We start from the raw sequence: 57,671 nt of genomic DNA, 5'->3' as shown, positions 1-57,671 counted from the left end.
TTTAAAGTTAAATAGTCGTTATAAGCAACTACATCGTCCATCAAAGATCGAAAAAGAGCCTATCAATACGACTTCTTACTGGACTTTTTTTAAATTGCGTGCCGGTTTTTCTTTCCTTTTTCTCTTTTTTATCATCGCTTCTACAAAAGCGTTCCCTGATTCAAAGACGAAACAGGTAACATCCGTTTTTCAAAAAATCGATCAGAAAGATCCTTATACGAGAAAAGCTTTTTATGAAATACGACAATGGAAAAAAAACTAAAAGAAAGGATTAGACTTTTTCCTGTCTAATCCCTTCTTTTATATAAATTATTATGATCTTTTTGTCAGATAAATAATCTTAGACTGATAATCTCCAAAAAGCTGTGCTGTTGATTCGTTGGCTCCATTAAATTGTGATGGTTTTCGAATTTCTTTTTCCTTCAGCAAACTTCCATTATAAAGCATTCCTGTTTCTTTTTCTTCATAATAACTACTTTTATCTAAAAATGGAAGTTTGATATATTCACAAGTTGTTGCATTTGGTTGTGCCAAAATTCGATAGTAACCAATCATCACTTCTTTTCTATCTCTTGTAACAAGTGCCCAGATTGTTTCATTTCCATCATTTTGTATTCGGTTTTTTCGTACAATAACCGGTGAATTCTTATAAATTGAAAAAAACAAAGTAACCGTCACTTCATTTACAGGATCATTTAATGTCAATTTAAGTGTCTCTACATCTTGACAATTTCTTGTTTGAGGCACTCCTTCTTCTATTTCTTTTCCATAAAGGATCTCATGATCCTTTATGGAAAGTTGCAAATAGCATGGAAGATGATCCCGTTTGAGATCGATTGCTCCTTCGTGAAAATCTGTTGTCCCATACACCGGATATTCTTGCATCTGATCTGCAAGGGTAAAGTCATGGTCTTCTTTATAATATTTTACCGTACCGGCAGATTTATCTTTCCGTATGGCAAGATAACAGCAATCCTCATATGTTAGATTCTGAATCGTATTTCCATAATAAACATGTCCAATTTGGCCATTTTTTAAAACAGATATGATATAGCTGATTTTTGATTACGTCAATCATTCTAGCAGATTCCTTCCCTTTGTAATGTTTGTTGTTCTAAGTATTTGATGCGCTTTTTCAACTGCATACGGAATAAAATCCGATATGGTAAAGACACAAGGGAAAAATTTGCACGATCTCTTTTTTTCTCAAAAGAATTTTCTTCCATATAGCAAATCTTTATCGCCCCTTCTTCTTCAAAAATATGAAATGTTTGAAGGATTTCACCTTTGGAATAACTAGTTTTCATTTGAAACTCTTCATTTTCTTTGATTTTTGTAATCTCAATTACTCCATTAACTTTTTCTTTCGTTGTTTTTGTATAAAAAGGTTTCGAAATTTTAATTCCTTCTGTTAACTGTTTAATCTTAGAATCATAAAATTGGAAATATTTCAACTGTTCTTGCATTAAAGTTTTAAATAAATCTTTTGGATTGCTTGCAATCTTTTTTTCATATTTTAATACATTCCCCATGACATTTCCCCTTCTTATTTTTTTATTCTTCTACCTGAGCTTCTTCCTCATCCTTAAGATAAATTTATCCAGTGCTTTCATGAATGGAAGCCAGATGATAATGGAAATTACTACATTCACTAACTGTAAAATTCCACCTCGAATAGAAGATGTTCCAATCCATCCAGATAAGAAAACTGGAGTTGTCCAGATAACAGTAACACCGATTGGTCTCGGAACAAGACCGAAATAAATTGCACAGTAAGAAGTAATCACTGTTACAACTGGTGCCAGAACCCATGGAATCAAAATTGTTGGATTTAATACAATTGGAAGTCAAAAAGTAACTGGTTCAGAAATATTAAAAAATGCCGGAGCTACGACCATTTTCATTGTGCTCTTTAAACGTACCGATCTTGCAATGATTAATGCAACTAAAATAATACCAAGAGTCATTCCATTTCCACCGATCAGTGGGAAAATTCCCATGAATGTCGAGCACACAATATGAGGAATCAGTGCACCTGCTGAATACGCTGCATAGTTTTCCAATGCCAGTGTATTCCAGATTGGGTCCATTACAGAGTTTACAACAGCCTGTCCATGAACACCAAACCACCATAATAGCTGTGCGAGGATTACAGCAATGATTGTTGCTGGAAGGCTGGATCCAAGATTAGTCAGCGGTCTCTGTAAGATTGTAAAGAGACAGTCAAAGGCATTTCCCCATTTTGTAAATGTGAAAATATAACGAATGATATTAAATACCATTAACGTTACCGCACCTGGTAAGATAGAGGTAAAGGAGTTTGCGATTCCTTGTGGAATCTGCTCCGGCATTTTAATTGTGATATCCTTATTTTCAAGGAATGCAAAAATTTCTGTTGCAATAAAAGCAGTGAGAATTCCAACGAACATTCCTTGTGCCCCAAGTTTTGGTAATGGCATATATGTGACATCTTTTACAACTTGAAATGGAAGAAGCATAAAGAAAGATGCTAATGCAATTGCTCCTGCATATAATGGATTACACTTTAATTTTTTTCCTAACGTGTAAGCAATACCAAAGACAACAAAGACAGAAGAAACATTCATTGTTGCATTTCCTACAGTTCCAAAAAAGTTATTTAAAAAGTCAAGTACTGCTTGCGGTAAAAGGCCATCAAAGCGGAAGGTTTGTGGAAAATTTTGAATAATCATTGCGATCGACGCAAACATAGTTGCAGGAAAAGCAACCATAAATCCATCTCGCAAACTTACAAGAAACTAGTTGTTGGAGATTGCATTTGCCATTGGCAGTACTTTCTCCATAATCTTATCTTTCATTTTTTAAGTCCTTTCTTTCATTTTAACAACATAGTTTTCTGAATCATCGATATTCTTTATGTTTCATATTATATAAAATTTCTATTTTTCATCCCATAGCAATATGTGATATAACTATGGAGAAATGTGACATGGAGGATTTTTTAATGCAATTATTTAGTTATTCCAATAATTTTTATTCTAATATTGAAGTCATGGTATACAGTAATGGGTATGAAGACTGTGAACCAGGGCATTTTTACGGCCCTGCCCTTAGAAAGAGTTATATGATCCATCATATTGTAAAAGGGAAAGGAATTTTTAAATTGCATGAAAAGACTTATCATCTTAGCAAAGGCGATGCTTTTTTGATTCGTCCAGGAGAAACCGTCTATTACGAGGCTGATCATGAAAATCCATGGAGTTATGAATGGATTGGTATGCAAGGAGCTAAAATTGATTCTTATCTTCAAAGAACTTCTTTTGCCTATTATCCAATCATTCATTACTCTAAAAATGATCGATTTTCTTTAATCTATGCAAAAATGGAACATGCTTATTCTTCGAATGCCTCTGCCAGGGATCTTTTAATGAATAGTGTTTTATACGAACTCCTTCATTTCTTAGTGATCCATTTTCCAAATAAACGGATCGAGAAATCTCACCGTACCGAGGAATATGTTGATCAAGTCATTCATTATTGCCTTCAAAATTTAGATAAAAAAATCAAGGTAACCGATATTTCTGATTACCTTGGACTAAATCGTTCTTATCTGACTCGCCTTTTTAAACAACAAGTCGGATCTTCTTTAAAAGATTATATTTTATTTATTAAGATGGAAGAGGCAAAAAAAATGCTAAAGGAAACTTCTTTGTCTATCCAAGTCATTGCTCGCTCTGTTGGCTTTGATGATCCTCTATATTTCTCAAGGATTTTCCATCAAAAAGAAGGACAAACTGCAAGAAAATATCGCATCTGTCACCAAAAGAAAACTATTATACAGGCTGACTAATCAGTCCGGAAGCCTTTTGCATAGGCACTTTTAATAAATAATTGTAAGCTGCAATTACACGCCCAGTAAAAATTACAACAATGATCGTTCCCACTCCAATTCCAATCAGATGATCAGTAAAGAAAAATCCAATCAGACCAGAAGTACAAAAACAACTCAAATCAAAAATATTTTTTCCAAGTCCCATTCCTTTTCCTGTTTTATCTCCAATTGTTGCTGCAAGAGCATCGGCAGGATTGGGGACAAGCTGCATATTTACCATCGTTGCTGCACCGATTCCTGTTACTAAAATGGCAATGATTAAAATTCCAATTTTTTCTGGTAATGTTTGAGGCAGAAAATTTAAATACTGATCAAAAAAATTAATAAAAAGGCTGGTCACAAGACTCATTGGTATTTGGAGCAATTTATATACTTTAAACTGTCTCCCTTGAAGCAAGGCTTCCATCAATACACAAACGCAATAAAAAAGAAAGGTAATTTCTCCAAGATTCAGATGCCAAATCTGACAAATATTATATGGTATCGAAATAATCGGAGAGACACCTAACAATGTTTTTGTATTTAATACAATTCCAAGAGCTAAAACGACAAGTCCTATAAAATAAATCATTCCACGTGTACATGTTTGTTTCACTCCACTCATCTCCTTCTTTTCTTTATTATTCTAAAAAGCAAAAAATCCCCAAATTCTTGGGGACTTTTCGTTTGATATTTATTTTTCTTTTACCTGGCAGAATTTTTTCTTACCTTTCTTTAACAACAGTCGGTCTTTATCATCAAAGTCTGCTTTTCCAAAAGTCTGTTTGATATCGGTAACCTTTTCTCCGTTTACAGAGACACCTCCCTGCTGCACCATTCTTCTCGCATCAGAACGTGTTGTACAAAGTTTGGAATCCACTAAGAGTGTTAAAATATCAAGTCCTTCTTCCAGTTCTCCATTTTCATATTCAAATGTAGGCGCATCTTCGTTTGCTCCACCGCTTACGAACATTGCCTTTGCAGCTGTCTGTGCTTTTTTCGCTTCTTCTTCTCCATGAACAATTTTTGTTACTTCATAAGCCAGCACTTCTTTTGCCTTATTAATTTCTGCTCCTTCTAACGCTCCAAGTCTATGAACTTCTTCCATTGGCAGGAAAGTAAGCAGAGATAAGCATTCTTCTACTTTGACATCCTCAATATTTCTCCAATACTGATAGAAATCATAAGGAGATGTTTTTTCTGGATCAAGCCATACAGCACCAGCCATTGTTTTTCCCATCTTCACTCCATCGCTTCTTGTAAGAAGTGTTAATGTCAGACCAAAAGCTTCCTTTTGTTCTTTTCTTCGGATCAAGTCTGCTCCTGCAAGAATATTAGACCACTGGTCATTTCCACCCATTTCCAGTTTACATCCGTATCTACGATTTAACTCAAGGAAATCATATCCCTGCATCAACATATAGTTGAATTCAAAGAAAGTCAGTCCTCGTTCCATTCTTTGTTTATAACATTCTGCTGTCAACATCTTATTCACAGAGAAGTGAACACCTACTTCACGAAGAAATTCTACATAATTTAAATTTAATAACCAATCTGCATTGTTTGCAAGAATTGCTTTGTCATCATCAAATGTAATAAAACGGGATAACTGTTCTTTAAAACGCTGTGCATTATGCTCGATTGTCTCTCTTGTTAACATATTTCTCATATCTGATTTTCCAGAAGGATCACCGATCATGGTTGTTCCTCCTCCAAGAAGAGCAATCGGACGATGTCCTGCTCTTTGCATATGCATCATAGCCATGATAGTTAAAAAGTGACCTGCTGTCAAACTATCTGCAGTTGCATCAAATCCAATATAAAAAGTTACTTTTTCTTTTCCTAACAGATCTCTTAATTCTTCATGGGTTGTCTGTGCGATAAATCCACGTTCCTGCAAAATATCATATACGTTTCTACTCATTGTTTCTAATCTTAATTCCTTTCAATTTCTTATCTTTGAGCATTTTAATTGGCATGGAAAGCCAAAATCTTCATTTTATGGAAATTCCTCGATAATCTTTAAGAGCAGTTCCCATGTTCTTTTTACCGAAGATACATTCATTCGTTCCTGTACGGTATGAATATCTAAAATATCCGGTCCGAAAGATACAATATCAAGGTCTTGTATCTTTGATGCAAAAATTCCACATTCTAAACCTGCATGAATAGCTTCTACCTTGATTTCTTTTCCATAAAGTTCTCGGTAAGCCCTGCAAAAAGCATCTCGAAGCAAAGAATTTTCTCGATACTCCCATGCCGGATAATCATTTGCCCGATGATAAATTCCATGGTTTTCTTCACATAATCTTTGAATACTTTCTGCAATCTCTTCTTTTTTCGCTGCCACACAGCTTCGAACTCCAAAAGAAAAAACTGCTGTTTTCTGATCCATGGAAAGAATTCCAAGATTTAAGGAACTTTCTACCAATCCTTCAATATCACGACTCATAGTATAAATTCCATTCTTCACCTGTGATAAAAATCGAATAATCTGACCATTTTTTTCTTCTGTAAGAAAATCTGCTTCCTGTATTCCAAGATCCTGAAACTCAACAAGAAGATCAGGTTCTGATAATTGATATTGTTTTTTCCATTCATGTTCTATAATGGAAATTTTATTTCCAAGTTCTTCCGGCCGATCCACCGTAAACTGACAATGACACTCATATGGAATCGCATTATCCTTTTGTTCTTTTGCTCCCCATAAACGACTGATTGAAATTCCTGGCATGGAAGAGACAATCTGTCCCATCATCTTATGAGCATTGCCATGATTTTTGTCGATTTCTGTTCCAGAATGTCCACCTTGAAGCCCCAAAATACTTACTTCATATAATCGCTGCTGCCTATGTTCATATTCCAGAGGAAATTCTGCCTGAATCGTCGTTCCACCGGCACATGCGGACAGTAAAATTCCTTCGTCTTCAGAATCTGCATTAATTAAATATTTTCCCTTTAGCACAGAAGCATCAAATCCAGTAGCTCCTTCCATGCCAACTTCCTCTTCGGTTGTAAATACAACTTCTAATGCTGGATGTTTGATAGAATCATCATCTAAAATTGCAAGCCCATAGGCAACCGCAATTCCATCATCTCCGCCAAGAGTTGTCCCCTTGGCCCAAACCCATTCTCCATCCGTCTCAAGACTTAAGCCTTCGGTTTCAAAATCAATCTCATACCCTGGTTCTTTTTGGCATACCATATCAAGATGTCCTTGAAAAATCAAAGTTGGTCGGTTTTCATAGGAAGGAGAAGCCTCTTTTCGTATCACAACATTATAAAATTCATCTTGGTAAACAGATAAATTTCTATCTTTTGCAAACTGAACACAAAAATCACTTATTGCCTTACAATGATAAGATCCGTGTGGAATTTGGCACAGTGTTTCAAAATATTCAAATACTTTTTTTGGATGTAATTGTTCTAATACCCCAAGAATCGTCACCTCTTCTAAATGTTAGTTTTTAAAGCTATGAATTGGTGCTGGAATTCTTCCACCACGATTTACAAATGCGTCACAAGAAAATTCATTGACCGGCATAATTGGTGCATAACCTAACAATCCACCGAATTCCACCTGATCTCCAACATCTTTTCCAATCGCTGGAATGACACGAACAGCTGTTGTCTTTTGATTAATCATTCCAAGAGCCATCTCATCGGCAATCAGGCCTGCAATGGTTGTTGCCTTTGTTTTTCCTGGAATTGCGATCATATCAAGACCAACAGAACATACGCAAGTCATAGCTTCTAGTTTCTCTAGTGTTAGAGCACCTGCATTTACTGCATCGATCATTCTCTGGTCTTCACTAACTGGAATAAATGCACCGCTTAATCCTCCGACATAAGAAGATGCCATAACACCACCTTTTTTTACCTGATCATTTAACATAGCAAGTGCTGCGGTTGTTCCAGGTGCACCTGCATATTCCAGACCGATTTCTTCTAAAATTTCACCAACACTATCTCCTGCTGCTGGTGTTGGTGCAAGAGATAAGTCAATGATTCCAAATGGAATATTTAATCTTTTAGAAGCTTCTTTTGCAACAAGCTGTCCAACACGTGTAACTTTAAATGCTGTCTTTTTAATTGTTTCACAAAGAACTTCAAAATTTTCTCCACGAACTTTTTCGATTGCACGCTTTACAACACCTGGTCCACTAACTCCGACGTTGATGATCGCATCCGCTTCTGTTACTCCATGGAAAGCTCCTGCCATAAATGGATTATCATCTGGTGCATTACAAAATACAACGAATTTTGCACATCCAAGGCACTGATTATCTTTTGTCAGTTCTGCTGTCTCTTTTACAATTTCACCAATTAATTTTACTGCATCCATATTGATTCCTGTCTTGGTAGATCCAACATTTACAGAAGAACAAACAAAATCTGTCTCCGCTAATGCTTTTGGAATGGAACGAATTAAAAGTTCATCTGCCTTTGTCATTCCCTTACTTACCAGTGCAGAATATCCTCCAAGGAAGTTTACTCCGACTTTCTTTGCCGCAGCATCCAATGTTTTTGCAAGTTCTACAAAATCATCCGGTGTTTTGCAAACATTTCCACCAATTAAAGAAATTGGTGTAATGGAGATTCTCTTATTAACAATCGGAATTCCAAATTCGTTTTCAATATCTTTTCCTGTCTGTACAAGATCTTTTGCGACCGTTGTAATTTTATTATAAACATTTTCCTTTACTTCATCCAGAGTTGCTCCAACACAATCTAAAAGACTGATACCGATCGTAATAGTACGAACGTCAAGATTCATCTCATGGATCATTTTATTTGTTTCAAATACTTCATTTAGATTAATCATGCTGGTACTCCCCTAAATTCTGTGCATAATATCAAAGATTTTCTCGTTCTGGGTCTGAATAGCTACGCCAATCTCCTCCCCAATCTGTTTTAATTCTTCTGCCATGGTTGCTGAGTCTTTTGATGACTTCTGAGGATCCACTACCATCATCATATTAAAAAATCCACCAGTGATGGTCTGGGAAATATCCAGAATGTTTACGTTGTTGCTTGCTAGGTAGTTACATACTTTTGCGATGATTCCGACACCATCTTTACCTACCACTGTTATGACTGTTCTATCCATTGTTCTAAATCCTCCTATAAATGTAATTAAATGCTGGTCACAGATGAAACCGCATCTCTTTTGGCAACTTCCAGCGGAAGTTCTTCATTATGTAAAGAAACTCTTACCGTTTGATAAGCTAGCTTCTCATAATTATTTTCTTTGCTTAAGTGTCCAAGATATACTTTTTTTGTTCCTTTTGTCGCTATATCAGAAATCAATTGTGCACATCGCTCATTGGACAAATGACCTTTTCTGCCAAGAATTCTTTTCTTAAGATAATAAGGATACGGTCCAACCTGCAACATATTCACATCATGATTTGCTTCTACAAACAAAATATCAGAACCATAAAGTTTTTCAACCAAATATTCATCATAATCTCCAAAATCTGTAGCAATGGATGCTTTCACATCCCCTGACCGAAAAGAATAACAAACCGGGTCAGCCGCATCATGCCAGATTTTAGAAGCTTCGATTGTAATATCTCCGATTTGGAATGGATGATCTGCTTCAATTGAATGAAACAATCCATGATCCACCTTTCCAAGATTCTTATATGCAAACACAGCATCGATTGTTTTCCCAGTGGCAAAAACCGGAAGCCCATATCTTCTTGAAAGTACACCAAGGCCTTTCACATGATCCGTATGCTCATGTGTGATTAAAATTCCATCACAATCCGAGACTTTAAGATTCAGTTCTTTAAGCCCTTCTTCCACTCTCTTTGCACTGATTCCACAGTCTACAAGAAACTTTGTTTTTTGTGTACCAACAAAAATACAATTCCCGTCACTGCCGCTTGCAATGCTTGTTAATTTCATATCATCTACTCCTTCACCCAAATCGTACTTTATAGTATAGCATATCAATATGACAGAATCTACTTTAAAATCGATTTTATCTGACACTTTGTCTCTTCAATATCACCTGAATTATCTATCATATGATCTGCCAGACGTCGAAATTCATTTTCAGATTTTTGATTTTTTATCATCTGACTGATCTTTTCATCGGAGTAACCACGCGATGCTTTCAGTCTTTCTCTTCGCACTTCTTCCTTTGTATAAATATACCATAATTGATCAAATAATTTCTCATATTCTGCTCCGACAAGCAAGGCTGCTTCACATACGACCATTGCTTTATTTTCTTGTTCCGCTTTATGAATTCTTCGAATTAATTCCTGATCTACATTATGATGTGTCATCTTATTTAATTTCAAAAGCTTATCTTTATCATGAAAAACAATCTCTCCAAGACGTTCCCGATCAATCGTTTGATCTTCTTTTAAAATATCTCTTCCAAAAAAATCAACAATTTCATCATAACTAATCGCACCAGGCTTCATCAATTCATGAGCAATTTGATCAGCAATTAAAATCTGAGCTCCATAATCTTCCTTTAAAATTTTTAAAATTTCACTTTTCCCAGAGCCTACACCTCCGGTAATTCCTATAATTTTCATTTTTTCTCCTATTTTGCTTCGTACCAGTTTTCTCCCGTATTCATATCAATACTTAACGGAATATCAAGATCGGCTGCATGCATCATTTCTTCTTTTAAAATTTTCTTTACTTCGTCAAGTTCATCAAGACTTGCCTCGATTAAAAGTTCATCATGAATCTGGAGAAGCAGTCTTGACTTCATCCGTTTCTCTTTTAACTTCATATTAACACGCACCATGGCAATTTTAATAATATCTGCTGCTGTTCCTTGGATTGGAGAATTCATGGCTACGCGTTCTCCAAAATTTCTCTGCATGAAATTTTTTGATTTCAGTTCTGGAATCGGACGAATTCTATGAAACATCGTTGTCACAAATCCTTTTGTTTTTCCATTTTCTACTTCTTGATCAAGGAATTCTTTTACTTTTGGATACATGGCAAAATATTTATCAATATATTCCTGCGCTTGCTTTCTTGTAATTTTAAGATCTTGACTTAATCCAAATGCACTCAGCCCATAAATAATCCCAAAATTAACGGCCTTTGCATCTCTTCGCTGCATTGCTGTGACTTGATCCATTGGAATATCAAAAACTTCAGATGCTGTTCTTGTATGAATATCCTGGTTTTCTCTATAAGCATGCAACAGCTTTTCATCCTTAGATAAATGTGCCAAGACCCGAAGTTCAATCTGAGAATAGTCCGCATCGAGGAAAATATATCCTTCCTCCGGCAAAAAAACCTTTCGAATTTGTCTTCCAAGGTCCATTCGCACCGGAATATTTTGAAGATTTGGCTCTGTACTACTAATTCTTCCAGTCGCTGTGATCGTCTGATTAAATTTCCCATGAATCCGTTGATCCTCTCCAATAAAGTTAGCAAGACCATCCGCATAAGTAGATTTTAATTTCGTTAACTGTCTGTATTCAAGAATCATTGGAATAATTGGATATAAATGTTCAATTTTCTCAAGAACATCGACGCTCGTTGAATATCCTGTTTTCGTTTTCTTTCCGCCCTCTAGTTTCATATGTTCAAACAAAACAACACCTAGCTGTTTCGGCGAGTTGATATTAAATTCTTCTCCAGCTTCCTTATAAATAGAACTTTTTAATTCTTCGATTTTTCCAACAAGCTTGTCTCCATACTCTTTTAAAGCACAACGGTTAACATGAATTCCTCTTACTTCCATATCATGAAGAGCAAACATCGTTGGGATTTCAATCTTACGATATAAGTCTTCCATCTGCCACTCTTTTAATTTCTCAGATAGTGGATGAATTGCCTGCATGGAAACATAGGCCTCATAAGAAAGAATCTTCTCTCCTTCTGCTGTCAGCCCATTTTCATCTGCCATTGGTGTTTTTTTATCCAATAATTCTTTTCTGGAAGGAATCATCAAACCAAGATAATCCCTTGCAATGTCATCATATTCATAAGTACTTTTTAATGGATTATTTAAATAAGCAGCTAAAGAAAGATCAAAAACACTTCCACAATCTTCCGTAAGTTGAAACTCATCCAAATATTCTTTTACTTCCATCATTCCAACTTTTTGTACATGCTGATATAACATTCCGGCCTTTTGCATAAGAAAATCTTCCGTTAAAAAACCTTCTGCCGGAAAAATCCACACCTTCTTTTCTTCCATACAAAGAGCCAGCCACGTTCCAATTTCTTCCTTATAAATAGAAAGACCAACAACCTCTTTCCTAATAGCACTTGAAAAGAGCTCTTCTGCTTGCGCAAGATCGCGAATCGTTTCTGTTTTTAAAACAAATTCCTCTGTATCTTCTCCATCAAAACGCTTTAAAATAGACTTAAATTCCAGTTTTTTCAAAAGTTGATAAGCTTCCTGTGTGTAAATATTTTGAATTTGTGCCTCTTCCCACGAAATATTCACAGGCGAATCTAGTTTGATCGTTGCCAATTCTTTACTCATCATTCCCTGATCATAGTACTCTTCCAGATTATTTTTGGCGCGATTTGGCTTTACTTCTTCGATATGATCATGTGCATTCTCAATACTATGAAACTGCTTGATCAATTTTGTCGCTGTCTTTTCTCCAATTCCAGGGATCCCCGGAATATTATCTGCTGTGTCTCCCATCAATGCTTTCAAATCAATAAATTCTTTCGGTGTCACCTCATATTTTTCTAGAACGTCCTTTGCATAATAATCTTCTACAATCGTTCCAGAACGATTCGTTTTTGGAATCCGGATTTGTACTTTATCTGTGGCAAGCTGAAGAAGATCTCTATCTCCAGAAACAATTGTTACATCATATCCTTCCTTTTCTCCAAGAACAGACATTGTTCCAAGAAGATCATCTGCCTCGTATCCTTCCTTCATCATCAATGGAATATCCATTGCAGTCAAAACCTCTCGAATAACCGGCACCTGTTCTCTTAAATCTTCTGGCATTGGCTTTCTTGTTCCCTTATATTCTGCATACATTTTATGACGAAACGTCGGAGCTTTCAGATCAAAAGCGACCACCAGATGTGTCGGCTGTTCTTCTTCCAGAAATTTAAACATAATATTTAAAAATCCAAGAACTGCATTTGTATGAAGTCCCTGGCTGTTTGTCATATCTGGCAATCCGTAAAATGCTCTATTTAATATACTGTTTCCATCAATCAATAATAATTTTTGACTCATTTGGCGTATACTCCCTTTTTATTTACTGCTTTTCATTGTAACACAATCAAATTTCACTGTGAAGCCTCCTACAACAAAAGTCATAAGGATATACCCGTTAAGTTTATTTGTCATATCAATCAAAAAAGAAGCCTGTGCTTCCGGCAGAAAATTTCTGCCAGTACCCACAAGCTCCTATTTTTCAGCATATTTTATAATTTACTTTTACTATTTAATACTAAAGTTTTATATTTTATGAGAACATTGGTGTAGATAAGTATCTATCTCCATTATCAGGTAAGAAGGCTACAATTGTTTTTCCTTTATTTTCTGGACGTTTCGCTACCTGGATGGCTGCCCATAAAGCTGCTCCAGAAGAGATACCAACTAAAATACCTTCATCTACTGCAATTTCTTTTCCAAGATCAAATGCATCTTCATTTTCTACTGGAATGATTTCATCATAAATTTTTGTATTTAATACATCAGGCACAAATCCTGCACCGATTCCCTGAATCTTATGTGGTCCAGATTCTCCTTTTGAAAGGACTGGTGATGTTGCAGGTTCTACTGCGATTACCTGGATGTCACTCTTCTTTGATTTTAAGAATTCTCCTGCACCTGTAATTGTTCCACCTGTTCCAACACCAGCGATAAATACATCAACATCTCCATCTGTATCTTCCCAAATTTCAGGACCTGTTGTTAATTTGTGTACTTTTGGATTGGATGGATTTACAAACTGTCCTGCAAGAAAAGCACCTTCTGTTTCTTTTGCAAGTTCTTCTGCTTTTGCAATTGCCCCTTTCATTCCTTTTGATCCTTCTGTCAGGACAATTTCAGCTCCATATGCTTTTAAAAGATTTCTTCTTTCTACACTCATTGTCTCTGGCATTGTTAAGATCACACGATATCCTTTAGAAGCTCCAATTGCTGCAAGACCAATTCCTGTATTTCCAGATGTTGGTTCAATAATTACAGATCCTTTTTTTAATTTTCCAGCTTCTTCTGCATCTTTGATCATCTGATAAGCGATACGATCTTTTGCGCTTCCTGCTGGATTAAATCCATCTAATTTTACAAGAATTCTAGCTTCTAAGCCGAATTTTTTTTCAATATTTTTTACTTCTACTAACGGTGTTTTTCCGATTAATTCTGTTACATTGTTATAAATTTTAGCCATTTTTCTATCTCCTTTTTTCTATGTTTATGTATTTCCTACATTTCCTACCTGTTTGATATGTTATTAGTATAGCACACTTTTTTTGATTGTCAATAGTTTTTTCAATTTTGTTTCAAAGAATAAAAAATTTTCTGCCATTGCAAACAAAACAATTTATTTTTTATAGCAAAAGAAAGAATTCTGTTTTACAGGATTCTCCGCCTGTGGCAGATCGTTTCAGCGACAAATTTCCTATGAAATAAAAAAAGACCTTGTGATTAAATCACAAAGTCATTTCCGCCACGAATTCGCGCCTTGTTTACAACGTCCGCCAACGTAATATTATTCAAATAATCATAGATCAGTTTTCCAAGCCCTTCCCACATTTCAATCGTTGGACATTCTTGGTAAAGCTCACACTGATTGACTGGATCATCCAAACATGCCACTGGCTGAAGACTTCCTTCCGTAATCTGAAGAATTTCATAAATCGTATAATCTTTTGGATCTCTGGCTAATTGATAGCCTCCTTTAGGACCTCTTAAACTTTTCAAAAATCCACAGATGCTTAACTGTCGGACAATTTGTTCTAAATACTTTACTGAAATATTTTGTCTTCTTGAAATGTCCTTTAATGCAATCCAGTCTCCTGTATAATGCATTGCAAGATCATACATAAGACGTACGGCATATCTTCCTTTTGTCGATATTTTCATAGCTTCACCTCTAATTCACTGTTTTTCTACCTGATTACTATGATTTATTTTACTTGTTTTTCTACGAGTTGTCAATCATCTTATTTTCCTATACAATGAATAACAAAGGAGATTTGTATTATGAGTAAAATAAATAAAATTATACCGCTAACCAATGTCCGTTTTTTAAACCTTTATGAATTGGAAGCCGAAAATAAACTTGGTCAGACACATCCTTATTATGTAGCTAGCCGCAAAGATGAACATACGATGATGGCTGCTACAAAAAAAGTCATTCCAGATGGTGTTGTTATTTACAGTCTTTTTGGTGAGGCAAAAGATCATGTAATTATGGTCCGACAATTTCGTTATCCATTAAATGATTATGTCTATGAATTTCCAGCCGGTCTAATTGATCCAGGAGAATCAATCAAAGAAACAGCTATTCGAGAAATGATGGAAGAAACTGGCCTTACATTTATCCCAGCTTCTTATGAAGATTTTTTATCTCGTCCACATTTTTCTTCTGCAGGAATGACCGATGAAACGAATTGCACTGTTTATGGTTTTGCTGACGGCAAACCAAATCTTGATCATTTAGAACCAAATGAAGATTTATCTGTCTGCCTCGTTGATAAAGCAGAAGCAAGACGTATCCTGAAAGAAGAAAATCTTTCCGTAAAGGCTTATTATCTTCTTTTACATTTTTTACAAAGTGACCCCAAAAATCCTTTTGCTTTCCTAGGCCTTTAATTAAAAAAAGAAAACCTCTTATAAGCTCTATATATTTTTCCAATCTTATAAGAGGTTTTTCTTTTACTTTCGTTCCCATTCATTTCCTGATTTTTTTACAAATGTTCCATCTCCAATTCCGAGCGCCGATTTAGCAAGCTGATCTGCTATATCATTATACTTATCATTGGAATGACCTTTTACTTTAACAAATTTCACCTGCAGCTTGTCTTTTTGTTCATCATAAAACGCTTTATATGCTTTTGTTCCTTTTTTATTTGTCTTCCACTCACCAAGCGGCCATTTTTCGATTCCTGCATAATCATAATAAATAGCAATTTTAGAAAACCCATGCTCAATCGCATATTTCATTGCAGCTTCTGATCCTTTGATTTCTCCTGCCACATTGCGCATTACCGCTAATTCTTCATCCTGAAATTTCTTTGCATAATAACGCTCTTTTTCTTCATATAGCATTACCATACCATAAGAAAATTGGCCCACTGCTGCATCAAAACTACCATCAACATAGGCAATCAATGTGTGTTCATCAATAAGCAGCTTTTCATTTTCACTAGGATTTAAAAAGTCTTTTGCTTCTTCTTTCGTCTTAAAACTTTTATAAACTGCCCCAGGAAATCCAAACGTCTGCCTTTTGCAGTCATCCCAATTGAAATAAATTCCTGGTTTTCTTCCTTTTTTTACCGCATAAAACTTACCTGCCATATTTTTTCTCCCTCGTTTCCATCATATATCGAAGTTTAACATAGGACTCATCATAGCTCAAGTTATTTCATCGATCTTCTTCCCGCAACGGATAACGGCAGTTCCAATCCATATTCTTCCAAAAGTTTCTCATCCGTTAAAATTTCTTCTGTGCTTCCATCTTTAATGATTTGACCACCAGCTAAAAGAATTGTTCTCTGACATGTATCCAAAATCATATCCAAATCATGAGAAGCAATGATTTTCATTCCCGGTAATTTTTTCAGAACATGGATTAAATTTCTTCGATTTCTCGGATCAAGTGCAACCGATGGTTCATCCAATAAAATAATTTCTGGATTTGTGGAAAGAATCGTTGCAATGGAAGCTAATTTTTTTTGTCCTCCAGAAAGACGATAAATTTGTTTATTCTTTATATTTTCGATATGTACCATATCCATAGCATGTTCCACGCGTTTTTTTACTTCTTCTTCCGAATATCCATAATTTCTCGGTGCAAACGCAATATCCTCATATACTGTTGACATAAAAAGCTGACTTTCTGAATCTTGAAAAACATACCCTGTTTTTTCACGAATTTGCGCTAAATTTTTCTTTTCTACACAAAGTCCGCCAATCTCCAATGTTCCTTCATATCCAGAAAGAATCCCAACCATAAGTTTCAATAAAGTAGATTTTCCAACGCCATTTGCTCCAATCAAACCAATGGTTTCTTCCCCTTGTGCTTGAAAAGAAAGATCGTTTAATACTTGATCCTTCCCGTAAGCAAAGGTTAGATGTTCTATTTTTATCTTTGCCATATTTTTTCCTCCATTAAACCCCCATCATCTGTCCTATAAGCCAAAATACAGGAATTCTTCGATAGAAAAAGAATATCAAAATCCAAATCAATGCATACAAAACACTGGTACTTGTTTTTTTCTTTTTCATCCTTAATTGAAAAGTCCCGTCATATCCACGAAGCAGCATACTTTCATAAACAACTTGTGCTCGATCAATACTTCGTAGCAAAAGTTGCCCTGCCAGGGATCCCCATACTTTCCAATGGATTCCTTTTTGTCCGGGTGCACGCATTTCATAAGAAAGACTAATTCTTTCTGCTTCCTTTAATAATACAATCATATAACGGTAAATCAGCAATATCATGGTAAGAAATGGTTTTGGAAGATGCAAACATTGCAAGCCATAACAAATTTGCTCAATTGATGTCGTGACAATTAAAAAATATGAAGCAAGTACCGCATAAATTCCTTTTAACATCAATGTTATCATAGAAACCATACCGCCAGTAATAACAAAACCACCAATTTTTGTTACAACCTGATGGTCAAGAAACGGATTCGCAATTCCCACCATAATTGTAAGAAGAAGAATAATCCTCATCTGACGGGCTGCTCTTTTTAAAGAAATATCTGCAACACAAAACATGATTAGCAGATAAATTCCCATGCCAAGTACACCTCCAAAATCATATTTTGAAAATGAAACAAGCGTAAATATATAAAAAAACGTCACAAAAAGTTTAGCCAGTGGGTGCAGATGACGCACCCACTGGTCTTTTGTTGCCATATCATCCATATGGTGTATTTCATAAATTGCATTTCTAATTTTATTCACAGTTTTTTACTTTTCCTTTTTTAAAAAATCGAATCAGAAAACAGACCGCCAAACATACAACTGCTACAATAATACCTCCGATAATACCGGAAAAAGAGGTACCTGCTACGGCTTCTGATCCCTTAAATGAATAATCTGGCAAAATTGCTGTAAATGCCTGAATCTTGTGAGCAATCTGATAGAAAATACCAGAAGATGCAAGTTCTGTCGAACCACTCACTTTTTTCATTGACCACTCCAGTCCATCGGGATTAGAAGAAGCTGCCAGGGAAAATAACCCTCCAATCACAACAGCCGCACCTGCCAGTACACCAACAGTTCCTTTATAAGAAAGTTTTCCATCTTCTTTTTCCTCATACATCCATAACAGTTCTGGTCTTGCATCATAAATAAAACATAAAACTGCTGTCGTAATCAGCCCCTCTACCAATCCGATCGCCAGATGAATTGGCTGCATCGTTCCAACAAAAACAGCAAATGGAAGTTCTGTAATTTTTGAAGCTAATGTTTCAAGCGTTACGGAAAATGCTCCAAGCTGTAAAGTCAACACACATCCAAGAATAGATGCAATCGCAATCTTTTTCTTTGACATGCTTCTTTTCATCATGAATCTCCAGATTACCATTCCACCAATAAAACACCCATAAAATGCCATATTCCATATATTCGCTCCAAGAGCTAGCAAACCTCCGTCTGCAAAAAGAAGACATTGTACAAGTAAAACTCCAATCATTGTTAAAAATCCGGCAAACGGGCCTAAGATAGCAGAGAGCATCATCCCCCCGCATAAATGTCCTGAAGAACCCGTTCCTGGTATAGAAAAATTAATCATCTGTGCCGCAAATACAAAAGCTCCCATCACACCCATGACTGGTACTTTCTTTGTATCAACTTCCAAATGTACTTTTTTCATCGAATACGTCATTGCCGCAGCAGAACAAACATACATCGTTCCTGCAACTGCTGGTGATACCAGCGCATCTGCCATGTGCATAATTAAATTCCCCTTTCTCTTTCCTTTCTAATTTTATTCACAGTTCTTTACTTTTCCTTTTTTAAAAAATCGAATCAGAAAACAGACCGCCAAACATACAACTGCTACAATAACACCTCCGATAATACCAGAAAAAGAGGTACCTGCGGCGGCTTCTGATCCCTTAAATGAATAATCTGGCAAAATTGCTGTAAATGCCTGAATCTTGTGAGCAATCTGATAGAAAATACCAGAAGATGCAAGTTCTGTCGAACCACTCACTTTTTTCATTGACCACTCCAGTCCATCGGGATTAGAAGAAGCTGCCAGGGAAAATAACCCTCCAATCACAACAGCCGCACCTGCCAGTACACCAACAGTTCCTTTATAAGAAAGTTTGCCATCTTCTTTTTCTTCATACATCCATAACAGTTCTGGTCTTGCATCATAAATAAAACATAAAACTGCTGTCGTAATCAGTCCCTCTACCAATCCGATCGCCAGATGAATTGGCTGCATCGTTCCAACAAAAACAGCAAATGGAAGTTCTGTAATTTTTGAAGCTAATGTTTCAAGCGTTACGGAAAATGCTCCAAGCTGTAAAGTCAACACACATCCAAGAATAGATGCAATCGCAATCTTTTTCTTTGACATGCTTCTTTTCATCATGAATCTCCAGATTACCATTCCACCAATAAAACACCCATAAAATGCCATGTTCCATATATTCGCTCCAAGAGCTAGCAAACCTCCGTCTGCAAAAAGGAGACATTGTACAAGTAAAACTCCAATCATTGTTAGAAATCCGGCAAACGGGCCTAAGATAGCAGAGAGCATCATCCCCCCGCATAAATGTCCTGAAGAACCTGTTCCTGGTATAGAAAAATTAATCATCTGTGCCGCAAATACAAAAGCTCCCATCACACCCATGACTGGGACTTTCTTTGTATCAACTTCCAAATGTACTTTTTTCATCGAATACGTCATTGCCGCAGCAGAACAGACATACATCGTTCCTGCAACTGCTGGTGATACCAGCGCATCTGCCATGTGCATAATTAAATTCCCCCTTCTCTTTCCTTAATATGAATATCCATACTTCCTGAACGAAAGCCTTCCAAATCTAGCGTGATATACGTATATCCAAGATTCTTTAAGTATGAAACAACTGCATCTTTTTGTTCTAGAATCTTCTGCATTGCATCCTGATCTACTTCAATTCTTGCAATATCTCCATGAACGCGAACGCGGACATTATAAAGACCCAAGTTTCTTAAATAAATTTCCGCTTTATCAACGACTTTTAATTTTTCGTAAGAAATTTCTGTTCCATATGGAAATCTTGTTGCTAAACACGGCATTGACGGCTTATTTGAAACCGAAATATGATAATCGGCTGCTAACGCACGAATATCTTTTTTGGCAAATCCACATTCTGCCAACGGACTCTTAATTCCTAGTTCTTTCACAGCCTTGATTCCTGGGCGATATACATGAAGATCATCTTCATTTGTTCCTTCCATAATTAAAGAAACTCCCAGACTCTCTGCTAATTTTTTAATTTCTGCAAATAAATGTTTTTTGCAGCGATAACACCGGTCTTCTGGATTATTTCCAACACCAGCATCTTTAAGCTCATCAATTTCTAAAACCTTGTGAACTGCTCCTGCTTCCTTTGCTACTTTCTGAGCTGTCTCAATTTCCCCTGCTGGATGAAGCATCGTATGTAAAGTAACTGCATAAACTGTTGTTCCATTTTTCTTTGCCTGTTCACAAGCAATTTTAAGAATCAAACTGCTGTCAACGCCTCCAGAAAATGCAATTGCTACATCTTGTTTTGTATACTCATCAATTAACTGAATCAATTTTTGTTTTTTGTCTTCCTCCCATTCTCGTTTGATCATCTCGTATGTCTTACGGTAAGATTGCTGTTTTCTGCTGCTAATTTTCTTTACATCTTCATATTCCGGATAAGCAAATGTTTGTCCTTTATATTCACAAAGTTTCATTTTTACCATACCAAGAGAAGATGAAAAATCACAAAATGAACGCTTCAATACGGTTCGTTCCATAGAAACTCTACGAATCCCAATCGTTGTTGTTTCCCGAAAAATAATTTTTTCCATGACCTCCACTTGTTCCTGATCACAAATAACATTCAGCTGATAAGCTGGACGATTTTTTTTCATAAATACTGGAAAATAGTGAACATCTCTTGCCCCCGCTTCAAATAGACAGTCCATCGTATACCCAAGGACTTCTCCGCTGCAATCATCAATATTTGTCTCGAGTTTATAGATACGATCCTCTGTCTCTTGTGTATCTTTGATCAGCATAGCTCTTAAAAGACTTGGGTGTTCATAATTTCTTTTTCCTGTTCCAATTCCAACTTTTTGAATTGTAAACTGTTCTGGAAGTTTTGTGGATGTCTGTATGGCTGCCACAATGGCTGCCCCAGTTGGGGTTACTAATTCTCCCTCTACCTGTGTTGGACATAAGATTATCTGATGTTTCGAAACAATGTTAACAACTGCTGGTACCGGCACTGGAATGATTCCATGCTGACAACGAATCGTCCCATGTCCCTCATATAATTTTGGAACAATAACCTTATCAATTCCAAGATTATCAATACAAAAAGCTGCCGCACAAATATCTGCAATTGAATCAATGGCTCCGACCTCATGAAAATGTACATTTTCTATCGTTTCTCCATGCGCCTGTGCTTCAGCCTGTGCAATAATTTGAAAAATACGCCCAGCAATTTCCTTTGCGTGCTCCGTCATGTCACAACGTTCTATAATATGGAGACAATCCGAAAGATTTCTATGTTCATGATGGTGTTCATGACCATGATGGCATTCTTCATGATGAGAATGTTTATGATCGTGTTCATGTGTATGCGAATGTCCATGAAGATACTCCATATCATGATCGTGATTTTCATGTTCATGATCCAATAGAACATCAAAATCACAACCATCTAGTCCTGATTTCTTTACTCTGCTAATTTTTACTTCAAAACCATGTGCATCAATGCTGTCTAATGCTTTTAACAATCCTTCTTCATCCGCTCCAAGATCCAGCATTGCCCCAACAAACATGTCTCCACTGATGCCACTTAGACATTCCAAATATAAGGTATTACTCATCTCAAACCCCCAGTCTGTTAATCTGCGCTGCTATATATCCTGCACCATATCCGTTATCAATATTTACAACCGCAATTCCATTGGCACAAGAATTGATCATGGTTAATAATGCAGAAAGCCCCTTCATATTAGCTCCGTATCCAACAGAAGTCGGTACTGCAATCACTGGCTTGTCTACAAGTCCTCCGATGACACTAGCTAAAGCGCCTTCCATTCCTGCAACCGCAACAACACAATTGACGCTCTGAATAACATCAAGCTTTGATAATAGTCGATGAAGACCACTGACTCCAACATCATAAATTCTTTCTACATAATTTCCGAAATATTCTGCTGTCTGTGCTGCTTCTTCTGCCACTGGAATATCTGCTGTTCCTGCGGTACAAACTGCAATTTTACCTTTCTTTTCTTTCCCCTCCTTTTCAATCTTTATAATGTGAGAAATCTCATCATACTGAATCTGTGGATATTTTGCTTTCAAAAGCTCATATTGATGTCTCGAAGCTCTCGTACCGAACACTTCTCCTTCTTCTTCATAAAGCTTTCCTGTAATCTTTAACAGATGTTCATCTGCCTTCCCACTGCAAAAAATAACTTCCGGAAATCCGGATCTTACTTTTCGATGGGTATCAAGTTTTGCATACCCAAGATCTTCAAAAGGTTTTCTTCTAAGATATCCTTCTGCGTCCTGTACGGACATTTCTCCCGCCTGCACTTTTTTTAATATTTCCTGAAGTTCCATCTTGCCTAAAATTCCTCCTGCCTTAAATTGGTTCTACCAATTGTGTTACTTTAATGATAGTTGTTCTATGGTAAAAAGTCAAGTTTTTTGTATTAATTGTTCTTTATTTGTGATATGATTTCTTATTTTTTTGTTAATTTTGCACAATTTCATTTCTCTGACTTGCTTTTTTACTTTATCATAAGTAAACTTATTTTATCACTTAAAGTTCACTCTAAGTCAATGATTATCTCCCCCATACAGTACATCATTCCAAATATCAGGAACTGCCTTTTGCATAATGTTGACAGCTGCATAACCATCTTCATTTAAGATCATTCTGTTGGCACACCAATTATTGAAAAACATTGTATTTTATAATATAATGATACAGAATATATGTTTGGATGTAAAGAAGATACTAATATGCGAAAGAAAATACCGTTTAGTATGTTCACCAACACTGTTGCTTCTTACTGCACACTCTGCTCAGCATTTATAGAAAGGAATTGAAAACATGTATACCATTGGAGAAGTATCAAAAAAAATGGACATTTCGCCATCCACTCTACGCTACTATGATAAAGAAGGTCTTCTTCCTTTTGTAGAACGAAATAAATCAGGGGATCGAAGATTCAAAGATAGTGATCTTGAATGGCTTGTACTGATCGAATGTCTTAAAAGTACTGGTCTTTCTATCAAAGGAATCCGTCAATATATTGACTGGTATATGGAAGGGGATGAAACCTTAAAACTTCGTTATGAAATGTTTCTTGAACGTCGAGAAGAAACCTTAAGACAAATTGAAAATCTACAAAATATGCTAAAAATTATTGATCACAAATGCCATTATTATGAAACAGCCATCCAGGCTGGAACAGAAAAAATTCACCATACAAATGATGACTATTCTTCCAATCAAAATGTCGTTTCTTAACCATAAATTCCATACAAAAAGGAATGTTGTCTATCATCTTCTTTGACAACATTCCTTTGTTTATTACTTATTTTTTATATTATCGGTCTCTGTCATTTCCTCCAAACAAAATGATCAATCGAAGTAAACTTAGTAAGGCTGCTGCTGCACCTGCCACATAAGTTAAGGCTGCTGCTTTTAATACTTTTTTTGTCTGATCTACTTCTTCTCCATACATAATTCCTGTACTTCCAAGAATTCTTAATGCCCTTGCCGATGCATTAAATTCAACTGGCAATGTTACTAGCTGAAAAATAACTGCAAGAGAAAATAAAGCAATTCCAATATGAAGCAATGTTTGGTTCATACTTAAGAAAATTCCAGCAATAATAAACACCCAAGATAAATTAGAGCCAATATTTACAATTGGAACAAGTGCACCACGAATCGTCAATGGTACATATCCTTTTTGGTGCTGAACAGCATGCCCACATTCATGTGCTGCCACTCCGATTGCGGCAATTGAATCAGATCCATATGTGGAATCTGAAAGGCGAAGCGTCTTACTTCTTGGATCATAATGGTCGGTAAGTTCTCCTCGAACTCTCTCCACGGAAACATCATAAATTCCAGCATGTTGTAAAATTCGTTCTGCTGCTTGGGAACCTGTGAGCCCACAATGACACCTTACTCTTGAATATCTACGAAAAGTAGAATTCATTTTTGACGATGCAATCATCGTAATCACAGCTCCGATGATAATCAAGATATAGGTTGGATCAAATAAACCATATGGATAATACATATAGCTACTCCCTTCTTTCATTTTTATATCTGATAAGCATCATATCATCCTGTTATATTTAAATCAAGGGAGTTTATATTTCTTTTAGAATTATTTCATCTTTCTTATTCCATAATCCCGATTTCATTTGGAACAATCACATCTGCGTCGGTACATGCAAGAATATCTTCTACAGTGTAGCCATCCGCGATTTCTCTTAAAACAAGACCATCTTCCGTTACCTCAAAATAACATCTTTCTGTTACAATATCTGTCACACAATGAGCTCCTGTTAATGGAAGCGTACATTTTTTTAATATTTTTGACTTTCCACTCTTTTCACAGTGATCGGTTGCCACAATAATCTTTTTTACACCTGCACAAAGATCCATTGCTCCGCCCATACCAGGAACGAGTTTCCCTGGAATTGTCCAGTTCGCGATATTTCCTTCCTGATCAACCTGAAGCGTTCCAAGCACCGCGGCATCAATATGTCCGCCACGAATAAATGCAAAAGAAGTTTCATGATCATACACACTTCCACCTTTAATCACAGATGCTGGCTGTCCACCTGCATCAATGATATCGACATCTGCTTCATCCCAAGAAGGGGACGCACCACTTCCAACCGTTCCAATTTCTGCTTCCAGCCAAAGATCAACTCCTTCTGGAAGATAATTGACACACATAAGCGGAACTCCAATTCCAAGGTTTACAAAATCGCCATCCTTAAAAAACTTTGCGCATCTTGATGCAATTAATGCGCGTCCTGTCAGTCCTGCCATTATGCTTTCCCTCCTTCCGCTTTTGCCTTTGCCCGTTTCCACATCGGACACATCGGTCTCTTTTCTCCGGTTCTTACATAAACCATGTCAATAATCGGCGCTGGTACATCAATTTCCTGCGGACCAAGCTCTCCAAGTTCCACAAGTTCCTCTACCTCAACGATTACAAGATCTGCTGCATAAGCCATTGTACTATTCGTTGCTCTGGAGTTCATACGAAATGCAATATTCCCGGCCGTATCGGCTTTTGTTGCTTTAATTAACGCAACATCTGCATGCAATGGAAGTTCCAAAAGATATTCTTTTCCGTTAATTGTAAGTTTTTCCTTACCTTTTTCCACGTCTGTACCAATACCAGTTGGAGTCAAACATCCTCCAAGTCCTGCTCCTCCACACCGGATCCGCTCCGCAAATGTCCCCTGAGGACTAAATTCAATTTCAAGCTCTCCTGCAAACATCTGATCCTTTGCAACTGGATTCAAACCAATATGCGTTGTAATCAAACTTTTTACTCTATGGTCATTGATTAATTTTCCGACCCCTTGATCTGGCATTCCGGCAGAAACCGCAATTGCATCAATATCTTTGATTCCTTTTTCAAGCATTCCGTCAATAATCTCATCCGCAGCAAACTCTCCATGCCAATCTCCAAACATAATCAACTGTCCATCATGAAGTTTCGCAAGTGCCTCCTCTTTTGTTACCACCTTTGATTTCAATGGAATCCCTCCTTTTATTCTTCTATGATCATCTCTAATCCCGTGGGAGGGAAAACTTTTGAGATTCCATTCATAGAAGCAAAACAATTATTCACCTTTAAATTCTGCTTTGCGTTTTTCCATAAATGCTTTTACACCTTCGATAAAATCTTTTGATGCTGCACATTCACGTTGTGTAGGAATTTCACACTCATCCAGATATGTTTTATAGTCAGCAAAACTTGCCTGATAAATCTGTTTTTTAATATTTTTGTAAGAGAGTAATGGCCCAGATGCAAACTTTCTGGCTAGTTTCATTACTGTTTCATCAAGTTCTTCTGCAGGCACAACATCATAGACAATACCAGCTTCTTTTGCTTCTGCCGCCTTCATTGGACGCCCAGTGATGCAAAGTTCCATTGCTTTTTGTGCTCCAAGTGTTTTCGCAAGGAGATAAGTCCCTCCAGTATCAGGAACTAGTCCAAGATTTACAAATGCCATAATAAACTTTGCATTGTCTGCACACACAACAAAATCTCCAGAAAAAGCAAGACTAACTCCTGCCCCTGCTGCTGCCCCGCTTACCTGGCAAATTACAAGTTTACTCATACGTTTTAAGCCGTCGGTTACATTACCGACTTTACTAATTAAAGAGTCCATATTCACGTCGCCGCCCTGTTTTATCAGGTCATAGAAGTAACCGATATCTCCTCCAGCAGAAAATGCCTTTGGCATACCTTTGATGACAACTACTTTGACTTTTGGATCATTCTCACATGCATCTACAACATACATTAATTCATCTGCCATTTGATCATCAATAGCGTTGAGATTTTTCATGTAATTCATTGTAATGATACCAATGCCGTCTTCCACTACATACTGTAGTTTTTTTAACTCCATTGTCATTCCCTCCTTAAAAAATACACGAACGATATGTTATTTTTATTTTACTACTTTGTTTCTGATTTTTCAACATAATATCAGTTTTTATTTGTGCATTTTTTATATTTTCTGATTTTTTTGTTATTTTTTTTATTTGTTTTTAACAAAAGATCCTCTCTTAAATCTTCTTTATCAAAAAAATGACAGATAATCCAAAAGACTACCTGCCATAATAATACATATCTTAAATTAGATTTTTATATATCCAAATTATTCATCCCAGTTTGTGTAAACTTCCTGTACATCATCATCTTCATCGAGAAGATCTAATGTTTTTTGAATATTTTTGATATCTTCTTCGCTTGTAAGTTCTACCATTGTTCCAGGAATCATTGTAACATTTGCATCTGCCATCTCAATTCCTTCTTTTTCCAAAGCTTCACGAACCTGACTAAAGTCATCTGGTGCTGTGATTACTTCAAAACTGTCTTCCTCTTCTGCAAAGTCCTCTGCTCCTGCATCAAGAGCGATCATCATTAAATCATCTGCATCCATTTCACAATCTTCTTTTGCAATAATGATCTGTCCTTTTTTCTCAAACATATAAGAGACACATCCAGGAGTTCCAACATTTCCGTTTCCTTTTGTAAATGCATTTCTTACATTGGATGCAGTACGGTTTTTGTTATCTGTTAATGTATCAACAATGATTGCAACTCCGCTTGGCCCATATCCTTCATATGTAATCTGTTCGTAATTGACAGAATCAGCATCTCCTGCTGCTTTTTTAATTCCTCTCTCAATGGTGTCATTTGGCATATTGTTTGCCTTTGCTTTTGCAATGACATCACGAAGTCTGCTATTATTGTCCGGATCCGGTCCGCCTTCTTTTACTGCAACCGCAATTTCTCTTCCAATAACGGTAAAGATTTTTCCCTTCTTTGCATCATTTTTTTCTTTTTTGTGTTTGATGTTCGCAAACTTACTGTGTCCTGACATCTTTATCTTCCTTCCTTTTTATTTTTTCTACTTTTACCTGTCGAATCATTTTTTCATGAATATCCACAGATTTAAAAGAATATCCTTCATAGATAATCTCTATTTCTTCATTGTCTTCTGGTAAATGTCCCAGCTGATCAATTAAAAATCCATTTAATGTTTCAATATCCTCGGTACGGAATTTGATTCCAAGAACATCTTCCACTTCCTCCAAGCGGGTACTTCCCCTCATCAGGTAAAGTCCAGACCATCCAAGTCTCGTAATATCCTTGTCTTCCACATCATATTCATCTAAAATATTTCCAACGATTACTTCCAGCATATCTTCCATGGAAACAATTCCCTCTGTCTGACTGTACTCGTCAATTACAATAGCCATATGAATCTTCTTTGTCTGCATATTTTGAAACAATGCAGATAAATTCATCGTCTGATGAACAAAAAATGGTTCTCTCGCAATTTCAGAAAGTGTAGTATCTTTGTTTTCCAGATATGCATCGATAACATCCTTTAAATAAAGAACACCAACGATATGGTCAATGTCTTCTTCATAAAGAGGATACCTTGAATATGGCTCATCTACCATGTGATTTAATGCTTTTTCAATGGATGTCGAAACCTCAATGGCATCAATCTTTTTTCTTGATGTCATAACATCCGTAACGTCTTTATCACCAAATTCAAAAATATTGGTGATCATCTTGGCTTCCCCTTCCATGATCTCGCCCTGTTCGTGACCTTCATGGACAATGTTCATGATTTCTTCTTCATACTCATTATCATCGTCTTCTTCATGTTCTTGTTCATTTGTTTTTACTTTTTTCTTTTGTTCTTTTCTTTCGTCTCTACTGCCTCTGACAAGAAATCCCACAGCGAATCCAAGAATGATTCCCGCAAGAATAATCAAAAGCAGGGGGACACCGCTTATTTCCATTTTTTCATTCTCCTTTTTTTACGAAATTTTATCGCAAACTGAGATAAATATACCATTTTCCCGCAAAAAGGTCAATGTTTCCACATTATGTATCAAGATTTAAACTGATTCGTAATGCCTGATCTACCTGGTCAAGAAAAGAGCAATTTAAATGACAGACTTTTTCCCTTAATCTACTTTTATCTATCGTACGTATCTGTTCCAGTAAAATCACAGAGTCTCTTTCCAACTGACATTTTGTGCAATCAAGTGGTACATGGGTCGGAAGCTTCGCCTTATTCATTTTACTTGTAATCGCAGCACATATAACGGTCGGGCTGTAACGATTTCCTGCGTCATTTTGCAAAATAATCACTGGCCGAATCCCGCCTTGTTCTGATCCGATCACTGGCCGAAGATCCGCATAAAAAATATCTCCTCGCTTAATTACCATAAGCATTCTCACTCTCCATTCCTTTCTTACCTAGTTTATGAAGAGTATAGACATTTCTTTCAAATTTATTCAGTTAAGAGTTATTTTCCCATATATTCTATGGCTTCTTTGATCTTTCCATTCTGCATGTAAACTCTAGGTACTCGTTTACTAACACCACAGACAAATTCATAATTAAAAGAGCCTGCTCCATTCGCTACTTCTTCTACAGAAATTCTGTTTTCTCCATCCACTCCAACTAAAGTCACTTCATCCATAACAGATACATCCGGAATATCTGTCACATCAACCATAAACTGATCCATACAAATACGTCCAATGATCGGAGCATATTGTCCGCGAATCAAAACCCTTCCCTTTGATGAGAGAGCTCTTGGATATCCATCCGCATAACCAACCGGAATCGTTGCAATCTTTGTATTTCGCTTTGTAACAAACGTATGATTGTAACTGACTCCTTCTCCAGGACCAACTTCCTTAATATAAACAATATGTGTTTTTAATGACATTGCTGGTCTTAAATCTAATACATCTTTGGATACCTCTTCTGAAGGATAAAGACCATAAGTGATAATTCCAGAACGCACCATATCCATTCTCCAATCTTTCATATCAATAATGGAAGCACTGTTTGAGACATGTTTTACTGGAATTTCAATTCCTTCTTCTGAAAGCCATCCAATGAATTTATCATATTCTGCTTTCTGCTTCTTAGCAGATGTCTTATCCGCTTCATCTGCACAAGCAAAATGCGTAAAGATTCCCTCAATTTTAATATTTGGAAGTTTTGAAATTTTCTTTACAATCTCTAAAGATTCTCTTGTTGGTTTAAATCCAATACGATTCATTCCAGTGTCCAATTTGATATGAATTTTTGCATTCTGTCCAAGCGCCGCTGCAATTTTTGACAAAGATTCTGCCATCTCATAACAAAATACGGTTGGCTGGATTTCATATTGAATCAAAGAGCTATATTGATATTCTGAAGTATATCCAAGAATCACAATAGGCTGAGTAATACCATTTTTTCTTAAAGTGATTCCCTCTTCGATAATTGCTACTGCAAAAGCATCTGCTCCAATTTCATTTAGAGCTTTTGCAATCGGGACGGCCCCATGTCCATATCCATCTGCCTTAATAACCGGCATTACTTTCACATCTGGTCCTATAACTCTCTTTACTTCTTTAATATTATGGCAAATTGCATCCAAATCGATAACTGCATGCACTCGATAGTATTCGTTCATAAACTTTAATCTCCTTTTGTGATATTTTTTATCTCATCTATAATATCGGAAGCAATCATGCTATAAGGTCCTTTTTTTTCTTTCGCAAGGTCCCCGGCACTTCCGTGAAGATAAACACCTCTGATTGCTGCTTCATAAGCAGAAAGCCCGCCTCCTAAAAGTCCTGTAATCATTCCAGCAAGAACATCTCCACTTCCTCCGGTTGCCATTCCATGATTGCCGCTCTGATTAATATACAACTTCTGGCCGTCATGTGCAACTATCGTTGCGGCATCTTTTAAAACAGCCGTCGCATGAAATTTTTCACACAAATCCAAAGCAGTCTGACAAAGATTTTCTTTTATTTGGCTAATCGGCTTTGAAAGTAAGCGAGAAGCTTCCATTAAATGAGGAGTTAAAATAAGGCCTGGCGTATAATCTGTTTCTATTTTATAACGACTAATCGTATTTAACCCATCAGCATCAATCACCAACGGCTTTTTCCCACAGGCAAAAATCATTTCTAACATCTCTTTTGTTTCCTGTGAAACACCGACACCAGGTCCAAACAAAATACAGTCACACCAATTCAATGATTGTTCTAACTGACTACGATTTGCAAATAAAATTTCTGGAATTCTTGTCTGCAGAATCTGTCGATTCCCTTCATCCGACAAAACTTTTACAAGACCTGCTCCCATTCGAAGAGCTGCTTCCGATGCAAAAGATGCGGCACCTGACATAGTCTCATTTCCTGCGACAATCAAAATTTTTCCATAACTTCCTTTATTGGAATCAGCACTTCTTTCCGGCATCAGATCCCTTCCATTTCCTTCTAAAGTCATTGCTGAAGCATATTTTTTAATTGTCTTATCATGGAATCCTATAGACTTTAAATGTATAATACCACAGTATTCCCTTCCTGGATATAAAAGCTGCCCTCTTTTATATCCGCCAAATGTAACCGTATGATCCGCCCGTACAGCACAGCCAAGAATTTTTCCAGAATCTCCACTAATTCCGGATGGAATATCAACCGAGATAACCATTGTCTTTGACTGATTGATCTGTTCGATAGCATTTTGATAAATACCGCCAACATCTCTTGACAGTCCAACACCAAAAATTCCTTCCACAATTACATCATAATCAGAAAAATTTACAGATGTTTTCTCTGAATAATCAAGATTTTCAAGAATGGTATGCTGAAGCTTTAAATCATCAGATGCTTTTTCCTTCTTACCAACAATTATATAATCAACATTATATCCATCTTCCAAAAGAATTCTGGCACAAGCCAGAGCATCTCCTCCATTATTTCCAATTCCTGCGACTACAAGGATTCTTGCATCGTTTTTGGCATATTTTTTTACACATTGAGCAACTTCAAAAGAAGCTCTCTCCATCAAAACAAGGCCTGGAATTTTCATCTTGTGGATTGTTTCATTATCCACAGCTTGCATTTCTTCATTTTTTAATACATCATATCTCATAAATCTTCTCCTATCGCAAAAGCCTGTGCATAATATTCCGTATTTGTAAGAGACAGATGAATTTTTTTAATAGACATCTTTCTTGCCATCTCCTTTGCTTTTCCAAACAATTTGATATACGGTGCCCCTTTTTCATTTCGCAAAACTTCAATTTCAAAAGGTTCTATACCGAAAAAGCCGGTTCCAAATACCTTGGAAACGGCTTCCTTTGCCGCAAAATCTCCGGCGAGCACAGATGCTCGCCCTTTTGCATGCAATAATTCATTTTTTGTAAAAACACGGTCAAGAACCCTATGTCGTTTCATCATCTGTGCAACCCGTTCGATCTCTATCAGATCCGTTCCGATTCCGATGATCATTTCTTATTCTTCACTTTCTTCCCTGCTATGAATATTATAAGTCAATGTCATTAAGCTTTCTGCAAGATGTACATTTTCTACGGTAACATCATGTGGCAGATGAAGATCAATTGGAGCAAAATTCCAAATTCCTTTAATTCCCCATTTTACAAGACGTTTCGCCATCTCCGGAGCTTGATCTTTTGGAAGTGTCAATGCAGCAATCTTAATGTTATGATGTTTGATAAAATCTTCCATTTCATCAATATCAAGAACCTTGACACCTCTCACTGAAATTCCAATCAATTTTGGATTAACGTCAAACAATGCCATAACTTTATATCCATAATCTTCATTAAATGACTGATAATTTGCCAACGCCTGACCAAGGTTTCCTGCACCGACAATAATCATATCATTACGCTTGTCAAGTCCTAAAATCTTTCCGATCTCTGTGTACAGATTATCCACATTATAACCGTACCCTTGCTGGCCGAATCCTCCAAAATTGTTAAGATCCTGCCTGATCTGCGAAGCCGTTACCATCATCTGTTCGCTAAGTTCCTTAGAAGAAATTCTGGTAATATTCTTTGATTTTAGCACGCCAAGATAACGAAAGTATCTCGGAAGCCGTTTGATCACAGCAGATGAAATACTCTTTGTTGAGTTTCCCAATTTCATTTCCTCCAAACACATTTTCTATTTTTTATTATATAAGATTGTCTAATATCTGTCAATCTTTCCGATCCACTTTCTTCTATTATATTGGTCCTGCCAATTTTGCTAACTCTTTGTTGTTTTTACAAAAAATATTCCATTTTTTCTTAAAATATGATATTCTGATTCATAGTGCCATTCTTTCTCTATGGCAAAGACAGAACAAAAAACAAAAGGAGATTTTTATGATTTTATCATGTCAGAATATCTGCAAGACCTTTGTAGAAAAACCTGTTTTAAATCATATTTCTTTTCATCTGAATGAAAACGATCGTCTGGCGATCATTGGATATAACGGGGCTGGAAAATCGACCCTACTGAAAATTCTTGTAGGCGAACTGACTCCGGATGAAGGTGAGATTTCCATGAAAAAAGATACTTCCATCGGTTATCTTGCTCAACATCAAAATCATACTTCCGACCATACGATCTTTGATGAACTTCTATCTGTAAAACAAGAAGTTATCTTATTAGATGAACAGATGCGTACTTATGAACAGGAAATGAAACACTTAAGCGGAGACGCTTTGGAACAAAAAATGACACAGTATACTAATGCAACACATCAGTTTGAGCAGCTGAACGGATTTGCATATAAGAGTGAAATCACTGGAATTTTAAAAGGACTTGGATTTACAGAAGACGATTTTTCCAAACAAATTTGTAATCTTTCTGGTGGACAGATGACCCGTGTAGCTCTTGGAAAACTTCTTTTAAAGAATCCAGAAATCCTTCTTCTAGACGAGCCAACCAACCATTTGGATGTTGCATCAATCCAATGGTTAGAAAACTATTTAAGTCACTATAAAGGTGCAGTGATTCTTGTGTCTCACGATCGTTATTTTCTTGACAAAATTGTCAACAAAGTGATGGAAATTGAACTTGGAAAAGCCATGTTATTTGATGGAAACTACACACAGTTCATGGCAAAAAGAGATCAGATCAAAGCAATCCGAAAAAAAGAATATGAAAACCAGCAACAAGAAATCAAGCATCAGCAACAGGTAATTAAAAAATTAAAACAGTTTAACCGTGAAAAATCCATTAAACGCGCAGAAAGTCGTGAAAAAGCTTTAAATAAAATGGAAATCCTAGAAAAGCCAAGAGAATATAATGCTGATATGCGTCTTTCCATTGAACCGGAGGTTATTAGCGGAAATGATGTCCTTATGGTAAAAAATGTGGAAAAATCTTTCGGATCAAGACCGTTATTTCATGATCTTTCCTGCCATATTTACCGTGGAGAACGAGTTGCATTAATTGGTCCAAACGGTACTGGAAAAACAACTTTATTAAAGATTATCTGTAAAAAGATCAGCAAAAATGCTGGTACCATCGAGCTTGGTTCTGCTGTATCCATTGGATACTATGATCAGGCACAAGATAATTTAGATGATGAAAAAACAATCTTTGATGAAATTTCCGATGCTTTCCCAGATTTAAATAATACTAAAATTAGAAATACGCTGGCTGCGTTTCTTTTTTACGGAGAAGACGTTTTTCGTCCAATTTCCTCTTTAAGCGGTGGCGAAAAAGGACGTGTCTCTCTGGCAAAACTAATGCTTTCCCATGCGAATTTCCTTATCCTTGATGAACCAACCAACCATTTGGACATTCAGTCAAAGGAAATTTTAGAATCTGCGATGAATGCTTATACAGGAACTATTTTCTATGTTTCTCATGATCGTTACTTTATCAATAAAACAGCAACGAGAATTCTTGAAATTTCAGACCACGGTTTGACTTCCTATTCTGGCAATTATGAAGATTACCTTCATCAGAAAGAAAAAGAAATTACAGTTTCTTCACAGGAGCATCCGCAGGAAGAAGCAACCGAAGCAAAACTAGATTGGAAACAGCAAAAAGAACTTCAGGCAAAACAAAGAAAAATTGAAAATCGCCGCAAAAAAATAGAAGAAAAAATTATGGAACTGGAAGAACGCCAGTCCGAAATTGAAAAAGAAATGTTAATTCCTGAAGTTGCAACGGATGTAGCGAAACTTACAAAACTTGGAAAAGAACAGGAAGAAATCTCTTCTTCTCTGGAAGCATTATACGAAGAGTGGGAAACTCTTTGCTAATTTATACACAAACTGCCTTAAGGAGGTTTATTTTATGAAGTTATTATCTTTTGTTGTACCATGTTACAATTCCCAGGAATATATGCGTCATTGTATCGATACTTTACTTCCTGGTGGCGATGCTGTGGAAATTCTGATCATCAATGACGGTTCTTCTGATAATACTGCAAATATCGCAAATGAATATGAAAAAAAATATCCAAATATTTGCAAGGCAATCCATCAGGAAAACAAAGGACATGGCGGAGCTGTAAATGCAGGAATTAAAAATGCAAGCGGAATTTATTTAAAAGTTGTTGACAGCGATGACTGGGTAAACCAGGCTGCCTACGAAAAAATCTTGACAACACTATCTGATTTTTATGAAAAAGGAACCGTTCTTGATATGCTTCTTGCCAATTATGTTTATGAAAAACAAGGGGCAAAAAGAAAAGCTGTGATTCACTATCGTCATGCAATTCCAAAAGAGAAAATTTTCCGCTGGGATAACGTCAAACGTTTCCCTCTTGGACAGTATATTTTAATGCATTCTGTCATTTACCGTACTGCTCTGCTCCGAGAATGCCATCTTGAACTACCTGAGCATACCTTCTATGTAGATAACATTTATGTATACAAACCTCTTCCATATGTAAAGACAATGTATTACCTAGATGTCAACTTTTACCGCTACTTTATCGGAAGAGACGATCAATCCGTGAATGAAACAAATATGATCAAACGAATTGACCAGCAGATTCGTGTCAATAAGATTATGATTGATTACCTTGCAGGGTTCCATATTGACAGCAAACCGTTAGCACGCTATATGCGCCATTATCTTTCTATCATTACTTGTATTTCTTCTGTCATCGCACTGAAATCAGGGACAAAAGAAGATCTGCAGAAGAAAAAAGATTTATGGAAATATCTCTATGAGAAAGATAAATCCCTTTATCGTAAGATCCGCCATAACGTTGTAGGATACGCAGTCAATCTTCCAGGATTTGTTGGACGTAAAACAACTCTTGGTATGTATAAAGCTGCAAGAAAATTCATTGGATTTAATTAAAAGTTCATTAAAAAACCAGCTATCAAGCTTTGAGTTTTCTTTCATTGCTTTTGGCTGGTTTTTATTCTATCACGTTTTTTTCTTACAATTTTTAATCGATCAATCCTCGTACTTTTAAATAATGAAAAATAACTTCCAGGCATCCGTCGATTCCTAGAATTCCTTCATCTAGGCATAATTCATATCCATTGGACATTCCCCAAATTTCTTTCGTATAGTACTTATGAAAATCATACCGTTTGGAGTCCTCCTGCTCAATTTCTTTTTTTGCCTGCCGTTTTGACAAATTCATATATTTCATCAGATTTTCTATACGAGTTTCTTTTTTTGCATGCAAAAAAATACGAACAGTATTTGGTCGATCACGAAATAAATAATTTCCGCAACTGTCCATCACAATGCCGCCGCCATCTTCTATAATCTTTTTGATAATCCCAAAAGGCACTACATTAGAATGTTCAATATTTTCGCTCATTGCAATGGCATATAGAAGACTATTAGATTTACGATCATTGTAAAATGCATTCAGTTCATCATAGTCATCCGTTCCACGAACTGCATCTAACAAGCTATTTTTATCATATAGTGGCAAATGCAACTTTTCAATCAATCCTGCTGAAATCTTGCTTCCCATGGTGCCATGTTCTCTTCCAATTGTAATAATCAAATTTTTGGATGCCATATCGAAAGTCCTCCTCTTTTCTTTTTTTCTTCATTATAGCCTGTTTACATCAACTGCGCAAATCCTGATACAAGAATAACCGTTAGTAATCCTGATACTGCAACCGCAAGACTGCTCATTGCTCCTTCTACTGGTCCCATTTCCATAGCTCTTGCCGTTCCAATCGCATGGGATGCGGTTCCAAGCGCCAGTCCCTTCGCTAATGGATTTTTGATTTTAAAAACATGAAATACTGCATCTGCGATAACATTTCCAAGAATTCCAGTAATGATAATCACTGCAACAGTAATGGTTACAATTCCTCCAAGTTCTTCTGAAACGCCAATTCCAATGGCTGTTGTGATGGATTTTGGAAGTAATGTCACATATTGTTGATGTGTCATACCAAATATTTTACAAAGTACAAAAATTCCAAAAAGACTGGAAACTGTTCCAGATACAATTCCGCAAACAACAGCTGCTAAATTTTTTCTTAAAAGTTTCAGCTGTTCGTACAACGGAACGGCTAAACAAACTGTTGCTGGTGTTAATAAATAAGAAATATATTTTGCGCTGCTGTCATAAGTCTTATAATCTACATGAAGCACTTTTAATAAAACAATGACAATGACAATCCCAATCAATAATGGATTTAAAATTGCCAATGCAAACTTTCTTCTTAAAAGAAGTCCAATCTCATATGCGATTAAACTAATTGCTGCCCCAATAAATAATGATTGTTGAAAAATATTATTCATTTTCAATACCTCTTTTCTTTGCGATTTTCTGTGAAACTAATCCAGTTACAGCCATAACAAGAATTGTAATCAAAACAATAATAACTAAAACTGGGAAAAGAATAGGCCTTAATGCCGACCATGAATCAATCAGTCCAACTGCTGCCGGAATGAACATGACTGGCATAATCTCAATTAAGAAAAAGGCTGCATCTTTTACCTGATTGAGTTTTATCAGACCGCTGCAAAGACAGATTAACATTAAAACAAGCCCATATACACTAGCCGGAATCGGCAATGGTATGAACATTTTTAAAGTCTCTCCAAGAAAAGAAATAAATAGAATAATCATAAATTGTCTCAAAAATTTCATATAAATCCTCCAGTCGCTCTCAAATGTAATCTTTTGTGTTTGATGATTGTATACAATATTATAAGTATTTGTATCTGCTTGTGTCAATAGATTTTGTGTTCTTTTAAATTCTTAGCACATTTTTGTCGCACCATCCATAAACATGCGTATCCTATAAATATAATAACAGGGAGGTTTCGGTTTTTATGTTTCCGCTAATTTCCGAACAAATTCATGCAGATGCTGCACACCGGCTTGGATTTTCCGGTCGCGGAATTGGCATCGCTTTTTTGGATACTGGCTTGTATCCTCATAGAGATTTTTTTCCTATTGAAAAAAGAGTGGTTGCTTTTCAAGATTTTGTAAACAAAAAGCAGACTCTTTATGATGATAATGGACATGGTACACATATTACCGGCATTGCTTCTTCCGGAGCACAAACAAGTTCTGGTGGATATCTTGGAATTGCACCAAAATCGCATATCATTTCCTTAAAAGTATTAAATGGACTAGGAAGTGGAATTCCATCTGCTTTTATTGAAGGACTTGAGTGGATTCACAAACATCACCACTCATATCATATCCGTATTGTTAATATTTCAATCGGCGCCGCAAATACACAAGATGACACATCCGCCAGGGCGATTATTCATTTTGTTGAGCAACTTTGGGATGACGGACTGATTGTCTGTATTGCTGGTGGAAATCATGGTCCAAAACCAAAGAGTATTTCCATTCCTGGAAACAGCCGCAAAATTATCACCGTTGGAGCCAGTGATGATGCAACAAAAATCTTTGGAAATTATCGTTTGTCAAATCACTATTCCGGCAGAGGTCCGACAGAATCATGTATTATGAAACCAGATGTCGTTGCTCCTGGAACGAATATTTATTCCTGCTATCCAAATGGACGTTATCGCCTAAAAAGCGGAACTTCGATGGCAACGCCTGCTGTTTCCGGTGCTATGGCTCTTCTTCTGGAAAAATATCCATTTTATACGAACAAACAGGCAAAACTGAAATTAAAAAACAGTTGTGATAAATTAAGAACCCCCAGAAACCATCAAGGCTGGGGGCTCATTAATCTTTTAAAATTATTAGACATCCAACAGGAATTCACATAATACCTGATTGCTTACAAGAACTCCTGCTTCTGTGAGAGAAAGCCATTGACCATCTCTTTTCATAAGACCGTCTTTTATGGCTTTCTCAATCACAGTTCCATAAACATCTTCTATTTTCTTTCCAAAGCATTGATAAAATTTTTTCACGGATATTCCTTTTGTTTTCCGTAATCCAAGAAACATAAATTCTTCCATCTCCTCATGCACAGACAACTCCTTTGCCTGCTCATATTCTTTAGAAAAATCTTGAATTTTAAGATATTCTTCCATATGTTTCGTGCGGTCGAAACGCTTCCCTCCCAGATAGGAAGAAGCTCCAAGGCCCACTCCCAAATAAGAAATCTGGGACCAATAACCTAGATTATGCTGACAGTCATACCCTTCTCTTGCATAATTGGATATTTCATACTTTTGATATCCATATTCTTTTAGGATTTTTCCCGTCATCTGGTACATAAGGACCTCCTCTTCTTCTGAAGGAAGATATTCCATCAAATGTTTATCTTCATAAAAAGGGGTTCCTTCTTCAATAATCAAACTATAGGCAGAAATATGTTCTGGACGAAGTTTGGCTATCTTTCTTAATGTTTCCTCATACGTATGCACATTCTGTTTTGGAATCGCACTCATAAGATCCACATTTATATTCTCAAATCCTGCTTTTCTTGCCATCTCAAAACTCTGTAAAAATTGATCGTAAGTATGAATCCTTCCAAGATACTCCAATTCTTCTTTTCTCGTACTTTGAAGCCCAAAACTAATGCGATTAATCCCTGCTTTTTTATAGCTTTTTAATTTTGAAAGACTCACCGTCCCTGGATTTGCTTCTATCGTAATCTCTGCATTCGATTTCAGAACAAATCTCTCGCGGATCATCTGACAAATCATCTCTATATACCAAGCTTCAATAAAAGAAGGGGTTCCTCCTCCGATGAAAACGGTAGAAATCATTCGATCTTTGCAAAAAGATGCCCATTGTAAAAGCTCCTTTTTTAGTTGTATTATATAAGAATCTATCTGCTCTTTGGATGTCTGAAAAGAGCAAAAATCGCAATACTTACACTTTTGTGCACAAAAAGGAATATGTACATAAAGTTCCATTTCTTTAGTCTTCATCCAGTTTTAATACACTCATAAATGCTTCCTGTGGAATCTCTACACTTCCAACCTGACGCATTCTCTTCTTTCCTTTTTTCTGTTTCTCGAGGAGTTTTCTTTTTCTAGAAATATCCCCACCATAACATTTTGCAAGAACGTCTTTTCTCATTGCTTTTACAGTCTCTCTTGCAATAATTTTACTTCCGATGGCTGCCTGAATTGGTACTTCAAATAAATGTCTTGGAATTTCTTCTTTTAATTTTGCACACATCTTACGTCCTCGTTCATAAGCAGTATCTTCATGCACAATAAAGGATAACGCATCGACTTCTTCTTTGTTGATCAGAATATCCAATTTTACCAGACGTGCACTCTCATATCCCTTCATTTCATAATCAAGAGACGCATATCCTCTGGAACGTGATTTCAGCGCATCAAAGAAATCATAAATAATTTCATTTAACGGAAGTTCATAACGAAGCAATGCTCTTGTCTCTTCCATATATTCCATTCCAAGATAAACTCCACGACGTTCCTGACAAAGTCCCATGATTGCCCCTACAAACTCAGAAGTTACCATAATCTCTGCAGTCACGATTGGTTCTTCCATATGATCGATCTCCGATGGATCTGGAAGATTGGATGGATTCGTCAATTCAATCATCGTTCCATCCGTCTTATATATACGATAAATAACTCCAGGAGCTGTCGTTACAAGATCAAGATTATATTCTCTTTCCAGACGTTCCTGCACGATTTCTAGATGCAAAAGACCTAAAAATCCACATCGAAATCCAAATCCAAGAGCAATGGATGTTTCTGGTTCAAACTGAAGTGCCGCATCATTTAATTGCAGTTTTTCCAGGGCGTCTCTTAAATCTGGATATTTTGCCCCATCAGTTGGATATAGTCCGCAATATACCATTGGATTTACTTTTTTGTATCCAGGAAGAGGTTCTTTACAAGGATGATCCATATCTGTAATCGTATCACCAACCCTTGTTCCTTGTACATTTTTAAGACTTGCTGTTACATAACCAACCATTCCAGCTGTTAACTCTTGGCAAGGCATAAACTGTCCTGCTCCAAAAGTTCCAACTTCCACGACCTCTGCAGATTCTCCAGTTGCCATCATTTTCATTCTAGTACCAACCTTAATAGTTCCTTCTTTAATTCTTGTAAAGATAATAACACCTTTATAAGCATCATAGATACTATCAAAGATTAATCCTTGCAATGGTCCTTTTGGATCTCCCTGTGGTGCTGGAATTTTTTCAACAATCTGTTTTAATACCTGATCAACGTTAAGTCCTGTTTTTGCTGAAACAAGCGGTGCATCTTCTGCATCAATTCCTATCACATCTTCAATCTCTGCTTTTACTCGTTCCGGTTCTGCACTTGGCAGGTCTACTTTATTAATGACCGGCATGATCTCAAGATCATGATCTAAAGCAAGATAAACGTTTGCAAGTGTCTGAGCTTCAATTCCCTGCGCTGCATCAACGACAAGAATTGCTCCTTCACAGGCCGCAAGGCTTCGTGACACTTCATAGTTAAAATCGACATGTCCTGGCGTGTCAATTAAATTAAAAATATATTCTTCTCCATCGTCTGCTTTATATACGATACGCACTGCCTGTGATTTAATCGTGATTCCGCGTTCCCTCTCCAAATCCATATTATCAAGAACCTGTTCTTGCATTTCACGGTCTGTTAATGTCCCTGTCATCTGAATAATACGGTCAGCCAGTGTTGATTTTCCGTGATCTATATGAGCAATGATACAAAAATTTCGAATTTTACTTTGATCAATAGCCATTCATTTTCCTCCTTATATCTCATCGTTCTATCCCAAAGAACGTTCGATTCAGTATAACACATTCTTTAATAATTCAGCAAGTAAACTCATCGATGCTTTTGCCTGAGCAATCGTATTATTTTGTGCTCCCACTTCTACAAGAAGACTTCTTGCACGGTAATGAAGATTATATCGGTATCCTTTCAAATAGATCTTTCTTGTAAATCCAGGATATTTTTTTGCTGCCTGTGCCTGAAGCTGAAGACTAAATGATAAATTGTTTTCTTTATTTGGATTTCTTAAATATTTGATATCACCATTTCTTGCTGTCCGACTAAGTCCATTAAAAAACATAATTTGGGCCATTGATTTTCCATTCTGTCTTGTGACAAGTCTGGTATTTTCTCCGACTCCATCTCGATGAAGATCAATCACCACCTGAATTTGCGGATATTTTCTTAAATATGCCTCCACAGATCTTGCCGCATAATTATAAGCTTTGGAGCGTTCTTCTTTTCCATTCCGGATATCATAAATTTGTCGATCATGAATGACAGAAATTCCGTTTTCTCTAAGTTTTTTTGTTAAACGATCTCCAACTCCAATCACAGTGTCTTCCTTTTTTCCTGGCCGACTATCTTTATACTGCTCACTTCCATGCGTATGATAAATAAGAACTTGTGGTGTTTTTGTCTTCTTTAAGCGTAAATCTTTTCGAAGAAGTTCCTTACCATTGATTTCTCCATTCGTAACACTTGTCGTCGCATCCACCTGATAAATATACTTACGCAAATAGTCAGGATCCTCCCATTTTTTTAAATGGAATGTTTCATTTTTTGTTGGAATTTCTTCTACCTTTGTGTCTTCTTTTTCATCATCTTCAAAATCATAATACTTTAATGACACAAGATCCTGTGCCGATGTTTCTTTATAATCTTCACTGTATTTTAAAACTGGCATGACATCTGTTCGATAAATCGTAATCATTCTTGACAGGACTGTCCCATAAATTGGCTGACGTTTATTGTGATAAGATGGAAACAGGCCCTCCATTAAGCCATCATAATACCCATAAACCGCCTCAGATAACATTTCCGGACGATAAAAAAGTTGTAAAACCAGAAAACCTAAACATAAAAAAATACAAAATTTTGTAATCCGTTTCTTATTTTTTCCCATGTTTTCATTCTATTCACCTTTTTGGCGAATATGCAGTAATTGATTGATTCCCTCAGAAATCGTATAACTGATTCTTTTCATCGATTCGTCAATATTTTTGGGTGTAACATGCATGGAAAGAAATTCTTCATCTGTCTGATGCATAGCTCTTTCTCTTTCCTTTTCTGATACAAGATCATGAAGGATGGATGGCACAGAAATAACCGTTGGAACCCCAAGAGCAAGTACCGGAACTCCAACCGTATGTTTTGTAATTTCATTCCTATGATTGCCAACGCCAGATCCTGGAGCAATTCCTGTATCACTCAGCTGGATGGTTCGATTTAACCTCTGTGCACTCCTTGCCGCTAACGCATCAACAACAATTAATATATCTGGCTTTGTCTTTCCTACAAGAGCTTCCAAAATCTCACTTGTCTCGATTCCTGTCTGTGCCATCACGCCCGGAGCAATGGCACTTAACTGCCTTGTGTTTTTAATCAATCCCTCTTTCTTTAAATGTCTGGTAATAAAAAGATTGCTAACGACTTTGGGTCCTAAGGAATCTGCTGTTACTGCAGCATTTCCAAGGCCCGCCACAAGAATCTTTTCATCTTTTCCGATCATCTCCTGTAAATTTTGACAAAGGGCATGACTCATTTCCCGATGAAAATCGCCATCATTCGATGCCAAATCTTTTGTTTCAATCGTAATATACTGCCCCATTGGTTTTCCAAACGCCCGCTCTCCTTTTTTATTTTTAATGGTAATTCTTGTTTCTTTGATATGATGCGATGCATCAATCCTTGTTTTTACGGAAACTCCAGAAAATGCAGAAGTCTCTTCCATATCTTCTTTTAATTCTAAAGCTAGATCTGTTCGATTTTGCATAACATTCTCCTTTTTTTCTTAGTATTGTATTTTTTTGAAAAAATATGTATTTTCTTTAGAATAAATATTGACAAAACAAAAAGGATTCTATAAAATATAACAGTATGTTTGTCTATGGCTTAACCGTGTCTCGCTGTAGACGAATACCAAAACGAATAAATAAGAAATAGTTATTATATTGGAGGTGCCCTCATGGCAAACATTAAATCAGCAAAAAAAAGAATTAAAGTAATCGCAACTAAAACAGAAAGAAATAAAGCAATCAAAACAAAAGTAAAAACTTACATTAAAAAAGTAGAAGCAGCCGTTGCAGCAGGAGACAAAGCAGCAGCTGATGCAGCTTTAACAGCTTGCATTTCTGAAATCGATAAAGCAGCAGCAAAAGGAATCTTCCACAAAAACACAGCTGCAAGAAAAGTTTCTCGTTTATCCAAAGCTGTAAACAAAATTGCTTAATTTACATTGATTATAAATAAAAATTAACCCAAGAAAAAAGAAGCCACCGTCAGGCTTCTTTTTTTCTTTTTATGAATTACTCGCTAAATTCAATCAGCAACAATTCGACTGCGATTCGATCGTTGATCTTTCCACTCTTAATTTGTTCATCCGTTCTTGCGCATGCACGAATCATCCAATAAAGTTCTTCCATCGAAAACATTCCCGCTTGATCCTTTAACTTTCCTGCAACAAATGGCGGAACTTTTATTTCTTTTGCAATGCTCCCACTATTTTTTCCAAGCACAACAAGATTTTTCACCTGCAAAAGCTGGTTACACTGCCGAATCAATAAAGCAAGAATTCCAAATGGTGATTCTTTTAGTTCAATCAAATCATAATACAAAGTCAATACTTTTTCCCTCTGCTTTTTTGCAATCGCTTCCAACATAGCAAAAATCTGATTGGTTGTCTGAGAAGAAGTCAATGCATCCAAATCCTTCATAGAAATTTCTGTCCTTCCCTGTGTATAAGAAATCAGTTTTTCCAGCTCATTTTTTAAAGTAAACATGTCAGAGCCACATCGATAAAGAAAACTCCTTAAAACGGCCTGTGACATTTGTTTGCCTTCTTTTTTTAGTAATGATAAAATCCAGCGGGCAAGTTCTTTTTCATTTGCAGTTTCAAAAGATACCGCATGTCCCTCTTTTGCCAGATATTTGTAAATTTTTGATCTCTTATCTACCGAATCTTCAATAAAAAGTATGACTGTCGTTTCTGCGCATTCCTCAAGTTCTTTTAAAAAATCTTCATCTGTTTTTTTCCCGAGATCCGTCTGATCAAGAATGATAAGTCTGTGATCACTGAAAAACGGCAGCGTTCGGGCAAGCTCCGCTACTTCCATGGCATCTGTTTTTTTCCCTTCAAAATACGCATAATTCATAGTATCTTCCGGTGCCACTAATGCTCTTTTCAACTGATTTTTCATTTTGGCAATCATATATTTTTCCGAACCATAAAACAGATAAAATTTTTCATAGGAATTGTTTTTTATATCTTCCAATATTTTTTTCATGTGTCATCTCCATTTTTTTCTTTAAAATTCAGTATAACACAGCTAGATCTTATGGTCTATCGAAAGATGATGGCTCCTTCCTGATCGGTCCTTTTTATCTGTACCTGATACTGTAGCAATCTTTGGATAACATCCTTGTGTGGATGTCCATACCGATTGTTCTTCCCACAGGAAATGACCGCAATCTTTGGATATGTTATTTTAAGGAAATCCTCCTTCGTCGCGTTTTTCGATCCATGATGAGCAACTTTTAACACATCAACGGGTTTTAGGCCTTCTTTCTGAAGCTCTTCTTCTCCTTCTTTTTCCACATCTCCTGTAATCAAAACTTTTTTTCCAAAAACCATCCCTTGAAAAACAAGAGAAGCTGCATTTTTTTCAAGATCACTTCCTTTTTGTGGATGCAAAACAGAGAGAGAAATTCTATCTGCCAAAAGTTTTCTATCTTTTGAAAGATAAAAAATCTTTGTCCCCGCTTTTTTTGCTGCTCTTTCTATTTTTTTATAGGTTCCATCCTTCTTTACTTCTGGTAAGCCAAGATAACAAACTCTTTTCATTTCAATCAATTCTAAAATCCCAGAATAATGATCTTCATCCATATGCGTAATAATTGCTATTTTTACTTTCTGGAAGCCTTCATAACGAAGATACGGTAGCATTCGATATCTTCCAATATTTTTTACACTACTACTTCCACCGTCAATAAAAATCATACCGCCATTTGCTCGGATGGCAGTGCAGTCTCCTTGTCCAACATCAAGAAATGCAAGACTATTCTTCGGTAATAATACGATTCCAATAATCACCCACATACCAGAAACCATCAACGCTGCATACATTGGTCGTAAAAACTTTTTTTCAATACATCCATAGAAAACAAGATAAAAGATCAAAACCCATAGAAAAGGAACATGACCCGTTGTAATCATTCCGTATTCCTGTCTGGAAAGCCATAAAATGACCTCAAATAAAATTTCCGCAACTCTATGCAAAAAACATGCTGGTGCCCACACAAAGGCAAGTGCAATCGTAAATGCTATAGATGCTGCCGGTACTGCAATCGCATTTGCAAGAAAAGAAAACACCGGTGTTTCATATTGTAAATAAAGAACTATCGGTAACATACCAATCTGAATTTTTATCGGAAAAGAAACTCTTTCCATGATCTGTCTCATCCATCCTTTTTTCTTTCTTTGTTCTTTCTCTTGAATCCAACCAATCACAAAAACAGCACAAAAGGATAATAAAAAGCCAAGGTCAAGAAACGCTAATGGATGCCAAAGAAGAATCACGATTCCCGCAAATGCTGCAGAAGAAAAGAAGTCATAAGATTGTCCAAAAATTTGTGACAAAAAATAAACACCAAGCATAAGAACTGCACGTATCGAAGAAACACTGCCTCCTGTTAATATTGCATAAGAAAGGGCTACAGCAAATCCAACAACCGATGAACAAAAAAATCCAATGCCAATTCTTTTTAGAAGACGATATAAGCTCCTTCCTGCAAGGGAAATATGAAGACCGGATACCGCCAGAAGATGAATGAGACCACTTTGTTTAAAATCATCCACCACATCTTTTCCAAGATCACTTTTATCTCCAAGCAGCATCCCTCGTACCAAGGCTGCTGCCTCCCCATGATATTGTTTCTGTATTTTTTGTTCTATAAACATTCTTATGATATGCTGCCAAAACAATGTTCCTCCTGTAGCATGACTTAGAACCTTAATCTCTTTTGTATATGCACGATAATAAATTTCTTTACTAAAATAATAATTCTGCGAAGAAAACTGACCTGGATTTGTCTGCTTTTCCCACACTTGCAGTTGTGTTGTCGTAACAATCTTATCACCCGGCATCACTTTAAGATCTCCCGTATAATAAAGCATAATCTTTCCTTCTAAACCTTTCTTTTTTAAAAGAAAAGCTGTACTTTTTTCTGTCTTTGCAACCTGACATACCGTTGCCTGTAATATTGCTGTTTTCTGATTAGCTGCCCGTTTAAAATCTTTGTGAATATCCTGTGCTTTTATAAAAAGCATACAAAGTCCGACGAAAAAACCTACCAAAAATGGCCAAAAAGTTTTCTTTTTTACTATAAAAATCCCTGCACCTATTAAAATTACAACGATGAAAAAAACCGCTGTAGAAATCTTCTGATTCCATACAGCGGCCATACCGGAAAGAGCTCCGGCAAATATTAAAACCAAAGGTCTTTGTTCCATAAATTATTTCATTGGCAGATTTCCAAACACAAAACTATCCCTTCCAAGAGCTCCAAGTACTTTACCATCCGTATCAAACATCGGAGTTCCTGCGATAGAAAATGATACATAATCAATCCCTTTGAGCTGGGTTAGTGTATAAACAATCCCTGCACGACAGATCAAATCTTCATTTTCATTTAATTTCTTATATCCAACGGAAAAATCGACAGAAACGATATTAAGATTCACTTTCGCACTGTTGATGATAATCCTTTTTGGAATCGCTGAACGATACTTGCTGTCCTTCCGGTTTTTCTGCATTTGACTCAGAAGAAGATCCACATTTTTTTGTGCATTTTTCCCAAGTTTTACTTTCTTCTTTACAGAAACCAGTGCACTGCATTGCTCATTTGTGTAATAAACTGCCGTTCCTTTCTGCTGCTGTCTGTCATTTTCTTTCTTTGACCGGCAGCCTCCCAGCAAAGCTATAAGACACAGGCAGAAAAGAAATATAACGATTGTTTTCTTTCTCATGGTATCCTCCTATGCATTATACTTTAACGGAATTCTTAAGGTAAACGTTGTTCCTTCTCCAGGTTTACTGTAAAGACGGATCTCTCCTTTATGCATCAAGATCGCACTTTGTGTAATCGCAAGTCCAAGTCCGGTACCTCCAGTATCTCTTGATCTTGCCTTGTCTACACGATAGAAACGGTCAAATACTTGATCCTGACAATCTTCTGGAATACCAACACCAGAATCTGCAACTTTTACATAAAAATATTTATGATCGGCATTCAATGTTACTCTTACCCATCCATCATCAATATTATACTTAATTCCATTTTCAATCAGATTAGAAAATGCAAGTGTTAATTTCACTTCGTCAATTTCCGCCGTTACCGGACGAAAACTTTCAAAGATCAACTCAATATTTCTCTGTGATGCGATCGGTTTCAATCTCTTCATAATAATCTGAAGCAATTCATTGATATCTACTGCGGCAATTTCAAGTTTCGATGCTTTCTTATCCATTTTCACAAGAGATAATAAATCTGAGATAATAACATTTTCACGGTCAATCTCCGCAACCATATCTTCCATAAACTCGCGATAAAGTTCTGCAGGGACCTGATCTCCCTGCTGCAAAAGGGAATCTGCCAGAACTTTCATAGAAGTCATTGGTGTTTTTAACTCATGCGATACATTGGATACAAATTCTTTTCTGGAATCTTCCAGCGTTTGCATCCTTCCAAGAATTTCATTAAATCTTGAAACAATGTTTCGAATTTCCTGGAATCCAACCTCCGTAACAGATTCATCTTCATGTCCGGCTGCAATAAAGTCTACATCTTTCTGAATTTTTCTTAAATCTTTCGTCAGAAGATAACTTAAGATTACGGAAAAAGACAATCCAAAGATGATAAATGCTACAAGCAACATATTTCTTCTCTGGCTCATCTCAAGATTGGCAGCTAAAAGATCTTTCTGTGGAACCGTTGCAATCACAACTCCAGAGATGGTACTCTTTGTTCCTGTCTTCACAAGAATCGGTGTCATAATCTCAATGTAAGATCCTTCTTTTTTTACAATTCGTTTTTCCTTCCCATCCATGATTTTTAAAATATCATCATTAAGGAAAAATTTGTCCTGATAATCTGTGTAAGTGTCTTTGATAATTTTATAATTGCTTTTTACGACAATGATTCGCCCATTCATACTCGCAGCCAGATCGTCAGTTTGATTGGAAAGATTGTTAGAACTGTCATCCATAACAAAATTTACCCCGGCAACCTGATTTCCAAGCCACTTACACTGGCTCTCAATGCTGTCAACTTTCTGTTCGTATGCTTTCTCACTGTATCCGTCATTTAAAAACTTGCTAAATAACACAGAAATAAAAATGGACAGCGCAAAAACTGCGATCAGAATGACAAACTGCATACTGCGAAAGAATGTGAACACGTCCTTCTTAGGCCTGAAAATAGTAACCTACCCCCCACTTTGTATGTACATAGTCCGGTACTCCCGGATTTACTTCGATCTTTTCACGTAATCTACGAATATGAACATCCACAGTTCTTGCATCCCCCGGATAATCATATCCCCATACGGTATTTAATAGATCTTCCCTGCTGTACACCTTATTTGGATGGAACACAAGAAGTTCCAGCAGATCAAACTCTTTTGCCGTCAGATTCACTTCTTTTCCATGAACATGAACTCTGCGGCTTTCGCAATCAATCTTAAGTCCACGGCATTCAACAACTTTCGCAGTTTCCTGTGCCGGTGCATCATGATGTGCCGCACGTCGTAAGATTGCCTTGATACGTGCTTTTACTTCGAGAATATTAAAAGGTTTGGTAATGTAATCATCGGCACCATATTCAAGGCCTAGAATCTTATCCATATCCTCCCCTTTCGCCGTTAACATAATAATTGGAACATTGGAAAATTCCCGGATTGACTGGCATACTTCAAATCCGGTCAATCCAGGCAACATGACATCCAGCAGAATGATGTCATATTGGTTTTCCTTTGCCTTTTGCAACGCTTCCTCGCCATCATACGCACAGTCTACCTGCATTTCATCTTGCTCGAGACTGAACTTGATTCCTTTTACGATTAGTTTTTCATCATCAACCACTAATACCTTTCTCATTCTTTACACCTCTATCATTATATAGTTATACTGTCTTTGATCTTATTGTAGATTCCTTCTTTAATCCCCTGAATCTTCATGATATCTTCAGTTTTTGAAAAAGGGCCATGCTCCTGTCGGTACGCAATAATATCTGCCGCTTTTGATTCTCCGATTCCGGATAATGTCATAAGCTCTTCTTTTCCCGCAGTATTGATATTGATCTTACCATCAGACAATGAGCCCTGACCTCCTGCCTTCTTTGAAGACTCCTGTTTTCCGGTTTCCTTCCTTGATGGAATATAAATCTGCTGTCCATCACTTATCTTCTCTGCTTGGTTAATGCTTTCTCCTGCTGCTTTCTTTGTAAAACCTCCTGCTGCTTTAATCGCTGCTACAATCCGGTCATCGGATGACAATTGATAAACACCCGGATGCTTTACCTGTCCGCAGACATGAACAAAAATTTTTTTCCCAACAGATTCAGTCTTTGTCTTGGCTGTCGTCTCTTGTGTCGAAATTTCTACATCATCTCTGATCGAACATCCTGCTGCCAGCCATACCATCGCCAGCAAAACACCTATTATCTGAACTCTTTTTAACAACGAAAACCTCCCGGTCATTACAAAGAGCCATGGAACATGTAAATCTTCTATTATTGTAACGAAAACATTCCATCTTTACAAGAGATATTTATGATTTCCATTTAAATATTATAATACCCGCCACAAACAAAATTACACCCATACATTTTATCCATTGAAATCCGCTCTTTTGTGCTCCAAATAATCCAAAAATTTCGATTAAATAGGAGACAATAATTTGTGCTGCTACGATGATCATTGCTGACTGTGCCGGACCCAATGATGCCACACTTTTAATAACAGTAAATGTAATTCCCGCTCCTAAAATACCACCAAGCAAAAGATATTTTGGAGAAACTTTTGCAAGAGCAAGAAAACTTTGATCACGTTCTGTAAGAAACCAGATCAAAATACATGCAAGAAATCCACTAAATTGTACAAAAGAACTTGTTGTCCACGTACTACTTTGCTTGGTTACCTCCGTATTAAAAACTCCCTGCACACTCATCAGTGCTCCGGAAATCAGAGCTATGATAAAACCTGACATGAAAAAAACCTCCATTTCAAACTTTTTATAACACATAGTTTTTCCATGAAGGTTTTTTCTATTCATTATACGATATCTTCCTTCCTATTCCTGAATAGATGCTTCAAGAATACGAATCATCTCATCGACATCTTCTTTTTCAATAACAAGAGGCGGAACAAAACGGATAACATTATTTCCTGCAGAAATTAAAATCAGTCCATTATTCAGCGCTTTCTTTACAATCTCACCAACTGGTTTTTCCGGCGCAAATTCAAGACCCTGCATCAAAGCCAATCCTCTGTGTGCTGTAATGCAATCATTACGTTCCTTTAGTCCTTCCAGCTGATCCCATAAATACTGACCAATTTCTTTTGCATGTTCTGGAATTTTTCGTTCTTCAAACTGATCAAAAACTGCATTGATTGCTGCACACGCAAATGGATTTCCACCATAAGTTGTTCCGTGATCACCAGGAACAAGTGCTCCATCTGCACGTTCATTGACAACAAAAGCTCCAACCGGAACTCCACATCCAAGTGCTTTTGCAAGTGCCAATACATCCGGTTTGACTCCATATAAATCATGAGCAAATAAAGAGCCGCAACGTCCCATACCGCACTGAACTTCGTCGAAGATCAATAAAATATCTTTTTCGTCACAAACTTTTCGAAGTCCTTTTAAAAATTCAGGATCCGCTGGATAAATTCCACCTTCTCCCTGTACAACCTCACAAATAATTCCACAAGTTTTATCTGTAATCTTTGATACAACATCTTCTAGATTATTATATTCTGCAAAGACTGCTCGAAATTCTTTTGGTACAAATCCATCCTGATAATGTGCGTTTCCTGTCACAGATAGCGCACCCTGACTTCTTCCATGGAAAGAATGATTCATTGCAATAAATTCATAATCCTTAGAATTATCTTTATTATAAGCATATTTTCTTGCAACTTTTAAGGCACCTTCAATGGCTTCCGTTCCACTATTTGTGAAAAATACCTTTTTCATTTTTGTTGCTTCTACAATTCGTTTTGCTGCCTTTACTGCAGGAACATTATAATAAAGATTTGATGTATGAATCAGCTTATCAATCTGAGCTTTCAGTGCATCATTATAATATTTATTTCCATATCCAAGAGCAAAAACAGCAATTCCTGCTCCAAAATCTAGATATTTTTTATTATCTGTGTCATATAAGTATACACCTTCTCCTCTTTCCAGAACGACAGGAAAACGGTTGTAGGTTTTTAATATATATTTTTCTCCCTGTTCAATATAATCTTTCTGACTCTGACTCATAATTTTTCCCCCCTAAAATAATGGCTCTTTTAAGATTGCTGTACCAACACCTTTTTCTGTAAAGAACTCAAGGAGCAGGCAATGTGCAACTCTTCCATCCAAAATATGAACTCTGGAAACACCATTTTCAATTGCTTCAATACAGTTTTTCAGTTTTGGAAGCATTCCGCCTCCAACCACTCCTTTATCAATGAATTCTCTTGCCTGTGCAAGATCCATCTCAGAAATCAAGGTTGATTTATCTTCTGGATCTACAAATACCCCTTCGATATCTGTTAAAAATACTAGTTTTTCTGCATCTAATGCACTGGCAACAGCACATGCTGTATCATCTGCATTGATATTATAAGCCTCATAATTTTCTCCAAGACCAATTGGAGAAATAACAGGTACAAAATCGTCTTCAATTAATGCTTTTAATAACTCTGTGTCAACCTTTGTAACTTCTCCTACATATCCAAGATCTTTTCCTGGCATTTCCTTCTTCTTGACACGAATCATTTCTGCATCTTTCCCAGATAACCCTACAGCTTTAACTCCAGCTTCTGCCATCATGGCAACAAGCTGCTGGTTTACTTTAAATAATACCATTTCTGCAACTTCCATAGTTTCCTTATCTGTAACACGAAGTCCATGATAAAATTCTGGTTCCTTTCCGGACATACGAACCCATTTGCTGATTTCTTTTCCACCGCCATGCACAATGATCGGTTTCATTCCAATCAACTTTAACAGGGCTACATCGCGGATAACACTTTTTTGTAACTCTTTATCTTTCATAGCACTTCCGCCATATTTTACAATAACATAGCAGTTATTGAATCGACGAATATATGGAAGAGCTTCAATTAATACATTTGCCTTTTCTTTTGACATTTCAATCTGTTCTGCCTGATTCATAATCTTTCCTTTCGTAATTAAGAGCGATAATCTGCATTAATACTTACATATTCATGAGTAAGATCACATCCCCATGCGGTTGCTTCCTCATTTCCACTGTGCATATGAATATCTGCAGTCACTTCTTCTTCTGATAAAATTTTTGTTGCCTCATCCTCTGAATAATCAGTTGCAATTCCATCTTTTACAATATCAATTGATCCGGCGGCACTCTGAAATGTAATATCCACCTTCTGAGGGTCAAAAGATACACCTGAATACCCAAGTGCACATAAAATACGTCCCCAATTTGCATCTTTTCCGTAAATTGCCGCTTTTGTAAGACTTGAAGTTACTACGGATTTGCTTAAGATTTTTGCATTCTCTTTTGTATCCGCACCAGCTACATGAACTTCAAATAATTTGGTACATCCTTCTCCATCACCTGCGATCTTCTTTGCAAGTTCTCGATTTACATAAGTAAGACCTTCTTTAAACACTTCATAATCTGCATTTTTTTCTGAAATCGTTTCATTTCCTGCCATACCATTTGCCATAACAAATACAGAATCGTTCGTTGAAGTATCTCCATCTACAGAAATCATATTAAATGTTTCCTCAACAATCTCTCTTTGCATCTGCAGCAGTAAATCTTTGTGAATAGAAGCATCCGTTGCGATAAAACCAAGCATAGTTCCCATATTCGGATGGATCATACCAGAACCTTTGCAAATTCCCCCAATGGTTACTTCTTTTCCAGAAATCTTTATGATAACAGCGATTTCTTTTGGTTTTGTATCTGTTGTAAGAATAGCCTGTGCTGCATCCTTACTGCTTTGTCTGTCATGTTTTATTTGTGGAACAAGTTGTTTGATTCCTTCTTCAACCACTTCCATTGGAAGCTGCTGTCCAATTACACCTGTAGAACCGACGATAACTTCTTCTTTTTTTATATTTAGAAGTTTTGATACCAGTGTCGCTTCTCTTTCTACATTTTCATATCCTTTGGTTCCTGTACATGCATTCGCAATTCCTGTATTAATGACTGCTGCGCGGATTGTTTCCTGTTCTTCTACAATTTTCTTTCCCCATAAAACAGGTGCTGCTTTTACGACATTTCTTGTGAATGTTCCTGCAATAACAGCTGGCCGTTCACTGTAGATCATTGCCATATCTTTATTCGTCTTTCCTGGTTTTATTCCAGCACGAAGTCCTGCTGCCAGAAATCCTTTTGGTGCAGTTACACCTCCATCAATTACTTTCATCTATCTGTCCTTTCTCTTCTGTCTGATCTTCCTTTTTATGGGAACATCGGAACCAGTTTCAATCCTTCTGTTTCTTCTAATCCAAACATCAGATTCATATTTTGTACTGCCTGTCCTGCGGCTCCTTTTACAAGGTTGTCCATCGCACCCATCATAATGATGCGATTTGTTCTCTTATCAATCTTAAAGTTTACATCCACATAGTTACTTCCTTCTACCCATCTTGTTTCTGGGCAAACATCTTTATCCAATACACGTACAAAATATTCATCCTTATAATAAGAATCATAAATTGCTTTTACTTCTTCATAACTTACATCTTTTTTCAGATTTGCATACGCTGTTACTAAAATTCCGCGATTCATTGGAACAAGATGTGGCGTAAAGTTTAATAGTACTTTTTCTCCAGAAGCATAACTTAACTGATCTTCAATTTCTGGTGTATGTCGATGGGTTGCAACACCATAAGCTTTGATGCTTTCATTGACTTCGCAGTAAAGATTTGCCACTTTCGCTCCGCGTCCAGCACCGGAAGTTCCTGATTTTGCGTCAATGATGATCGATTGCATATCAATCAGTCCCTCTTTTGCCATTGGATAAATAGATAATGTTGAACATGTCGGATAACATCCAGGATTTGCAATCAATCTTGCTTTTTTTACCTGTTCACGGTTGATCTCACAAAGTCCATAAACCGCTTCCTTAATAAATTCCGGACTCTGATGTTTAATTCCATACCATTCTTCATAGCGATTGACATCTTTAATTCGAAAATCTGCACTTAAATCAATGATTTTTGTTTTTGATAATACTTCTTCTGATACAAGAGAACTACATAATCCTTGCGGTGTTGCCGTAAAGATTACATCTGCCTTCTGTGCCAATTCTTCCATATTATCATCCAGACATTTAGCATCTACAATTTCAAACATATTATGAAAAACATCATAATATTTCTGATCTATATAACTTCTGGAACCATACCAGACAATTTCTGCTTCTTTATGCTGTGTTAAAAGTCTTACAAGTTCCTGTCCTGCATATCCAGTTGACCCGATAATTCCTACTTTAATCATAGTTCCTCCCTGTTTTTCTTCTATTTATATATGGATTTTTCTTTTACATTATAATAATGAAAAAACTACCAATCGCTCCTAAGTATACAACTGAATTTTAAAATATGCAATACTTTTGCATAAATATACACTATTTTTTCATTTTATGCATATTCTCTGCTTGAATATTCATGAAAAATGAAAAAAGCCTTGCAAAATAGAAAAATTTAACGTATATTAATAAACAAGTGATTACATATTTGATTAGGAGGACCTATTAGAATGAAAGAAAAAGTTGTTTTAGCATATTCCGGCGGACTTGATACCACAGCACTGATTCCATGGCTCAAGGAAACCTTTGATTATGAAGTTATCTGCTGCTGTGTAAACTGTGGACAAGGTAACGAACTGGATGGTCTGGATGAAAGAGCAAAATTATCCGGAGCTTCTAAATTATATATTGAAGATATTGTCGATGATTTCTGTGACAATTACGTTATGCCTTGCGTACAGGCAGGTGCTGTATACGAACACAAATATCTGCTTGGTACATCTATGGCACGTCCAGCAATCGCAAAAAAACTGGTTGAGATCGCAAGAAAAGAAAACGCTGTTGCAATTTGCCACGGTGCTACTGGTAAAGGAAATGACCAGATTCGTTTTGAACTTGGAATCAAAGCATTAGCGCCTGATATCAAAATCATCGCTCCATGGCGTATGACAGATGTATGGACTATGCAGTCCCGTGAAGACGAAATTGCATTTTGTGAAGCTCATGGAATCCACCTTCCATTTGATGCAAGCCACAGCTACAGCCGTGACCGTAACTTATGGCATATCAGCCATGAAGGACTGGAACTTGAAGATCCATCTCAGGCTCCAAATTATGACAACATGCTTGTATTAGGAGTAACTCCTGAAAAAGCACCAGACAAAGATACCGAAGTAACTATGACTTTTGAAGCAGGTGTTCCAAAAACTCTGAACGGAAAAGAAATGAAAGTTTCTGAAATTATCACAGAATTAAACCGTCTTGGCGGTGAAAATGGTATCGGTATTATTGATATCGTTGAAAACCGTGTAGTTGGTATGAAATCTCGTGGTGTATACGAAACTCCAGGTGGAACCATTCTGATGGCTGCTCATGAACAGTTAGAAGAACTGATCCTTGACCGTGAAACAATGGAAGCAAAGAAAAAACTTGGAAGTCAGCTGGCTCAGGTTGTATACGAAGGAAAATGGTTCACACCTCTTCGTGAAGCAATTCAGGCATTTGTTACTTCTACTCAACAATATGTTACTGGTGAAGTAAAATTCAAACTTTACAAAGGAAATATCATTAAGGCCGGAACAACTTCTCCATACAGCCTGTACAATGAATCTCTTGCATCTTTCACAACTGGTGATATGTATGATCATCACGATGCTGATGGATTCATCACATTATTCGGACTTCCATTAAAAGTTCGCGCAATGAAAATGCAGGAAGCAGAAAAAAATAACAATAAATAATAAAATAAGAAAAAACAACCAGATCGAAGCGCTAAGATCTGGTTGTTTTTTTCTACCTATTAATCATCATTGAAACCAAAAATAGGGGGCTGTAAAATAAGTCCCTAATCAAGGAACGCCAGTTCCGGCAAATGTCGGTTCTGGCGTTCCTTGATTTTATGGTTCTTGTTTTTAACAAAAGGACAGTTTTTCGTGTAAAAAATAGTGCACTTAATAAGCCCG

The 57,671-nt window shown here is 36.6% G+C and carries 59 protein-coding genes (1 of these 59 running past the window's edge); 9 read left to right on the top strand and 50 right to left on the bottom strand.

All coding sequences use genetic code 11. The features are described from left to right. Positions 1-262: the 3' portion of a hypothetical protein gene (locus KQI71_RS07040; RefSeq protein WP_216435209.1), read on the top strand. 98 nt of this gene lie to the left of the window's left edge; the window shows 262 of its 360 coding nt (coding positions 99-360); its start codon lies off the left edge, out of view; the stop codon is at positions 260-262. A gap of 50 nt (positions 263-312) precedes the next feature. Here KQI71_RS07040 and KQI71_RS12705 read toward each other — a convergent pair whose 3' ends face one another. The 4 genes from KQI71_RS12705 to KQI71_RS07020 are packed head-to-tail and all read right to left on the bottom strand — an operon-like array spanning position 313 to position 2,765. Further along, the gene (locus tag KQI71_RS12705; RefSeq protein WP_330655358.1) at positions 313-1,023 is read right to left on the bottom strand and encodes a glycoside hydrolase family 36 N-terminal domain-containing protein; all 711 of its coding nucleotides are present in this window, start codon (positions 1,021-1,023) and stop codon (positions 313-315) included. Between the two features lie 56 nt (positions 1,024-1,079). After that, positions 1,080-1,532 (bottom strand): DUF3284 domain-containing protein, encoded by a 453-nt coding sequence (locus KQI71_RS07030; protein WP_216435208.1) that lies wholly within the window; start codon positions 1,530-1,532, stop codon positions 1,080-1,082. Positions 1,533-1,562: 30 nt separating this feature from the next. Beyond that, positions 1,563-1,820 (bottom strand): hypothetical protein, encoded by a 258-nt coding sequence (locus KQI71_RS07025; protein WP_216435207.1) that lies wholly within the window; start codon positions 1,818-1,820, stop codon positions 1,563-1,565. Between the two features lie 27 nt (positions 1,821-1,847). After that, positions 1,848-2,765: a PTS sugar transporter subunit IIC gene (locus tag KQI71_RS07020; protein WP_256442127.1), complete on the bottom strand. Its 918-nt coding sequence runs from the start codon at positions 2,763-2,765 to the stop codon at positions 1,848-1,850. A 203-nt stretch (positions 2,766-2,968) separates the two neighbouring features. Between KQI71_RS07020 and KQI71_RS07015 the strand changes: the two genes are divergently transcribed. Next, a complete protein-coding gene (locus tag KQI71_RS07015; protein ID WP_216435205.1) occupies positions 2,969-3,829 on the top strand; it encodes an AraC family ligand binding domain-containing protein in 861 nt (286 codons plus the stop codon). Here KQI71_RS07015 and KQI71_RS07010 read toward each other — a convergent pair. The 10 genes from KQI71_RS07010 to KQI71_RS06965 all read right to left on the bottom strand — a co-directional run bounded on the left by KQI71_RS07010 (position 3,813) and on the right by KQI71_RS06965 (position 14,906). Further along, a complete protein-coding gene (locus KQI71_RS07010; RefSeq protein ID WP_330655353.1) occupies positions 3,813-4,466 on the bottom strand; it encodes a YczE/YyaS/YitT family protein in 654 nt (217 codons plus the stop codon). The two genes, KQI71_RS07015 and KQI71_RS07010, sit on opposite strands and share 17 nt — an antisense overlap. A 78-nt stretch (positions 4,467-4,544) precedes the next feature. After that, positions 4,545-5,774 (bottom strand): tyrosine--tRNA ligase, encoded by a 1,230-nt coding sequence (tyrS, locus tag KQI71_RS07005; RefSeq protein ID WP_216435204.1) that lies wholly within the window; start codon positions 5,772-5,774, stop codon positions 4,545-4,547. Positions 5,775-5,849: 75 nt separating this feature from the next. Further along, positions 5,850-7,298: an aminoacyl-histidine dipeptidase gene (locus KQI71_RS07000; protein ID WP_216435203.1), complete on the bottom strand. Its 1,449-nt coding sequence runs from the start codon at positions 7,296-7,298 to the stop codon at positions 5,850-5,852. Positions 7,299-7,310: 12 nt separating this feature from the next. Further along, positions 7,311-8,675: a PFL family protein gene (locus KQI71_RS06995; RefSeq protein WP_216435202.1), complete on the bottom strand. Its 1,365-nt coding sequence runs from the start codon at positions 8,673-8,675 to the stop codon at positions 7,311-7,313. Between the two features lie 12 nt (positions 8,676-8,687). Next, positions 8,688-8,960: an ACT domain-containing protein gene (locus KQI71_RS06990; protein ID WP_216435201.1), complete on the bottom strand. Its 273-nt coding sequence runs from the start codon at positions 8,958-8,960 to the stop codon at positions 8,688-8,690. A gap of 26 nt (positions 8,961-8,986) precedes the next feature. Continuing rightward, a complete protein-coding gene (locus KQI71_RS06985) occupies positions 8,987-9,763 on the bottom strand; it encodes an MBL fold metallo-hydrolase (RefSeq protein ID WP_216435200.1) in 777 nt (258 codons plus the stop codon). Between the two features lie 59 nt (positions 9,764-9,822). Next, positions 9,823-10,407 (bottom strand): dephospho-CoA kinase, encoded by a 585-nt coding sequence (coaE, locus tag KQI71_RS06980; protein WP_216435199.1) that lies wholly within the window; start codon positions 10,405-10,407, stop codon positions 9,823-9,825. Between the two features lie 8 nt (positions 10,408-10,415). Next, a complete protein-coding gene (gene polA, locus KQI71_RS06975; protein ID WP_216435198.1) occupies positions 10,416-13,049 on the bottom strand; it encodes a DNA polymerase I in 2,634 nt (877 codons plus the stop codon). Positions 13,050-13,281: 232 nt separating this feature from the next. Continuing rightward, the gene (gene cysK, locus KQI71_RS06970) at positions 13,282-14,211 is read right to left on the bottom strand and encodes a cysteine synthase A (RefSeq protein WP_216435197.1); all 930 of its coding nucleotides are present in this window, start codon (positions 14,209-14,211) and stop codon (positions 13,282-13,284) included. A gap of 257 nt (positions 14,212-14,468) precedes the next feature. Further along, a complete protein-coding gene (locus KQI71_RS06965; protein ID WP_216435196.1) occupies positions 14,469-14,906 on the bottom strand; it encodes an RrF2 family transcriptional regulator in 438 nt (145 codons plus the stop codon). Between the two features lie 120 nt (positions 14,907-15,026). On the opposite strand from KQI71_RS06965, the gene KQI71_RS06960 reads away from it, so the two are divergent. After that, positions 15,027-15,638 (top strand): NUDIX hydrolase, encoded by a 612-nt coding sequence (locus KQI71_RS06960; RefSeq protein WP_216435195.1) that lies wholly within the window; start codon positions 15,027-15,029, stop codon positions 15,636-15,638. A gap of 63 nt (positions 15,639-15,701) precedes the next feature. Here KQI71_RS06960 and KQI71_RS06955 read toward each other — a convergent pair whose 3' ends face one another. The 7 genes from KQI71_RS06955 to larB form a co-directional block, all read right to left on the bottom strand. Then, on the bottom strand, positions 15,702-16,343 hold the full coding sequence (locus KQI71_RS06955; protein ID WP_216435194.1) for a ribonuclease H1 domain-containing protein: 642 nt from the start codon (positions 16,341-16,343) through the stop codon (positions 15,702-15,704). A 62-nt stretch (positions 16,344-16,405) separates the two neighbouring features. Beyond that, on the bottom strand, positions 16,406-17,143 hold the full coding sequence (locus KQI71_RS06950) for an energy-coupling factor ABC transporter ATP-binding protein (RefSeq protein ID WP_216435193.1): 738 nt from the start codon (positions 17,141-17,143) through the stop codon (positions 16,406-16,408). Between the two features lie 13 nt (positions 17,144-17,156). Continuing rightward, the gene (cbiQ, locus tag KQI71_RS06945; protein WP_216435192.1) at positions 17,157-17,960 is read right to left on the bottom strand and encodes a cobalt ECF transporter T component CbiQ; all 804 of its coding nucleotides are present in this window, start codon (positions 17,958-17,960) and stop codon (positions 17,157-17,159) included. Next, positions 17,953-18,954, bottom strand: coding sequence for an energy-coupling factor ABC transporter permease (locus KQI71_RS06940; RefSeq protein ID WP_216435191.1), 1,002 nt, complete (start codon positions 18,952-18,954; stop codon positions 17,953-17,955). Before KQI71_RS06940 ends, cbiQ begins: the two co-directional genes overlap by 8 nt. A 33-nt stretch (positions 18,955-18,987) precedes the next feature. Further along, complete coding sequence (locus KQI71_RS06935; protein ID WP_216435190.1) at positions 18,988-19,989, bottom strand: energy-coupling factor ABC transporter permease; 1,002 nt, start codon at positions 19,987-19,989, stop codon at positions 18,988-18,990. 2 nt (positions 19,990-19,991) lie between these two features. Continuing rightward, on the bottom strand, positions 19,992-22,085 hold the full coding sequence (gene larC, locus KQI71_RS12845; RefSeq protein WP_330655351.1) for a nickel pincer cofactor biosynthesis protein LarC: 2,094 nt from the start codon (positions 22,083-22,085) through the stop codon (positions 19,992-19,994). 1 nt (position 22,086) lies between these two features. Beyond that, positions 22,087-22,827, bottom strand: coding sequence for a nickel pincer cofactor biosynthesis protein LarB (larB, locus tag KQI71_RS06920; protein ID WP_216435189.1), 741 nt, complete (start codon positions 22,825-22,827; stop codon positions 22,087-22,089). A gap of 496 nt (positions 22,828-23,323) precedes the next feature. Here larB and KQI71_RS06915 point away from each other — a divergent pair, with 496 nt between their 5' ends. Then, on the top strand, positions 23,324-23,743 hold the full coding sequence (locus KQI71_RS06915) for a MerR family transcriptional regulator (protein WP_216435188.1): 420 nt from the start codon (positions 23,324-23,326) through the stop codon (positions 23,741-23,743). A 79-nt stretch (positions 23,744-23,822) separates the two neighbouring features. Here the strand turns inward: KQI71_RS06915 and KQI71_RS06910 are convergent, their stop codons facing one another. The 11 genes from KQI71_RS06910 to KQI71_RS06860 all read right to left on the bottom strand — a co-directional run bounded on the left by KQI71_RS06910 (position 23,823) and on the right by KQI71_RS06860 (position 32,972). Further along, positions 23,823-24,527, bottom strand: coding sequence for a zinc metallopeptidase (locus tag KQI71_RS06910; RefSeq protein ID WP_216435187.1), 705 nt, complete (start codon positions 24,525-24,527; stop codon positions 23,823-23,825). A gap of 104 nt (positions 24,528-24,631) precedes the next feature. Then, a complete protein-coding gene (locus KQI71_RS06905; protein WP_216435186.1) occupies positions 24,632-25,291 on the bottom strand; it encodes a 3-oxoacid CoA-transferase subunit B in 660 nt (219 codons plus the stop codon). Then, positions 25,291-26,010, bottom strand: coding sequence for a 3-oxoacid CoA-transferase subunit A (locus KQI71_RS06900; protein WP_216435185.1), 720 nt, complete (start codon positions 26,008-26,010; stop codon positions 25,291-25,293). The genes KQI71_RS06905 and KQI71_RS06900 overlap by 1 nt, the downstream gene beginning before the upstream one ends. 87 nt (positions 26,011-26,097) lie before the next feature. Next, a complete protein-coding gene (locus KQI71_RS06895) occupies positions 26,098-26,892 on the bottom strand; it encodes an enoyl-CoA hydratase/isomerase family protein (protein ID WP_216435184.1) in 795 nt (264 codons plus the stop codon). A gap of 252 nt (positions 26,893-27,144) precedes the next feature. After that, complete coding sequence (locus KQI71_RS06890; protein WP_216435183.1) at positions 27,145-27,873, bottom strand: YebC/PmpR family DNA-binding transcriptional regulator; 729 nt, start codon at positions 27,871-27,873, stop codon at positions 27,145-27,147. Continuing rightward, positions 27,857-28,807 carry a hemolysin family protein gene (locus KQI71_RS06885; RefSeq protein ID WP_216435182.1) on the bottom strand — a complete coding sequence of 317 codons (951 nt, stop codon included), beginning with the start codon at positions 28,805-28,807 and terminating at the stop codon, positions 27,857-27,859. The genes KQI71_RS06890 and KQI71_RS06885 overlap by 17 nt, the downstream gene beginning before the upstream one ends. 85 nt (positions 28,808-28,892) lie before the next feature. Continuing rightward, positions 28,893-29,240 (bottom strand): type II toxin-antitoxin system PemK/MazF family toxin, encoded by a 348-nt coding sequence (locus KQI71_RS06880; RefSeq protein WP_216435237.1) that lies wholly within the window; start codon positions 29,238-29,240, stop codon positions 28,893-28,895. An 80-nt stretch (positions 29,241-29,320) separates the two neighbouring features. After that, positions 29,321-30,487, bottom strand: a complete 1,167-nt coding sequence (gene alr / locus KQI71_RS06875) for an alanine racemase (protein ID WP_216435181.1) — start codon at positions 30,485-30,487, stop codon at positions 29,321-29,323. Positions 30,488-30,492: 5 nt separating this feature from the next. Next, positions 30,493-31,959 (bottom strand): NAD(P)H-hydrate dehydratase, encoded by a 1,467-nt coding sequence (locus KQI71_RS06870; RefSeq protein ID WP_216435180.1) that lies wholly within the window; start codon positions 31,957-31,959, stop codon positions 30,493-30,495. Next, positions 31,956-32,318, bottom strand: coding sequence for a holo-ACP synthase (gene acpS / locus KQI71_RS06865; RefSeq protein WP_216435179.1), 363 nt, complete (start codon positions 32,316-32,318; stop codon positions 31,956-31,958). The genes KQI71_RS06870 and acpS overlap by 4 nt, the downstream gene beginning before the upstream one ends. Positions 32,319-32,321: 3 nt before the next feature. After that, entirely contained in the window at positions 32,322-32,972 is a 651-nt protein-coding gene (locus tag KQI71_RS06860; protein WP_216435178.1) for a redox-sensing transcriptional repressor Rex, read from the bottom strand. Positions 32,973-33,199: 227 nt separating this feature from the next. Between KQI71_RS06860 and KQI71_RS06855 the strand changes: the two genes are divergently transcribed. Both KQI71_RS06855 and KQI71_RS06850 read left to right on the top strand, forming a co-directional pair. Continuing rightward, positions 33,200-35,095: an ABC-F family ATP-binding cassette domain-containing protein gene (locus KQI71_RS06855; RefSeq protein WP_216435177.1), complete on the top strand. Its 1,896-nt coding sequence runs from the start codon at positions 33,200-33,202 to the stop codon at positions 35,093-35,095. A 34-nt stretch (positions 35,096-35,129) separates the two neighbouring features. Beyond that, the gene (locus KQI71_RS06850) at positions 35,130-36,146 is read left to right on the top strand and encodes a glycosyltransferase family 2 protein (protein ID WP_216435176.1); all 1,017 of its coding nucleotides are present in this window, start codon (positions 35,130-35,132) and stop codon (positions 36,144-36,146) included. Between the two features lie 91 nt (positions 36,147-36,237). Here the strand turns inward: KQI71_RS06850 and KQI71_RS06845 are convergent, their stop codons facing one another. From KQI71_RS06845 to KQI71_RS06835, 3 genes are read right to left on the bottom strand one after another with little or no spacing between them, the layout of a single operon-like run. Then, positions 36,238-36,828 carry a cytidylate kinase-like family protein gene (locus KQI71_RS06845; RefSeq protein ID WP_216435175.1) on the bottom strand — a complete coding sequence of 197 codons (591 nt, stop codon included), beginning with the start codon at positions 36,826-36,828 and terminating at the stop codon, positions 36,238-36,240. Between the two features lie 44 nt (positions 36,829-36,872). Then, positions 36,873-37,565: an LrgB family protein gene (locus KQI71_RS06840; RefSeq protein ID WP_216435174.1), complete on the bottom strand. Its 693-nt coding sequence runs from the start codon at positions 37,563-37,565 to the stop codon at positions 36,873-36,875. Continuing rightward, positions 37,558-37,917 carry a CidA/LrgA family protein gene (locus tag KQI71_RS06835; RefSeq protein WP_216435173.1) on the bottom strand — a complete coding sequence of 120 codons (360 nt, stop codon included), beginning with the start codon at positions 37,915-37,917 and terminating at the stop codon, positions 37,558-37,560. Before KQI71_RS06835 ends, KQI71_RS06840 begins: the two co-directional genes overlap by 8 nt. Before the next feature lie 185 nt (positions 37,918-38,102). Here KQI71_RS06835 and KQI71_RS06830 point away from each other — a divergent pair, with 185 nt between their 5' ends. Next, positions 38,103-39,020 (top strand): S8 family peptidase, encoded by a 918-nt coding sequence (locus KQI71_RS06830; protein WP_216435172.1) that lies wholly within the window; start codon positions 38,103-38,105, stop codon positions 39,018-39,020. Here the strand turns inward: KQI71_RS06830 and hemW are convergent. Genes hemW through gpr form a run of 4 tightly spaced genes read right to left on the bottom strand, consistent with a single transcriptional unit; the run spans position 38,994 to position 43,965 of the window. After that, positions 38,994-40,136, bottom strand: coding sequence for a radical SAM family heme chaperone HemW (gene hemW / locus KQI71_RS06825; RefSeq protein ID WP_216435171.1), 1,143 nt, complete (start codon positions 40,134-40,136; stop codon positions 38,994-38,996). The genes KQI71_RS06830 and hemW overlap by 27 nt on opposite strands. Continuing rightward, positions 40,126-41,937: a translation elongation factor 4 gene (lepA, locus tag KQI71_RS06820; RefSeq protein ID WP_216435170.1), complete on the bottom strand. Its 1,812-nt coding sequence runs from the start codon at positions 41,935-41,937 to the stop codon at positions 40,126-40,128. The genes hemW and lepA overlap by 11 nt, the downstream gene beginning before the upstream one ends. A gap of 48 nt (positions 41,938-41,985) precedes the next feature. After that, positions 41,986-43,095: a stage II sporulation protein P gene (gene spoIIP, locus KQI71_RS06815; RefSeq protein WP_216435169.1), complete on the bottom strand. Its 1,110-nt coding sequence runs from the start codon at positions 43,093-43,095 to the stop codon at positions 41,986-41,988. Between the two features lie 9 nt (positions 43,096-43,104). Next, positions 43,105-43,965 carry a GPR endopeptidase gene (gpr, locus tag KQI71_RS06810; protein ID WP_216435168.1) on the bottom strand — a complete coding sequence of 287 codons (861 nt, stop codon included), beginning with the start codon at positions 43,963-43,965 and terminating at the stop codon, positions 43,105-43,107. Between the two features lie 192 nt (positions 43,966-44,157). On the opposite strand from gpr, the gene rpsT reads away from it, so the two are divergent. Then, positions 44,158-44,421, top strand: coding sequence for a 30S ribosomal protein S20 (gene rpsT / locus KQI71_RS06805; RefSeq protein WP_216435167.1), 264 nt, complete (start codon positions 44,158-44,160; stop codon positions 44,419-44,421). Positions 44,422-44,497: 76 nt separating this feature from the next. Here the strand turns inward: rpsT and holA are convergent, their stop codons facing one another. From holA to argC, 11 genes are all read right to left on the bottom strand, one after another. Continuing rightward, entirely contained in the window at positions 44,498-45,475 is a 978-nt protein-coding gene (gene holA / locus KQI71_RS06800) for a DNA polymerase III subunit delta (RefSeq protein ID WP_216435166.1), read from the bottom strand. Between the two features lie 56 nt (positions 45,476-45,531). Continuing rightward, the gene (locus KQI71_RS06795) at positions 45,532-47,700 is read right to left on the bottom strand and encodes a DNA internalization-related competence protein ComEC/Rec2 (protein WP_216435165.1); all 2,169 of its coding nucleotides are present in this window, start codon (positions 47,698-47,700) and stop codon (positions 45,532-45,534) included. Positions 47,701-47,703: 3 nt separating this feature from the next. Continuing rightward, positions 47,704-48,216, bottom strand: a complete 513-nt coding sequence (locus KQI71_RS06790) for a GerMN domain-containing protein (protein ID WP_216435164.1) — start codon at positions 48,214-48,216, stop codon at positions 47,704-47,706. A 9-nt stretch (positions 48,217-48,225) separates the two neighbouring features. Further along, complete coding sequence (locus KQI71_RS06785; protein WP_216435236.1) at positions 48,226-49,626, bottom strand: sensor histidine kinase; 1,401 nt, start codon at positions 49,624-49,626, stop codon at positions 48,226-48,228. Positions 49,627-49,654: 28 nt separating this feature from the next. Continuing rightward, complete coding sequence (locus KQI71_RS06780; protein WP_216435163.1) at positions 49,655-50,344, bottom strand: response regulator transcription factor; 690 nt, start codon at positions 50,342-50,344, stop codon at positions 49,655-49,657. 17 nt (positions 50,345-50,361) lie between these two features. Next, positions 50,362-50,928: a helix-hairpin-helix domain-containing protein gene (locus tag KQI71_RS06775; RefSeq protein WP_253287977.1), complete on the bottom strand. Its 567-nt coding sequence runs from the start codon at positions 50,926-50,928 to the stop codon at positions 50,362-50,364. A gap of 88 nt (positions 50,929-51,016) precedes the next feature. Next, complete coding sequence (locus KQI71_RS06770; RefSeq protein ID WP_216435161.1) at positions 51,017-51,454, bottom strand: DMT family transporter; 438 nt, start codon at positions 51,452-51,454, stop codon at positions 51,017-51,019. Between the two features lie 84 nt (positions 51,455-51,538). Then, on the bottom strand, positions 51,539-52,738 hold the full coding sequence (locus tag KQI71_RS06765; RefSeq protein ID WP_216435160.1) for an aspartate aminotransferase family protein: 1,200 nt from the start codon (positions 52,736-52,738) through the stop codon (positions 51,539-51,541). Positions 52,739-52,750: 12 nt separating this feature from the next. Further along, positions 52,751-53,638 carry an acetylglutamate kinase gene (gene argB / locus KQI71_RS06760; RefSeq protein ID WP_216435159.1) on the bottom strand — a complete coding sequence of 296 codons (888 nt, stop codon included), beginning with the start codon at positions 53,636-53,638 and terminating at the stop codon, positions 52,751-52,753. Positions 53,639-53,655: 17 nt separating this feature from the next. Continuing rightward, complete coding sequence (argJ, locus tag KQI71_RS06755) at positions 53,656-54,882, bottom strand: bifunctional ornithine acetyltransferase/N-acetylglutamate synthase (RefSeq protein ID WP_216435158.1); 1,227 nt, start codon at positions 54,880-54,882, stop codon at positions 53,656-53,658. A gap of 35 nt (positions 54,883-54,917) precedes the next feature. Continuing rightward, positions 54,918-55,958, bottom strand: coding sequence for an N-acetyl-gamma-glutamyl-phosphate reductase (argC, locus tag KQI71_RS06750; RefSeq protein ID WP_216435157.1), 1,041 nt, complete (start codon positions 55,956-55,958; stop codon positions 54,918-54,920). Positions 55,959-56,219: 261 nt separating this feature from the next. Between argC and KQI71_RS06745 the strand changes: the two genes are divergently transcribed. After that, a complete protein-coding gene (locus KQI71_RS06745; protein ID WP_216435156.1) occupies positions 56,220-57,449 on the top strand; it encodes an argininosuccinate synthase in 1,230 nt (409 codons plus the stop codon). Positions 57,450-57,671: the final 222 nt, after the last annotated feature.

The organism is Anaerostipes sp. MSJ-23 (assembly GCF_018918155.1).
Lineage (GTDB): Bacteria > Bacillota > Clostridia > Lachnospirales > Lachnospiraceae > Anaerostipes.
Note: the sequence above shows the minus strand (reverse complement) of the source record. Positions and strands in the feature narration are given on the sequence as shown.

Excerpts from the sequence above, each read along its gene's own strand:
- KQI71_RS07030 (WP_216435208.1), bottom strand. The coding sequence starts at position 1,532 with ATGGGGAATGTATTAAAATATGAAAAAAAGATTGCAAGCAATCCAAAA.
- KQI71_RS07015 (WP_216435205.1), top strand. The coding sequence starts at position 2,969 with ATGGAGGATTTTTTAATGCAATTATTTAGTTATTCCAATAATTTTTAT.
- tyrS (WP_216435204.1), bottom strand. The coding sequence starts at position 5,774 with ATGAGTAGAAACGTATATGATATTTTGCAGGAACGTGGATTTATCGCA.
- KQI71_RS06995 (WP_216435202.1), bottom strand. The coding sequence starts at position 8,675 with ATGATTAATCTAAATGAAGTATTTGAAACAAATAAAATGATCCATGAG.
- KQI71_RS06990 (WP_216435201.1), bottom strand. The coding sequence starts at position 8,960 with ATGGATAGAACAGTCATAACAGTGGTAGGTAAAGATGGTGTCGGAATC.
- KQI71_RS06985 (WP_216435200.1), bottom strand. The coding sequence starts at position 9,763 with ATGAAATTAACAAGCATTGCAAGCGGCAGTGACGGGAATTGTATTTTT.
- coaE (WP_216435199.1), bottom strand. The coding sequence starts at position 10,407 with ATGAAAATTATAGGAATTACCGGAGGTGTAGGCTCTGGGAAAAGTGAA.
- polA (WP_216435198.1), bottom strand. The coding sequence starts at position 13,049 with ATGAGTCAAAAATTATTATTGATTGATGGAAACAGTATATTAAATAGA.
- cysK (WP_216435197.1), bottom strand. The coding sequence starts at position 14,211 with ATGGCTAAAATTTATAACAATGTAACAGAATTAATCGGAAAAACACCG.
- KQI71_RS06965 (WP_216435196.1), bottom strand. The coding sequence starts at position 14,906 with ATGAAAATATCGACAAAAGGAAGATATGCCGTACGTCTTATGTATGAT.
- KQI71_RS06960 (WP_216435195.1), top strand. The coding sequence starts at position 15,027 with ATGAGTAAAATAAATAAAATTATACCGCTAACCAATGTCCGTTTTTTA.
- KQI71_RS06955 (WP_216435194.1), bottom strand. The coding sequence starts at position 16,343 with ATGGCAGGTAAGTTTTATGCGGTAAAAAAAGGAAGAAAACCAGGAATT.
- KQI71_RS06950 (WP_216435193.1), bottom strand. The coding sequence starts at position 17,143 with ATGGCAAAGATAAAAATAGAACATCTAACCTTTGCTTACGGGAAGGAT.
- KQI71_RS06940 (WP_216435191.1), bottom strand. The coding sequence starts at position 18,954 with ATGCACATGGCAGATGCGCTGGTATCACCAGCAGTTGCAGGAACGATG.
- KQI71_RS06935 (WP_216435190.1), bottom strand. The coding sequence starts at position 19,989 with ATGCACATGGCAGATGCGCTGGTATCACCAGCAGTTGCAGGAACGATG.
- larC (WP_330655351.1), bottom strand. The coding sequence starts at position 22,085 with ATGAGTAATACCTTATATTTGGAATGTCTAAGTGGCATCAGTGGAGAC.
- larB (WP_216435189.1), bottom strand. The coding sequence starts at position 22,827 with ATGGAACTTCAGGAAATATTAAAAAAAGTGCAGGCGGGAGAAATGTCC.
- KQI71_RS06915 (WP_216435188.1), top strand. The coding sequence starts at position 23,324 with ATGTATACCATTGGAGAAGTATCAAAAAAAATGGACATTTCGCCATCC.
- KQI71_RS06910 (WP_216435187.1), bottom strand. The coding sequence starts at position 24,527 with ATGTATTATCCATATGGTTTATTTGATCCAACCTATATCTTGATTATC.
- KQI71_RS06905 (WP_216435186.1), bottom strand. The coding sequence starts at position 25,291 with ATGGCAGGACTGACAGGACGCGCATTAATTGCATCAAGATGCGCAAAG.
- KQI71_RS06895 (WP_216435184.1), bottom strand. The coding sequence starts at position 26,892 with ATGGAGTTAAAAAAACTACAGTATGTAGTGGAAGACGGCATTGGTATC.
- KQI71_RS06890 (WP_216435183.1), bottom strand. The coding sequence starts at position 27,873 with ATGTCAGGACACAGTAAGTTTGCGAACATCAAACACAAAAAAGAAAAA.
- KQI71_RS06885 (WP_216435182.1), bottom strand. The coding sequence starts at position 28,807 with ATGGAAATAAGCGGTGTCCCCCTGCTTTTGATTATTCTTGCGGGAATC.
- KQI71_RS06880 (WP_216435237.1), bottom strand. The coding sequence starts at position 29,240 with ATGGTAATTAAGCGAGGAGATATTTTTTATGCGGATCTTCGGCCAGTG.
- alr (WP_216435181.1), bottom strand. The coding sequence starts at position 30,487 with ATGAACGAATACTATCGAGTGCATGCAGTTATCGATTTGGATGCAATT.
- KQI71_RS06870 (WP_216435180.1), bottom strand. The coding sequence starts at position 31,959 with ATGAGATATGATGTATTAAAAAATGAAGAAATGCAAGCTGTGGATAAT.
- acpS (WP_216435179.1), bottom strand. The coding sequence starts at position 32,318 with ATGATCATCGGAATCGGAACGGATCTGATAGAGATCGAACGGGTTGCA.
- KQI71_RS06855 (WP_216435177.1), top strand. The coding sequence starts at position 33,200 with ATGATTTTATCATGTCAGAATATCTGCAAGACCTTTGTAGAAAAACCT.
- KQI71_RS06850 (WP_216435176.1), top strand. The coding sequence starts at position 35,130 with ATGAAGTTATTATCTTTTGTTGTACCATGTTACAATTCCCAGGAATAT.
- KQI71_RS06845 (WP_216435175.1), bottom strand. The coding sequence starts at position 36,828 with ATGGCATCCAAAAATTTGATTATTACAATTGGAAGAGAACATGGCACC.
- KQI71_RS06840 (WP_216435174.1), bottom strand. The coding sequence starts at position 37,565 with ATGAATAATATTTTTCAACAATCATTATTTATTGGGGCAGCAATTAGT.
- KQI71_RS06835 (WP_216435173.1), bottom strand. The coding sequence starts at position 37,917 with ATGAAATTTTTGAGACAATTTATGATTATTCTATTTATTTCTTTTCTT.
- KQI71_RS06830 (WP_216435172.1), top strand. The coding sequence starts at position 38,103 with ATGTTTCCGCTAATTTCCGAACAAATTCATGCAGATGCTGCACACCGG.
- hemW (WP_216435171.1), bottom strand. The coding sequence starts at position 40,136 with ATGAAGACTAAAGAAATGGAACTTTATGTACATATTCCTTTTTGTGCA.
- lepA (WP_216435170.1), bottom strand. The coding sequence starts at position 41,937 with ATGGCTATTGATCAAAGTAAAATTCGAAATTTTTGTATCATTGCTCAT.
- spoIIP (WP_216435169.1), bottom strand. The coding sequence starts at position 43,095 with ATGGGAAAAAATAAGAAACGGATTACAAAATTTTGTATTTTTTTATGT.
- gpr (WP_216435168.1), bottom strand. The coding sequence starts at position 43,965 with ATGCAAAATCGAACAGATCTAGCTTTAGAATTAAAAGAAGATATGGAA.
- rpsT (WP_216435167.1), top strand. The coding sequence starts at position 44,158 with ATGGCAAACATTAAATCAGCAAAAAAAAGAATTAAAGTAATCGCAACT.
- holA (WP_216435166.1), bottom strand. The coding sequence starts at position 45,475 with ATGAAAAAAATATTGGAAGATATAAAAAACAATTCCTATGAAAAATTT.
- KQI71_RS06795 (WP_216435165.1), bottom strand. The coding sequence starts at position 47,700 with ATGGAACAAAGACCTTTGGTTTTAATATTTGCCGGAGCTCTTTCCGGT.
- KQI71_RS06790 (WP_216435164.1), bottom strand. The coding sequence starts at position 48,216 with ATGAGAAAGAAAACAATCGTTATATTTCTTTTCTGCCTGTGTCTTATA.
- KQI71_RS06785 (WP_216435236.1), bottom strand. The coding sequence starts at position 49,626 with ATGCAGTTTGTCATTCTGATCGCAGTTTTTGCGCTGTCCATTTTTATT.
- KQI71_RS06780 (WP_216435163.1), bottom strand. The coding sequence starts at position 50,344 with ATGAGAAAGGTATTAGTGGTTGATGATGAAAAACTAATCGTAAAAGGA.
- KQI71_RS06770 (WP_216435161.1), bottom strand. The coding sequence starts at position 51,454 with ATGTCAGGTTTTATCATAGCTCTGATTTCCGGAGCACTGATGAGTGTG.
- KQI71_RS06765 (WP_216435160.1), bottom strand. The coding sequence starts at position 52,738 with ATGAGTCAGAGTCAGAAAGATTATATTGAACAGGGAGAAAAATATATA.
- argB (WP_216435159.1), bottom strand. The coding sequence starts at position 53,638 with ATGAATCAGGCAGAACAGATTGAAATGTCAAAAGAAAAGGCAAATGTA.
- argJ (WP_216435158.1), bottom strand. The coding sequence starts at position 54,882 with ATGAAAGTAATTGATGGAGGTGTAACTGCACCAAAAGGATTTCTGGCA.
- argC (WP_216435157.1), bottom strand. The coding sequence starts at position 55,958 with ATGATTAAAGTAGGAATTATCGGGTCAACTGGATATGCAGGACAGGAA.
- KQI71_RS06745 (WP_216435156.1), top strand. The coding sequence starts at position 56,220 with ATGAAAGAAAAAGTTGTTTTAGCATATTCCGGCGGACTTGATACCACA.